At 66.8% G+C, this 57,671-nt stretch carries 51 protein-coding genes (1 of these 51 running past the window's edge); 38 read left to right on the top strand and 13 right to left on the bottom strand.

The features are described 5' to 3' along the window. Both ACFWU2_RS16720 and ACFWU2_RS16715 read left to right on the top strand, forming a co-directional pair. Positions 1 to 405: the 3' portion of an enoyl-CoA hydratase family protein gene (locus tag ACFWU2_RS16720; RefSeq protein ID WP_378608170.1), read on the top strand. The gene continues 396 nt to the left of window position 1, outside the view; the window shows 405 of its 801 coding nt (coding positions 397–801); its start codon lies off the left edge, out of view; it ends in the stop codon at positions 403 to 405. 30 nt (positions 406 to 435) lie between these two features. Continuing rightward, entirely contained in the window at positions 436 to 1,050 is a 615-nt protein-coding gene (locus ACFWU2_RS16715) for a TetR/AcrR family transcriptional regulator (protein ID WP_378608705.1), read from the top strand. Between the two features lie 4 nt (positions 1,051 to 1,054). Here ACFWU2_RS16715 and ACFWU2_RS16710 read toward each other — a convergent pair whose 3' ends face one another. Further along, positions 1,055 to 1,606: a TetR/AcrR family transcriptional regulator gene (locus ACFWU2_RS16710; RefSeq protein ID WP_378608168.1), complete on the bottom strand. Its 552-nt coding sequence runs from the start codon at positions 1,604 to 1,606 to the stop codon at positions 1,055 to 1,057. A gap of 166 nt (positions 1,607 to 1,772) precedes the next feature. Between ACFWU2_RS16710 and ACFWU2_RS16705 the strand changes: the two genes are divergently transcribed. The 7 genes from ACFWU2_RS16705 (at position 1,773) to tuf (ending at position 8,237) form a co-directional block, all read left to right on the top strand. Beyond that, positions 1,773 to 2,402 (top strand): TetR/AcrR family transcriptional regulator, encoded by a 630-nt coding sequence (locus ACFWU2_RS16705; RefSeq protein ID WP_378608166.1) that lies wholly within the window; start codon positions 1,773 to 1,775, stop codon positions 2,400 to 2,402. A gap of 10 nt (positions 2,403 to 2,412) precedes the next feature. After that, on the top strand, positions 2,413 to 2,967 hold the full coding sequence (locus tag ACFWU2_RS16700; RefSeq protein WP_378608164.1) for a DUF3558 domain-containing protein: 555 nt from the start codon (positions 2,413 to 2,415) through the stop codon (positions 2,965 to 2,967). Further along, positions 2,964 to 3,524, top strand: coding sequence for a DUF3558 domain-containing protein (locus tag ACFWU2_RS16695; protein ID WP_378608162.1), 561 nt, complete (start codon positions 2,964 to 2,966; stop codon positions 3,522 to 3,524). Before ACFWU2_RS16700 ends, ACFWU2_RS16695 begins: the two co-directional genes overlap by 4 nt. A 337-nt stretch (positions 3,525 to 3,861) precedes the next feature. Next, on the top strand, positions 3,862 to 4,236 hold the full coding sequence (rpsL, locus tag ACFWU2_RS16690; protein ID WP_072704519.1) for a 30S ribosomal protein S12: 375 nt from the start codon (positions 3,862 to 3,864) through the stop codon (positions 4,234 to 4,236). Beyond that, a complete protein-coding gene (gene rpsG, locus ACFWU2_RS16685) occupies positions 4,236 to 4,706 on the top strand; it encodes a 30S ribosomal protein S7 (RefSeq protein ID WP_072704522.1) in 471 nt (156 codons plus the stop codon). Before rpsL ends, rpsG begins: the two co-directional genes overlap by 1 nt. A gap of 143 nt (positions 4,707 to 4,849) precedes the next feature. Beyond that, positions 4,850 to 6,952, top strand: coding sequence for an elongation factor G (gene fusA, locus ACFWU2_RS16680; protein ID WP_378608160.1), 2,103 nt, complete (start codon positions 4,850 to 4,852; stop codon positions 6,950 to 6,952). Between the two features lie 94 nt (positions 6,953 to 7,046). Continuing rightward, entirely contained in the window at positions 7,047 to 8,237 is a 1,191-nt protein-coding gene (tuf, locus tag ACFWU2_RS16675; RefSeq protein ID WP_378608158.1) for an elongation factor Tu, read from the top strand. A 93-nt stretch (positions 8,238 to 8,330) separates the two neighbouring features. On the opposite strand, the gene ACFWU2_RS16670 is transcribed toward tuf, so the two are convergent. The 5 genes from ACFWU2_RS16670 to ACFWU2_RS16650 are packed head-to-tail and all read right to left on the bottom strand — an operon-like array spanning position 8,331 to position 10,902. Continuing rightward, positions 8,331 to 8,897 carry a hypothetical protein gene (locus ACFWU2_RS16670; protein ID WP_378608156.1) on the bottom strand — a complete coding sequence of 189 codons (567 nt, stop codon included), beginning with the start codon at positions 8,895 to 8,897 and terminating at the stop codon, positions 8,331 to 8,333. Further along, positions 8,894 to 9,937, bottom strand: coding sequence for an Asp23/Gls24 family envelope stress response protein (locus tag ACFWU2_RS16665; protein WP_378608154.1), 1,044 nt, complete (start codon positions 9,935 to 9,937; stop codon positions 8,894 to 8,896). The genes ACFWU2_RS16670 and ACFWU2_RS16665 overlap by 4 nt, the downstream gene beginning before the upstream one ends. Next, complete coding sequence (locus tag ACFWU2_RS16660) at positions 9,930 to 10,124, bottom strand: DUF2273 domain-containing protein (RefSeq protein WP_378608152.1); 195 nt, start codon at positions 10,122 to 10,124, stop codon at positions 9,930 to 9,932. The genes ACFWU2_RS16665 and ACFWU2_RS16660 overlap by 8 nt, the downstream gene beginning before the upstream one ends. Next, a complete protein-coding gene (locus tag ACFWU2_RS16655) occupies positions 10,121 to 10,447 on the bottom strand; it encodes a hypothetical protein (RefSeq protein ID WP_378608150.1) in 327 nt (108 codons plus the stop codon). The genes ACFWU2_RS16660 and ACFWU2_RS16655 overlap by 4 nt, the downstream gene beginning before the upstream one ends. Beyond that, on the bottom strand, positions 10,444 to 10,902 hold the full coding sequence (locus tag ACFWU2_RS16650) for an Asp23/Gls24 family envelope stress response protein (protein WP_169619529.1): 459 nt from the start codon (positions 10,900 to 10,902) through the stop codon (positions 10,444 to 10,446). Before ACFWU2_RS16650 ends, ACFWU2_RS16655 begins: the two co-directional genes overlap by 4 nt. 230 nt (positions 10,903 to 11,132) lie before the next feature. Here ACFWU2_RS16650 and ACFWU2_RS16645 point away from each other — a divergent pair, with 230 nt between their 5' ends. The 3 genes from ACFWU2_RS16645 to ACFWU2_RS16635 all read left to right on the top strand — a co-directional run bounded on the left by ACFWU2_RS16645 (position 11,133) and on the right by ACFWU2_RS16635 (position 13,965). Continuing rightward, positions 11,133 to 12,311, top strand: coding sequence for an NAD(P)/FAD-dependent oxidoreductase (locus ACFWU2_RS16645; protein WP_378608148.1), 1,179 nt, complete (start codon positions 11,133 to 11,135; stop codon positions 12,309 to 12,311). A 57-nt stretch (positions 12,312 to 12,368) separates the two neighbouring features. Continuing rightward, positions 12,369 to 13,169: a glutamate racemase gene (locus tag ACFWU2_RS16640; protein ID WP_378608146.1), complete on the top strand. Its 801-nt coding sequence runs from the start codon at positions 12,369 to 12,371 to the stop codon at positions 13,167 to 13,169. 70 nt (positions 13,170 to 13,239) lie between these two features. Continuing rightward, complete coding sequence (locus ACFWU2_RS16635; protein WP_378608144.1) at positions 13,240 to 13,965, top strand: DNA alkylation repair protein; 726 nt, start codon at positions 13,240 to 13,242, stop codon at positions 13,963 to 13,965. 49 nt (positions 13,966 to 14,014) lie between these two features. Here the strand turns inward: ACFWU2_RS16635 and ACFWU2_RS16630 are convergent, their stop codons facing one another. From ACFWU2_RS16630 to ACFWU2_RS16620, 3 genes are all read right to left on the bottom strand, one after another. Continuing rightward, entirely contained in the window at positions 14,015 to 15,070 is a 1,056-nt protein-coding gene (locus ACFWU2_RS16630) for a 2Fe-2S iron-sulfur cluster-binding protein (RefSeq protein ID WP_378608142.1), read from the bottom strand. A gap of 306 nt (positions 15,071 to 15,376) precedes the next feature. Beyond that, a complete protein-coding gene (locus ACFWU2_RS16625; RefSeq protein ID WP_378608140.1) occupies positions 15,377 to 15,856 on the bottom strand; it encodes an SRPBCC family protein in 480 nt (159 codons plus the stop codon). A gap of 26 nt (positions 15,857 to 15,882) precedes the next feature. After that, positions 15,883 to 16,200, bottom strand: coding sequence for an ArsR/SmtB family transcription factor (locus ACFWU2_RS16620; protein ID WP_378608702.1), 318 nt, complete (start codon positions 16,198 to 16,200; stop codon positions 15,883 to 15,885). 198 nt (positions 16,201 to 16,398) lie between these two features. On the opposite strand from ACFWU2_RS16620, the gene ggt reads away from it, so the two are divergent. The 4 genes from ggt to ACFWU2_RS16600 all read left to right on the top strand — a co-directional run bounded on the left by ggt (position 16,399) and on the right by ACFWU2_RS16600 (position 21,161). Beyond that, complete coding sequence (ggt, locus tag ACFWU2_RS16615; protein ID WP_378608138.1) at positions 16,399 to 18,372, top strand: gamma-glutamyltransferase; 1,974 nt, start codon at positions 16,399 to 16,401, stop codon at positions 18,370 to 18,372. Positions 18,373 to 18,480: 108 nt separating this feature from the next. Next, complete coding sequence (locus tag ACFWU2_RS16610; protein WP_378608136.1) at positions 18,481 to 19,407, top strand: ABC transporter ATP-binding protein; 927 nt, start codon at positions 18,481 to 18,483, stop codon at positions 19,405 to 19,407. Further along, positions 19,404 to 20,165 (top strand): ABC transporter permease, encoded by a 762-nt coding sequence (locus ACFWU2_RS16605; protein WP_378608134.1) that lies wholly within the window; start codon positions 19,404 to 19,406, stop codon positions 20,163 to 20,165. The genes ACFWU2_RS16610 and ACFWU2_RS16605 overlap by 4 nt, the downstream gene beginning before the upstream one ends. Before the next feature lie 156 nt (positions 20,166 to 20,321). Next, positions 20,322 to 21,161 carry an alpha/beta fold hydrolase gene (locus ACFWU2_RS16600; protein ID WP_378608132.1) on the top strand — a complete coding sequence of 280 codons (840 nt, stop codon included), beginning with the start codon at positions 20,322 to 20,324 and terminating at the stop codon, positions 21,159 to 21,161. Between the two features lies 1 nt (position 21,162). Here ACFWU2_RS16600 and mftM read toward each other — a convergent pair whose 3' ends face one another. Both mftM and mftR read right to left on the bottom strand, forming a co-directional pair. Continuing rightward, complete coding sequence (gene mftM / locus ACFWU2_RS16595; protein ID WP_378608130.1) at positions 21,163 to 21,972, bottom strand: mycofactocin oligosaccharide methyltransferase MftM; 810 nt, start codon at positions 21,970 to 21,972, stop codon at positions 21,163 to 21,165. Between the two features lie 6 nt (positions 21,973 to 21,978). Beyond that, the gene (gene mftR / locus ACFWU2_RS16590; protein ID WP_378608128.1) at positions 21,979 to 22,602 is read right to left on the bottom strand and encodes a mycofactocin system transcriptional regulator; all 624 of its coding nucleotides are present in this window, start codon (positions 22,600 to 22,602) and stop codon (positions 21,979 to 21,981) included. Positions 22,603 to 22,724: 122 nt separating this feature from the next. Here mftR and mftA point away from each other — a divergent pair, with 122 nt between their 5' ends. From mftA to ACFWU2_RS16555, 7 genes are read left to right on the top strand one after another with little or no spacing between them, the layout of a single operon-like run. Continuing rightward, complete coding sequence (mftA, locus tag ACFWU2_RS16585; protein ID WP_068159438.1) at positions 22,725 to 22,820, top strand: mycofactocin precursor MftA; 96 nt, start codon at positions 22,725 to 22,727, stop codon at positions 22,818 to 22,820. A gap of 2 nt (positions 22,821 to 22,822) precedes the next feature. Then, positions 22,823 to 23,122, top strand: coding sequence for a mycofactocin biosynthesis chaperone MftB (mftB, locus tag ACFWU2_RS16580; protein WP_378608126.1), 300 nt, complete (start codon positions 22,823 to 22,825; stop codon positions 23,120 to 23,122). 25 nt (positions 23,123 to 23,147) lie between these two features. Further along, entirely contained in the window at positions 23,148 to 24,392 is a 1,245-nt protein-coding gene (gene mftC, locus ACFWU2_RS16575) for a mycofactocin radical SAM maturase (protein ID WP_378608123.1), read from the top strand. A gap of 22 nt (positions 24,393 to 24,414) precedes the next feature. Next, positions 24,415 to 25,629, top strand: coding sequence for a pre-mycofactocin synthase MftD (gene mftD, locus ACFWU2_RS16570; protein ID WP_378608121.1), 1,215 nt, complete (start codon positions 24,415 to 24,417; stop codon positions 25,627 to 25,629). A gap of 11 nt (positions 25,630 to 25,640) precedes the next feature. Next, the gene (locus tag ACFWU2_RS16565) at positions 25,641 to 27,545 is read left to right on the top strand and encodes a mycofactocin system FadH/OYE family oxidoreductase 1 (protein WP_378608119.1); all 1,905 of its coding nucleotides are present in this window, start codon (positions 25,641 to 25,643) and stop codon (positions 27,543 to 27,545) included. A gap of 32 nt (positions 27,546 to 27,577) precedes the next feature. Next, positions 27,578 to 28,390 (top strand): mycofactocin-coupled SDR family oxidoreductase, encoded by an 813-nt coding sequence (locus ACFWU2_RS16560; RefSeq protein WP_169651233.1) that lies wholly within the window; start codon positions 27,578 to 27,580, stop codon positions 28,388 to 28,390. A 3-nt stretch (positions 28,391 to 28,393) separates the two neighbouring features. Next, positions 28,394 to 30,355, top strand: coding sequence for a mycofactocin system FadH/OYE family oxidoreductase 2 (locus ACFWU2_RS16555; protein WP_378608117.1), 1,962 nt, complete (start codon positions 28,394 to 28,396; stop codon positions 30,353 to 30,355). Between the two features lie 28 nt (positions 30,356 to 30,383). Here ACFWU2_RS16555 and ACFWU2_RS16550 read toward each other — a convergent pair whose 3' ends face one another. Continuing rightward, positions 30,384 to 31,367, bottom strand: coding sequence for a GNAT family N-acetyltransferase (locus tag ACFWU2_RS16550; RefSeq protein ID WP_378608115.1), 984 nt, complete (start codon positions 31,365 to 31,367; stop codon positions 30,384 to 30,386). A 180-nt stretch (positions 31,368 to 31,547) separates the two neighbouring features. On the opposite strand from ACFWU2_RS16550, the gene ACFWU2_RS16545 reads away from it, so the two are divergent. From ACFWU2_RS16545 to ACFWU2_RS16510, 8 genes are all read left to right on the top strand, one after another. Continuing rightward, on the top strand, positions 31,548 to 32,837 hold the full coding sequence (locus ACFWU2_RS16545) for an acetyl-CoA carboxylase biotin carboxylase subunit family protein (protein ID WP_378608113.1): 1,290 nt from the start codon (positions 31,548 to 31,550) through the stop codon (positions 32,835 to 32,837). Between the two features lie 47 nt (positions 32,838 to 32,884). Further along, positions 32,885 to 34,930, top strand: a complete 2,046-nt coding sequence (locus tag ACFWU2_RS16540; RefSeq protein ID WP_378608111.1) for a CocE/NonD family hydrolase — start codon at positions 32,885 to 32,887, stop codon at positions 34,928 to 34,930. A 48-nt stretch (positions 34,931 to 34,978) separates the two neighbouring features. Beyond that, entirely contained in the window at positions 34,979 to 35,665 is a 687-nt protein-coding gene (gene mftE / locus ACFWU2_RS16535; RefSeq protein WP_378608109.1) for a mycofactocin biosynthesis peptidyl-dipeptidase MftE, read from the top strand. Further along, on the top strand, positions 35,662 to 37,080 hold the full coding sequence (mftF, locus tag ACFWU2_RS16530; RefSeq protein WP_378608107.1) for a mycofactocin biosynthesis glycosyltransferase MftF: 1,419 nt from the start codon (positions 35,662 to 35,664) through the stop codon (positions 37,078 to 37,080). The genes mftE and mftF overlap by 4 nt, the downstream gene beginning before the upstream one ends. A 1-nt stretch (position 37,081) precedes the next feature. Then, positions 37,082 to 38,542, top strand: coding sequence for a mycofactocin system GMC family oxidoreductase MftG (gene mftG, locus ACFWU2_RS16525; protein ID WP_378608105.1), 1,461 nt, complete (start codon positions 37,082 to 37,084; stop codon positions 38,540 to 38,542). Positions 38,543 to 38,642: 100 nt separating this feature from the next. Then, positions 38,643 to 39,962 carry a GAF domain-containing protein gene (locus ACFWU2_RS16520; RefSeq protein WP_378608103.1) on the top strand — a complete coding sequence of 440 codons (1,320 nt, stop codon included), beginning with the start codon at positions 38,643 to 38,645 and terminating at the stop codon, positions 39,960 to 39,962. Between the two features lie 75 nt (positions 39,963 to 40,037). Continuing rightward, positions 40,038 to 41,561 (top strand): aldehyde dehydrogenase, encoded by a 1,524-nt coding sequence (gene adh / locus ACFWU2_RS16515; protein WP_378608699.1) that lies wholly within the window; start codon positions 40,038 to 40,040, stop codon positions 41,559 to 41,561. 75 nt (positions 41,562 to 41,636) lie between these two features. Then, the gene (locus tag ACFWU2_RS16510; RefSeq protein WP_378608101.1) at positions 41,637 to 42,230 is read left to right on the top strand and encodes a DUF779 domain-containing protein; all 594 of its coding nucleotides are present in this window, start codon (positions 41,637 to 41,639) and stop codon (positions 42,228 to 42,230) included. Here ACFWU2_RS16510 and ACFWU2_RS16505 read toward each other — a convergent pair. After that, the gene (locus ACFWU2_RS16505) at positions 42,149 to 43,345 is read right to left on the bottom strand and encodes a DUF418 domain-containing protein (protein ID WP_378608099.1); all 1,197 of its coding nucleotides are present in this window, start codon (positions 43,343 to 43,345) and stop codon (positions 42,149 to 42,151) included. The two genes, ACFWU2_RS16510 and ACFWU2_RS16505, sit on opposite strands and share 82 nt — an antisense overlap. Positions 43,346 to 43,433: 88 nt before the next feature. Between ACFWU2_RS16505 and ACFWU2_RS16500 the strand changes: the two genes are divergently transcribed. The 7 genes from ACFWU2_RS16500 to ACFWU2_RS16470 form a co-directional block, all read left to right on the top strand. Further along, on the top strand, positions 43,434 to 44,018 hold the full coding sequence (locus ACFWU2_RS16500; RefSeq protein ID WP_378608097.1) for a TetR/AcrR family transcriptional regulator: 585 nt from the start codon (positions 43,434 to 43,436) through the stop codon (positions 44,016 to 44,018). A 169-nt stretch (positions 44,019 to 44,187) separates the two neighbouring features. After that, positions 44,188 to 44,736 (top strand): hypothetical protein, encoded by a 549-nt coding sequence (locus ACFWU2_RS16495; protein WP_378608095.1) that lies wholly within the window; start codon positions 44,188 to 44,190, stop codon positions 44,734 to 44,736. A gap of 119 nt (positions 44,737 to 44,855) precedes the next feature. Beyond that, positions 44,856 to 46,523 (top strand): AMP-binding protein, encoded by a 1,668-nt coding sequence (locus tag ACFWU2_RS16490; protein WP_378608093.1) that lies wholly within the window; start codon positions 44,856 to 44,858, stop codon positions 46,521 to 46,523. A 147-nt stretch (positions 46,524 to 46,670) separates the two neighbouring features. Next, on the top strand, positions 46,671 to 46,943 hold the full coding sequence (locus ACFWU2_RS16485; RefSeq protein WP_378608091.1) for a GlsB/YeaQ/YmgE family stress response membrane protein: 273 nt from the start codon (positions 46,671 to 46,673) through the stop codon (positions 46,941 to 46,943). Positions 46,944 to 47,019: 76 nt separating this feature from the next. Then, the gene (locus tag ACFWU2_RS16480; RefSeq protein WP_378608089.1) at positions 47,020 to 48,990 is read left to right on the top strand and encodes an acetoacetate--CoA ligase; all 1,971 of its coding nucleotides are present in this window, start codon (positions 47,020 to 47,022) and stop codon (positions 48,988 to 48,990) included. Positions 48,991 to 49,038: 48 nt separating this feature from the next. Next, positions 49,039 to 49,389 (top strand): hypothetical protein, encoded by a 351-nt coding sequence (locus tag ACFWU2_RS16475; RefSeq protein WP_378608087.1) that lies wholly within the window; start codon positions 49,039 to 49,041, stop codon positions 49,387 to 49,389. 285 nt (positions 49,390 to 49,674) lie between these two features. Then, on the top strand, positions 49,675 to 57,671 hold a 7,997-nt coding region (locus ACFWU2_RS16470; protein ID WP_378608085.1), incomplete at its 3' end, for an amino acid adenylation domain-containing protein.

Below are 57,671 nucleotides of genomic sequence, written 5' to 3'. Positions count from 1 at the left end.
GGGTCCCGCGCGACGTTCGCGCTGACCGAGGCCCGGCTCGGCCTCGCGGCGTCGATCATCTCGCTCACGGTTCTGCCGAGGATGGCGCCGCGCGCAGCGGGCCGCTACTTCCTCACCGGAGAACGCTTCGGGCCGGAGGATGCGGCGGCACACGGACTCGTCACGCTCGTGTCCGAGGATCCGGCAGCGCGCGCAGCACGTGTGATCGCGGATCTGCGGGAGTGCTCCCCGCAGGGTCTCGCGGAGTCGAAGCATCTGCTCACCATGCGGATGCTCGACGATTTCGATCGCTACGCCGAGGGACTGGCCGCGCAGTCCGCGCGATTGTTCGGCTCGGCCGAAGCGGTGGAGGGTGTCACCGCCTTTCTGCAGAAACGGCCCCCGTCGTGGTCCCCGGGACGGTGAGGGAGGCCGGCCCCTACGCTGGTCGGCATGATGAGTGCGCCGAGCGAGCCCCGTCGACGCGCGGAGCAGCAACGCGGCCGTGCCACCCGCGTCACCATCCTCGATGCTGCTGTGTCCGTTCTGGTCGAGCACGGATACTCGAACGCCACGACCGTCCGTATCCAGGCTGCGGCGGGTGTCTCGCGCGGTCGGCTCCTGCACCATTTCCCCAGTCGCGATTCGCTCCTGGTCGCGTCGGTGCATCACCTTGCGGCGCAGCGCGTCCAGGGTCTCGGGCACGACCAGGAGTGGCCCGACGACCCGGTCGCGCGGGTCGCGCTGGCGGTGGACCTCATGTGGCTGCATTTCCGGCAGCCGTATTTCTGGGCCTCGATGGAACTCTGGCTCGCGGCCCGCTCCCACGAAGAACTCCGCCGCGAATTGATACCGCTCGAACGGACTCTCGGCGGGATGATCAAGGCGCAGACCGATCGGTTCTTCGGCAGCGACTTCATCGGGCTCCCGCGCTACCGCGTGGTGCGCGATCTCGTCTACAGCAGCATGCGGGGGATCGCCCTCGGTTATGCGATCGATCCCCGGGATCCGGACGCGGACCCGAATCTCGTGGTGTGGCGTGAACAGTTCGAGGATCTCCTGCAGCGGTGATCCGTCATCGGGTGTCGAGATTCTCGAGTGCCTGCGTCAACACCCAGTTCAGCGACCATCGCAGGACGGAGACGTCCTGGACGGGAAGAGTTTGCTGATAGCCGGTCAGTGCGAACATCGCGAGGTGCGCGAATCTCTGCGCGTCGTCCCCCGGGCCGAGGATCGCGGCGGTGGACTCGGCCACCACGTCGAATCGCTGCCGGTCCACGAGGGCCTGGATGTCGCGCACGGCGTGATCGCTGTACGCCCAGCCCCGGATCGCCGATTCGGCGGGATGCGGGAGCTTGCACGCGAACTCGATGAGCATCTCGAGCCGGCGCCGGGGAGAACCTTCGAGTCGTGCAGTCTCGGCCAGTTGCAGGGTCTGTTGGTCGAGCCAGTTCTGAAGGAACTCTCTCTTGAAATCGGCCCAGCTCACGAAGTAGTTGTAGAACGACCCGGTGGTGACCTCGAGGTGTGCGCACAGGCGTGCCTGCTTGAGTCCCGCGTGGGCGTGCGTCGCAAGAATGTCGAGGGCGGCGGTGAAATAGTCTTCGCGCCGGACAATCGTCGCCACGTGGGTTCCCCTTTCGTCCGGTGCGTCGTCCCGCTGTTCGGGCAGGCTACGTTCGTACGGTCTCGGCGTGATCTCATTCCGTCGGGTCGTGGGACATGAGGTGGCGTTCCGGGCGCCGAACGCTTCCCGACGATCATCCCTGCGGGGCGAGGACCGAGGAGGACGGGTGACGCGCGAACCCAAGCAGGATCGCAGTCGGGCAACGCGTCTGCGCCTGCTCGAATCCACGATAGATTGCCTGGCCGAGCTCGGCTGGGCGGCGACCACCGTCGGTGTCGTCGCGGAACGTGCCGGAGTGTCGCGCGGGGCGACCCAGCACCATTTCCCGACCCGTGAGGATCTCATCACGGCTGCTCTCGATTTCATGTTCGACAGCCGGATGGAACGCGCCCGGAACGAGACGCTCGACGTGCCGCCCGGCAGCGCTCGCACCGAGGCGGTCGTGTCGCGTCTCGTCGAGCAGTACACCGGCAATCTGTTCAACGCGGCGTTGCAGGTCTGGACCGCCGCAGCGGCGGATCCCGCGCTGCGCGAACGACTTCTCCCGCTCGAGGAGCGTTTCGGCCGGGTCGCGCACAAGGTGGCTGTCGAACAACTCGGGGCGGACGACTCCGATCCGGTGGTGCACCGCATGGTGCAGGCGACTCTGGACCTCGCCCGTGGCCTCGGCCTGGCCGACGTCCTCACCGACGACTCGGTGCGACGACGCGAGATCGTCAGGCACTGGGCGGCGCAGCTCGACACCGTTCTGGAAGACGCCCGGAGTCGGCGCGCAGCAGGCCCTGCGGCTCGGTAGTGTCTCGGCCATGTCCTTCGAGCGGACCGGTAGCAGAGCGGCGACTGCGGCCCTGGCATTCCTCGCGATGCTCGTCGCGGCCGGGTGCGGTTCCGGCGACGACGCCGCAGACCAGGCGCAGACCTCGACGACATCGGCTGTGACCGAGGCGGGCCCGCTCTTCGGCGAGTGCGGGTCGCTGACCGACGACGAGGTGGCGAACGCGTTCGCGCTCGGTCCGTTCTCGTCTGTCACACGCAACTCCGTCGGATGCGAGTGGGAACTCTTCGTCGGTGGCCCGAGCGTGAGTTTCAGCTGGTACCGGGGAAGCCCGATCGGCAGGGAACGGGCGGGGTCCGATCTGATCGGCCGCCCTGCAACGGATGTCGAGGTCGGGGGCAATCCCGGGTTCCTGGGTTCGTCCCAGTCACTGGACGGGCAGACGACCCTGTGCGAGATCGGGGTGCAGTTCGGCGGCGACTTCATCCATTGGTCCGTCTCCTACGGGAACTTCCCGCCTGCGGCAGATGCGTGTGCCGTCGCTCGCAGTCTCGCGGACACCAGCGTCGAGAGAGCGCAGCAGTGACGCGCCGCGTTCCGCTCCGGCCGGCCGGTCGTCGTCTCGGCGCCGGCGTGGCAGCGCTCGCGGTATGCGCCACGGTGCTCACCGGATGCTCCCGGACCATCGAGGGCCGCGCAGTGCAGGAAGGCGCGGGTGGCGGCGGGAACACCGAGGAATTCACCCGCCTGCTCACCGAGTGCGACGCGGTGTCGGATCCGCAGATCGCCGAGGCGGTCGGAGCCGCAGCGGTGTACCGGGGGTTCTTCGGAGCGATCTGCCGGTGGGAGGGCGATGGGCCCGGCGGCGTCGTGAAGGTCACCTTCAACTGGTTCGAGACGGGCTCGCTCGACCACGAGCGCTCCGCCGCCGAACACCTCGGGTACGCGGTGGAGAACACCACGGTGGAGGGACGACGGGCGCTGCAGATACGCAGGCCCGAGGACCCGTCGTCGTGCGGGGTGAGTTCGGGTGCCTCGACGACCGGTATCTTCGGCTGGTGGGTGCAGTACCAGGGCAGTGGGCCGGACCCCTGCGAGGCCGCTGCTACCTTGGCACGGCTCACCTTGAACCTCAGCAGCTGACCGTGGCTGGGGGCCGACCAGGGTCGAGCGGGTCCTCGGTTGCCTACCTCACTTTGACCTGATGCTCGCCAGCCGGGTATCGTTGTGGGTCGTGTCCGGCAAGCCCGGACCGGTCTGTGTGCCTATGCGAGGTAGTGCCGTGCGCGTCGTCTGTAGAAGTCTGCAGTTACGAGTTCCCGGCTGCCTGTGTGGGGGTACGCGACACACCCGACCTCGTGTGCACACGAGGGGCGAGTGAGGGGCAGCTAGCTCTCTTGTCCCAACCGATGGATCCCTAATTTCAGAACAGCCAGTGTTGCTCGTGTGAGCAGCTCCAGACAACGAAGAAAGCCGGTTAATGCCAACCATCAATCAGCTGGTCCGTAAGGGCCGCCGCGACAAGACCGTCAAGGTCAAGAGCGCGGCCCTCAAGGGCAGCCCGCAGCGTCGCGGCGTGTGCACTCGCGTGTACACCACCACCCCGAAGAAGCCGAACTCGGCTCTTCGTAAGGTCGCCCGCGTGCGCCTCACCAGCTCTGTCGAGGTCACCGCGTACATCCCGGGTGAAGGCCACAACCTCCAGGAGCACTCGATGGTGCTCGTGCGTGGCGGTCGTGTGAAGGACCTTCCCGGTGTCCGCTACAAGATCATCCGCGGTTCGCTCGACACCCAGGGTGTCAAGAACCGCAAGCAGGCCCGTAGCCGCTACGGAGCGAAGAAGGAGAAGGCCTGATGCCACGTAAGGGTCCCGCTCCCAAGCGTCCACTGATCGCCGACCCGGTTTACGGGTCCCCGCTGGTTACCCAGCTGGTCAACAAGATTCTGATGGACGGCAAGAAGTCCACTGCAGAGCGCATCGTCTACCAGGCGCTCGAGCAGGCACGTGAGAAGACCGGTACCGATCCGGTCGTCACCCTCAAGCGCGCGCTCGACAACGTCAAGCCCGCCCTCGAGGTTCGTAGCCGCCGCGTCGGTGGTGCTACCTACCAGGTGCCGGTCGAGGTTCGCCCCGGCCGTTCCACCACCCTCGCACTTCGGTGGCTGGTCACGTTCGCACGTCAGCGTCGTGAAAAGACCATGGTGGAGCGCCTCGCCAACGAGCTTCTCGATGCGAGCAACGGCCTCGGTGCCGCTGTGAAGCGTCGCGAAGACACGCACAAGATGGCTGAAGCCAACAAGGCGTTCGCGCACTACCGCTGGTGAGTCGAGGCCGGTCGGGAGGCACCGTGATCCGGACCTCCCGATCGGCTGCTCGCACAACTGTGTCGGTCCCGTAAAGGCCGGCTGACAACACAAGAACATGGGTCCGCACAAAGGACCGACACTAGCTACGAGCGGGGTTACCTGTGGCACAGGAAGTGCTGACCGACCTGAACAAGGTCCGCAACATCGGCATCATGGCGCACATCGATGCCGGCAAGACCACCACGACGGAGCGCATCCTCTTCTACACCGGTGTGAACTACAAGATCGGTGAAACCCACGACGGTGCTTCGACCACCGACTGGATGGAGCAGGAGAAGGAGCGTGGTATCACCATCACCTCCGCCGCCGTCACCTGTTTCTGGAACAACAACCAGATCAACATCATCGATACGCCCGGCCACGTCGACTTCACGGTCGAGGTCGAGCGGTCCCTGCGCGTCCTCGACGGCGCCGTTGCCGTCTTCGACGGCAAGGAAGGCGTCGAGCCCCAGTCCGAGCAGGTCTGGCGCCAGGCTGCCAAGTACGACGTTCCGCGCATCTGCTTCGTCAACAAGATGGACAAGATGGGCGCGGACTTCTTCTTCACCGTGCAGACCATCATCGACCGTCTCGGCGCGAAGCCGCTGGTCCTGCAGCTCCCGATCGGTGCCGAGGATGCCTTCGACGGCGTCGTCGACCTGGTCGAGATGCGTGCGCTGACCTGGCGTGGCGTCACCGAGATCGGCACTCCGCCGACCATCGAGGAGATCCCCGCCGATCTCGTCGAGCTGGCTGCGGAATACCGCGAGAAGCTTCTCGAGACGGTCGCCGAGTCCGACGAAGAGCTCATGGAGAAGTACTTCGGTGGTGAAGAGCTCACGGTCGCCGAGATCAAGGGCGCCATCCGCAAGCTCACCGTGGCCTCCGAGCTGTACCCGGTGATCTGTGGCACCGCGTTCAAGAACAAGGGCATTCAGCCCATGCTCGACGCTGTCATCGACTACCTGCCGACTCCGCTGGACATCGGCGAGGTCGAGGGTCACAAGCTGAACGACGAGGAGACCATCCTCACTCGTAAGCCGAGCAAGGACGAGCCGTTCTCGGCTCTCGCGTTCAAGATCGCGTCGCACCCGTTCTTCGGCAAGCTCACCTTCGTGCGCGTCTACTCGGGTCGTATCGATCCGGGTGCTCAGGTGCTCAACGCCACCAAGGGCAAGAAGGAGCGCATCGGCAAGCTCTTCCAGATGCACGCCAACAAGGAGAACCCGGTCGACGAGGCCGTGGCCGGCCACATCTACGCGATGATCGGCCTGAAGGACACCACGACCGGTGACACCCTGTGCGACCAGGCGAACCCGATCGTCCTCGAGTCGATGACGTTCCCGGACCCGGTCATCCAGGTTTCGATCGAGCCCAAGACCAAGTCCGACCAGGAGAAGCTGGGCACCGCGATCCAGAAGCTCGCCGAAGAGGATCCGACCTTCTCGGTCGAGCTCGACGAGGAGACCGGCCAGACCGTCATCGGCGGCATGGGCGAGCTCCACCTCGACATCCTCGTCGACCGCATGCGTCGCGAGTTCAAGGTCGAGGCCAACGTCGGCAAGCCGCAGGTCGCGTACCGCGAGACGATCACCAAGCCGGTCGAGAAGCTCGAGTTCACGCACAAGAAGCAGACCGGTGGCTCCGGCCAGTTCGCGAAGGTCGTCATCGCCCTCGCGCCGTTCCGCGGCGAAGACGGCGCGACCTACGAGTTCGAGAACAAGGTCTCCGGCGGTCGTGTGCCCCGCGAGTACATCCCGTCGGTCGACGCGGGTGCGCAGGACGCGATGCAGTACGGCGTGCTCGCCGGCTACCCGCTGGTGAACGTCAAGGTCACGCTGCTCGACGGCGCGTACCACGACGTCGACTCGTCCGAAATGGCGTTCAAGATCGCCGGCTCGCAGGCCCTGAAGGAAGCCGCCCGCAAGGCAGCTCCCGTCATCCTCGAACCGCTCATGGCTGTCGAGGTCACGACCCCCGAGGACTACATGGGTGAAGTGATCGGCGACCTCAACTCCCGCCGTGGCCAGATTCAGGCCATGGAGGAACGCAGTGGTGCCCGTGTCGTGAAGGCGCTGGTTCCGCTCTCGGAGATGTTCGGTTACATCGGTGACCTTCGGTCGAAGACCCAGGGCCGCGCGAACTTCTCCATGGTGTTCGATTCCTACGCAGAGGTTCCGTCGAACGTCTCGAAGGAAATCATCGCCAAGGCGACCGGCGAGTAGCCTTCGGGTTATCCCCTCGGTCACCTGCACGACCAAGTAATACAAACCGCACTGCTGCATACTGCAAGCAACAACAGTCCAGGAGGACATTCCAGTGGCTAAGGCGAAGTTCGAGCGGACCAAGCCGCACGTGAACATCGGCACCATCGGTCACGTCGACCATGGCAAGACCACCACGACGGCCGCCATCACCAAGGTGCTGGCAGACAAATTCCCGGACCTGAACGAGAGCTTCGCGTTCGACCAGATCGACAAGGCTCCCGAGGAGAAGGCTCGTGGTATCACGATCAACATCTCCCACGTCGAGTACCAGACCGAGAAGCGCCACTACGCGCACGTCGACGCTCCGGGTCACGCGGACTACATCAAGAACATGATCACCGGTGCCGCCCAGATGGACGGCGCAATCCTGGTCGTGGCTGCTACCGACGGCCCGATGCCCCAGACGCGTGAGCACGTGCTGCTCGCTCGCCAGGTCGGCGTGCCGTACATCCTCGTTGCGCTGAACAAGGCCGACATGGTCGACGACGAGGAAATCCTCGAGCTCGTCGAGATGGAGGTCCGCGAGCTCCTCGCTTCGCAGGAGTTCGACGAGAACGCTCCGGTCGTCCCGATCTCTGCTCTCAAGGCACTCGAGGGTGACGAGAAGTGGGTTCAGTCGATCGTCGACCTCATGCAGGCCGTCGACGACTCCATCCCGGACCCGGTCCGTGAGACCGACAAGCCGTTCCTCATGCCCGTCGAGGACGTCTTCACGATCACCGGCCGCGGCACGGTCGTCACCGGCCGTATCGAGCGTGGCGTTGTCAACGTCAACGAAGAGGTCGAGATCGTCGGCATCAAGGAGACCTCGACCAAGACCACGGTCACCGGTATCGAGATGTTCCGCAAGCTGCTCGATCAGGGCCAGGCGGGCGACAACGTCGGCCTCCTCGTCCGCGGCATCAAGCGCGAGGACGTCGAGCGTGGCCAGGTCGTCGTCAAGCCCGGCACCACGACTCCCCACACGGAGTTCGAGGGCCAGGCTTACATCCTCAACAAGGAAGAGGGCGGCCGCCACACGCCGTTCTTCAACAACTACCGTCCGCAGTTCTACTTCCGTACCACGGACGTGACGGGCGTTGTTACCCTTCCCGAGGGCACCGAGATGGTCATGCCCGGTGACAACACCGAGATGTCCGTCACGCTGATCCAGCCGATCGCCATGGACGAGGGCCTTCGCTTCGCTATCCGCGAAGGCGGTCGTACCGTCGGCGCCGGTCGCGTCACGAAGATCATCAAGTGAGCTAGTTCTCACTGACGCCAACGGCGTCCACCCTTCGGGGTGGACGCCGTTCGGCGTTTCAGGACCGGTGGACGATGCGGCCGGCGCGTGCCGTCAGTCGTGTTCGGGGTGCGGCGGATCGAGATGCAGCAGCACCTGGGTCGCCACCCTGGCACCGCCGAGTGCGCACGCGGCGCGTTCTGCGGTGTCCTCGGCGTGCGCCGTGAACTCCGCGACGTCGATTCCCGGCTCGGCGTGCACCACCACCGACAGCGTGGGCAGGTGCCGTTCCACCACGGCGCGGCCGCGCGCCGACCGCACGCCCGGCAGCCCCGCGAGTGCGCGTGCCACGCCCTCCGCGACCGGGCCCAGTTCCACACCGAGCGTCGCGTCCGTCACCTCGTCGAACAGTTGCACCGTCGAGGTGCGACGGCGGGACAGATTCACCACGAGCAGGACGATGCCGATCGCGGCCCCCACGGCGAACACGGTCCACAGTGCGGGTGTCCACCAGTCCTGGTCGGGAACGTCGATGACGCGTGGCCGGTCGAGTTGCGAGACCCGATCCCGCGCCAGGGGCACCTCCCACAGCCAGGCGAGCGCGAAGGCGCCGATTCCGAGCAGGACGCAGCCCGTCACGAGCGCGAAGAAACGGTTGGCGAGCACCGTACGGAGTTTCATCGGCGCGTTCCTCCCACAGCGTTCGCCCGCGTCTCTGCGGGGGTGACCTTCACGATCAGTGGAAGGGGGTCGGCGAGCAGCGAGAGATTCGGTTCGACCTCGGCGCGCACGGTCGCGGTGAGTTCGGCGACCGGCACTTCGGGGTCGGCGACTATCCGCACCACCGCACGCCTGCGATCGACCACAGTCCGCGCGGTGCGCACACCGGGGAGCGCCGATGCCCGGGCACTGCACATGCGCGCGACGTCGGTACGCCGCATCCACACCGTGTCCACGGGACCCGCGACTCGCAGCGGGAGGTGGGTGCGTCGCCGTGGCTTGATCGCCGCGAACAGCAGCGCGGCACCGAGCAGCACGAGCACCGCGGCCACCGGACCGATCCACGGTTCCCAGTGCAGCCTGCCGAACCACTCGAACGCGTTGCGGAGCCACGGTGCTCCGGCGTAGGTACCGCGCACGATGAGAAGTTCGCGGGCGGCGACGAACGCGAGTCCGAGCGCACCGATCGCGATGAGCGCCGCGGCCGGCGCCGCCGCCGGGGTCGCGAGCGGGGGCAGCGGTTGCACGACCGGTATCCGCGCGCGGGACTCGGCGTGAGCGACGATGTCGGATTCGAGGTACTCGACGGGGACGGACTGCTCGGTCGGTTCGTCCTCGTGGGCCTGGGGGGTCGCGGCGACGAAGACGTTCAGTTCGGTGACGTGCAGACCTGTGTAGTCGTGCAGGTGACGCGCGACGGCGTCGTGCACCCTCCGCGTCAGTGCTGCTGCGTCGTACGGCCATTCGGCGGCGATGAAGAGATTCACCGCGACCGCCCGCCCGCCGGTGGTCACATCGGCACGAGGAAGTTCCCGGCCCGTGAGCAGACTCAGGTTGCCGGTGTGCCGGACCACGCCGGGAACCTGGAGTGCGGCCGACGCGGCGATGCGTTCGACTGCGCGGTCCTTGATGACGAGAGTGCCGCGGTTCCCGACCGTGTCGGTGTCGTCGAGTGTGGAGCCCGGCAGTGGCCCGGTCTCCGTGGGGACACCATCAGCCACGGCCGCGGCTCCGCAGTATCGCACCGAGGTCGAGCAGACCGTCCCGGTGTGCACCGATTGCGGCACCGAGCGCGCCGAGAAGGACCGCGAACAGCAGTCCGCTGACGCCCCCGAATATCCCGGCAAGAGCGAGGAGGAGACCGGCGATCAGGCCGATCGCGGTGTTGCCGGTGGGAGTGTGGTTCACGGGGACACCTGTTTCTGTTCGAGGTGGACGTCTTCGATCGTCACATGCACCGGAGGGCCGACGACCGCTTCGACGAGGGCTCGCACGGTGTCGGCGAGGGCCGGCAGATCGGCGGGGTATTCCGCGGTGATGTGCACGGCGCACCCCTCGGGTCCGAGCCGGATCCCGGGAATCCGGCGTCCCGGCAGGTACGTCGCGACCGACCCGAACGGGCCGCTGTTGAGCCCGGCGACGCCTGCGACACCCGTGACGACCTCGGCGACGAGGTCTGCAACCTCGGGGTCGGGGTGCGTACGGGGGTCCGCGCCGGGAGACGAGGTCACTGCACTCGAGGCTTGAGCTCGTCGGCTGCTGCCGCCTCGTCGTACAGCACCACGTCGAAGACGGTGATGTTGACTTCGGTGACCTCGAGACCGGTCATCCGTTCGACGGCCGTGATCACGTTGTGCCGAATCGCGATCGCCAGCTCGTGTAGCGCCACGCCGTATTCCGCGACGATGCCGATATCGATCGCGGCCTGTTTCTCGCCGACCTCGACCGCGACGCCCTGCCCGTGGTTGATGCGTGCTCCCGGGATGCGGTCGCGCAAGGCGCCCACCACCCGGGCGGTACCCGCCCCGACGTCGAACACGCCGCTGACCTCGCGTGTCGCGATGCCTGCGATCTTGGCGACCACCGCGTCGGCGATGATCGTCCGACCCTGGCTGTCGAGGGGACCGGAGAACGAACCGGTACCGAACTGGATGCGGCTGATTCCTGCGCCGCTGTCGCTGGTCATGAGTGCTCCTCGTGCCGTGTGGGTCGTGGGGAACGTGCGGGCCGTGCGTTGTCCATCATTATCCGCCCGGTGAGGGTGATATGCCGGGCAGGACCGCCACCGTGTTGTGCTGCGGGGTATTTCGGTGTTGCCGGGATCGGCGCGCTGTTCAGCCCTGTTCGTGCGTTTGGTATGAAGAGTGCACGCACACGGGTGGCAGAGGTCACGCCGCGATGAGGAGGATGTACCAGGTGGCAGTCGAACGGATCGTAATAGCAGGAGCCGGACTCGCGGGTGTGCGAACCGCAGAGGAGTTGCGACGCGCGGGGTACGAGGGCGAGATCGTTCTGCTCGACGACGAGGGCCACCTGCCCTACGACCGGCCCCCGCTGTCGAAGGATGTCATCCGCGGCGAGCGGGAGGACACCACCCTCCGCCCCGCCGAGTTCTTCGACGAGCAGCGCATCGACCTGCGACTCGGCGCCGCTGCGCGCTCGGTCGACACCGACGCCCGCACCGTGACGCTCGCCGACGGCACCGAACTCGCCTACGACGAGTTGGTGATCGCCACGGGTCTACGAGCGCGGCGCATCCCGGGCCTGCCCGATCTCGACGGCGTCCACGTCCTGCGGTCGGTGGACGACAGCCGCGCCTTGCGGGCCGCGATCGTCCCCGGCGTCCGGGCACTGGTCGTCGGCGCCGGCTTCATCGGATGCGAGGTCACCGCCAGCCTGCGGGCACTGGGTGTCGACGTCGTCCTGCTCGAGCCGCAGCCGACGCCGCTCGCGTCGGTGCTCGGCACCGAGGTCGGTTCCCTCGTGGCACGACTGCACACCGAGGCCGGAGTCGACCTGCGTGCAGGAGTCGGGCTTGCCGAACTGCGTGGCGACGGCCACGTCACCTCTGCCGTGCTCGGGGACGGCACCGAGATCGACGTGGATCTCGTCGTGCTGGGTATCGGATCGGTGCCCGTCACCGAGTGGCTCGAGGGCTCCGGGATCGAACTGGACAATGGTGTCGTGTGCGACGACACGGGCAAGGCATCCGCGCCGCACGTCTGGGCGGTCGGCGACGTCGCGTCGTGGCAGGTTCCCGGTGGTGCGCGCAAACGCGTCGAGCACTGGACCAATGCCGGAGAGCAGGCCACCGTGCTCGCGAAGAAGATCGTCACGGGGGAGTTCGGGGGCGTCGGCCAGGTGCCCTACTTCTGGAGCGACCAGTACGACATCAAGATCCAGGGCCTGGGTGCGGTTCGAGCCGACGACACCGTGCACGTGGTGCGCGACGACGGACGCAAGTTCCTCGCGTACTACGAGCGTGAGGGCCGCCTCGTGGGTGTCGTCGGTGGTGGGCTGCCCGCGCAGGTGATGAAGACGCGGATGAAGATCGCCGCCGGCGCGCCCATCGAGGAGTTGCTCGCAGCCGTGTGAGCACTCGAAGCCGTATGCCTGAACACCGCCGCGACCGGGAAGGGCTAGATTCGTAGGGTGATCGTTGCGCTCATCGACTCGGGATTCGGTCTGCTGCCGACTGCTGCGTGGCTCCGCCGGATGCGTCCGGATCTCGACTTGTTGCTGTCGATGGACCCGGAGTGCGCTCCCTGGGGACCGAAGCCGGCCGACTGGGTGTCCGACCGGGTGGTGACCACCGCTCGGCGCGCCGTCGACCGCGGTGCCGACGCGGTGGTGCTGCCGTGCAACACGGCGTCGGTGACCGCCCTGGACGATGTGCGGGTCGCGCTCGGTGACGACGTTCCCGTGATCGGGACCGTGCCCGCGATCAAGCCTGCTGCGGCCGTGTGCAAGTCGGTGGCGATCTGGGCGACCGCCGCGACGACCGCGAGTCGTTACCAGGCCGACCTCATCGAGAAGTTCGGGAACGGCAGCGAGGTCGTGAGCGTCGCATGTCACGGACTCGCCGATGCCATCGACCGGGGTGACCGGGAAGGCGCCGACCGGGCGATCGCCGATGCCGTGGCGCGCACTCCGGACGACGTCGAGGGGATCGTCCTCGGCTGCACCCACTACCCGCTGGTGGCGGACTCGATCCTTGCCCGTTTTCCCGAGGGTGTGCGCTTGTTCGACAGCGCCGAAGCGGTCGCCAGGCAGACGCTGCGTCGTATCGCCGACCTCGATGCGGACGAGCCGGGTATCCGCGAATTCGGGGACCGATCCGGAGCCACCGGGCGCGTCGAGGTGTACCTCAGCGGCACACGCGGGGCGCTCCCGCCCGGAGCGGAGGCGTTCGCGGCAGGACGGGAACTGCTCGCCGCCACGACTACGAGGTAGAAGCATCAGGTTCCGCACCACGCGGGCCGTCCGGACACGTGCGGCGCCGACGAGACCGTAGGCTCGGGCCGTGACCGACGACCTGTCCGCGGAGGACGTTCGCGCGGCGCTCGACGCCCTCGGCGATCCTGCCGCAGCCGCCGGGATGGGACGCTTCTTCAAGACCGGACCCGGCGAGTACGGCGAGGGCGACGTCTTTCTGGGACTACGGGTGCCGCAGACACGTGCCGTGGTCCGGAAGTTCCGCGACCTGCCGATCGAGGAGTCGCGTCTGCTTCTGGACAGCCCTGTCCACGAACACCGTCTCGCCGGTCTGCTGATCCTCGTGGACAGGTATGCGCGCGACCCGGTCTCACGTGGCCGGGTGGTCGAGGTGTACCTCGACGCTCTCCGCTGCGGACGGGTGAACAACTGGGATCTCGTCGACGCCTCGTCCGATCACATCGTGGGTGAATGGATCCATGCGAATCCGGCCGATGCAGGGTTGCTGACGACGCTGGTCGACGACCCCGACCTGTGGCGGCGGCGTGCCGGGCTGCTCGCCACGTTCGCCTTAGTCAAGAGTGGAGAGGCCGGACCGACGCTCATGGTGGCCGAGCGTGTCCTCGGCGACCGCCGGGATCTGATCCAGAAGGCGGTCGGCTGGATGCTGCGTGAGGTCGGCAAACGCGTGGACCGGGCCGTCCTGCTCGACTTCCTCGAGCGTCACGCGGCCGCGATGGGCCGGACGGCACTGAGTTACGCCACCGAGCATCTCGACGCGCAGGAACGCGCCCGGCTTCGCGGGTTGCGCTGACGAGGCGTGGACGGCACCCGACGATGCCGGCCACGCCCCGACGTGCGGCTCAGAACTCGATTTTGAGGTGGTCGGTGACAGGACGCGCCTGACACCCCAGGATGTAGCCCGCTTCGATGTCCTCCGGGTCGAGGACGTCGCAGTTCTCCATCTCGACCTTGCCTTCGAGGACGGTGCACGCGCACGATCCGCACTCGCCCTCCTGGCAGGAGTAGGGGACGTCGATGCCCTTGGCGAGCATGATGTCGACGAGCGTCTGCTTGCGGGGCCAGGTCAGATTGTGGACCTCACCGTCGAGTTCGACCTCGACGGTCGCCGCGTCCGCGGCCTCCTCGTCGCTGACCTCGACGGGCGCGTGGTCCGCGAAGGGATCACCGGACAGCGAGTTGAACACCTCGGCGTGGACCTGCGTCCGCGCCATTCCGATGCTCTGGAGCGCCTGGTGCACGGTGTCCATGAACGGTCCCGGCCCGCACATGAACGCTTCACGATCGGAGTACGGCGCCGCGAGTGTGGCGAGCTGGTCGGCGCTGGGAAGGCCCTGCACGGATTCGAGCCAGTGAACGACCGTCAATCGGGTCGGGTACTTCTCGGCGAGCATCCGCAGTTCCTCGGCGAAGATGACCGACGCTTCGTCGCGGTTGGCGTAGATCAGCGCGACCTTGCCGGATCCCTGGGTCAGCGCGGACTTGAGGATCGCGATGACCGGGGTGATGCCGCTGCCGGCCCCGAAGAGCACGAAGTCGTGGTCGAAGGACTTGGGGGTGAACACCCCGGCGGGCGGCAGAACCTCGAGGGTGTCACCCACTGCGACGGTGTCGCAGAGCCAGTTCGACCCGTAACCGTCGGACGTGCGCTTGACGGTGACCTTGGGGGCGTCGTCGGTGTGCGGTGAACTCGCGAGCGAGTAGCAGCGCGCCACCGAGCCGGTGCGGTCGCTGGGGATCCGCAGGGTGAGGAATTGGCCCGGCTTGTAGGCGAACTTGTCGCGGAGTTCGTCGGGGACGGCGAAGACGATCGACTTCGCGTCGGCGGTTTCCTCGACGACGGCGGAGACGGTGAGTACCACCGATCGCGAGCCGTGGGGCACCTCGACAGTCGTCATGGCGTGTGTCGTCCTCTCGTGCAAAACCGTGCGGGAGCAGTGGCGCCACCCCGGGTGTTCCCGTTCTGGGATTTTCCGGAACACCCCGCAATCTAGAACGCGTTCTAGTTAAGGGTAGCAGCCTGTTGTAGGCCCCAGAAACGGTACCGGGTGCACGCGAGGGCACCCCCGCCTGTCCCGCACAGTGGGCACTTCTGCCTCGGCAGGGCGGCCCGAGCGTTCCGCGTGCCGCGTTCGTCCTACGGCTCTCGATTCGGCCTGATGCGGCCGCACTCGGCGACGAGTGTGGCCGCGTCAGGCGGATGATCAGGCGGTGGCCTTCGAGAGAAGCTCTTCGATCCGTTCGTAACAGTCGCTCGTGCCCTCCTCCCATCCGGAGGACGCCATCCCGTCGCGTGCTTCGAGGCTCGGGAACACGCTGTGTCCGCTGAGCTTGCTGCGGCCGTCGCCGAGATCCTCGAAGGTCATGAACTCGATGCTCACGATGTCGCGGAATTGATCGAATTCGAAGGTCTGGATGGCGAATTCGTTCTCCCGCACGGTGTGGAACACGCCGGAGAAGGTGTACGAACCGCTGTCGTCGCTGTGCGTGTACCGGTACGAACCACCGCTACGGAAGTCGTAGTGGTCCAGGTCAATGGACACCCCGCGCGGCCCCAGCCACTGAGCGACGAGAGCCGGATCCTGATGTGCTCGGAAGATTTCGGAGACGGGATAGTCGAACTCGCGCTCGTAATCGATGAACGGAACGCCGTCCGGGACGTTGACGTGCAGTGGGTTGCTCATGTCGATGCCTCTCGCAGGGAGCGGGATCACCCCGGTGGGGGGTCTGTGGTGTCGGCCGTGTCCCCGGCCAGCACAGCGTCGAGGCTGCGGAACTGCTGTTCCTTGGTCAACCGATACCGGTCGATCCAGGAAGTCAGCGCCTCCAGCTGTGCGGGATTCAGGTGAACGGGGCGGCGCTGGGCATCGCGGGTGCGCGTGACGAGCCCGGCTTGCTCGAGTACCTGAATGTGCTTCGAGATCGCTTGGGTGGTGATCGCGAAGGGTTCCGCGAGTTCGTTGACAGTGGCGGGACCCCGGCTGAGCCGGGCGACGATGCGTCGGCGGATCGGATCGGAAAGGGCCATGAAGGCCCGGTCGAGCAGTTCGTCGTCCGCGTCGGCAACGTCCACCTGCCACCATCCTTATTCAACCTTTCGGTTGAATAAAGCATCCGCCGAGGAGATACACGTGTCAAGACCCTTTACGGCAGATTTGCGGCGCCAACGAGGATCGATGTCGCGTTTGCCCGGTGAATGCCGCGACCCCCGGCTACCGTCGTCAAGATGATCTCGGTGGGGAGCAATCGGTCGGGAATACGTGTCGCTCTGGCTGCGGCGGCGGCGCTCGCACTCGTGGGCGGATGTGCGTCGAGCGCGGACGGCGATTCGGAGAACACCGCCGCGCCCGAGGCGGTGTGTGGAGCGACGCCCAACGGCACGCCGTTGACCGGTGCACCGCCGCCGGAGACCGGGGGTGGTGACATTTCCACCAACCCGGAGATCGCCACCGGCTACCGCAGCGGCATGACCGCTGTGAGTACCGAATCGTTCGCGGTCTCCACCGCCAACCCCGTCTCCACCGAGGTGGCGTGCGAGGTCCTCCGCGACGGCGGGACGGCGGCCGATGCGCTCGTGGCCGCGCAGATGGTGCTCGGACTCGTCGAACCGCAGTCGTCCGGTATCGGCGGCGGAGCGTTCCTGATGTACTACGACGCCGAATCCGGTGCGGTCCAGGCGTTCGACGGACGGGAAACCGCCCCGAGCGCGGCCGACGAGAATTATCTTCGCTGGGTCAGCGACACCGACCGCACCGAGCCGAAGCCCGATGCTCGCGCGAGCGGACGGTCGATCGGCGTACCCGGTGTCCTCCGCATGCTCGAGTCGGTGCATGCGGAGTACGGAGACCGGGAGTGGCGGAGTCTGTTCGCTCCCGCTATCGATCTGGCCGACAGAGGCGTGAGCGTCAGCGATCGGATGGCACAGTCCATTGCCGATTCCGCCGAGCAACTCGCGGTCGACGACGAGGCCCGCGCGTACTTCCTCGAGCCGGACGGCAGCCCCAAGGCCGTAGGCTCGACGCTGACCAATCCGGCGATGGCGAAGACCCTCGGCGCAATTGCAACCGACGGCGCCGACGCGTTCTATACCGGTGACATCGCACAATCGATCGTCGAGGCGACCGGGAGTACATCCGGTGGGCGAACACCGGGAAGCCTCACGCTCGACGATCTCGCCGCGTACGAGGCGAAGGAGCGCACGCCGCTGTGCACGCCCTACCGTGACCACGAGATCTGCGGGATGCCGAACCCGTCGTCCGGCGGCACCGCCGTCGCGGCCACTCTGGGCATCCTGGAGAACTTCGACCTCGCCGCACTGGGGCCGTCCGAGGTCGACGCGAACGGGGGAGTGCCGAATGCCGAAGCGGTGCACCTGATTTCCGAGGCCGAGCGTCTCGCGTACGCCGACCGCGACAAGTACGTCGCCGATTCGGACTTCGTTCCGCTGCCCGGGGGCTCGCTCGACACCTTGGTCAACCCCGAGTACCTCGCTCAGCGGGCGGCGCTGATCGACCCGGGCAAGAGCATGGGCACCGCGCAACCGGGCGATTTCGGACCGGTACCGCTCGGGGTGCCGCCGCAGAGTCCCGAGCACGGCACCAGCCACATCTCGGTCGCCGACAGTTACGGCAACGTGGCCGCCATGACGACGACCATCGAATCGGCGTTCGGGTCGTTCCACATGGTCGACGGCTTTCTCCTCAACAACCAGCTCACCGACTTCTCGGCGGAACCCACGGGCAAGGACGGGCTGCCGGCCGCCAACAGGGTAGAGCCGGGAAAGCGGCCGCGCAGTTCGATGGCGCCGACGCTGGTGTTCGACAGGACACCCGACGGAGAACGAGGCGACCTGCAGATGGTCGTGGGATCGCCCGGCGGATCGGTGATCATCCAGTTCGTCGTCAAAACGCTGGTCGGGATGCTGGACTGGGGGCTCGACCCGCAGCAAGCGATCTCGGCCGTATCGTTCGGCGCGGCAAATACCCCTGCCACCGGCGTCGGGGGTGAGCATCCCGCCGTCGACGCGTCCGACGACGGCGCACAGGACCAGCTCGTGCAGCAGCTTCGGGACAAGGGACACGAGGTGTCCGTCGCGCCGCAGTCCAGCGGGTTGAGCGCACTGCAGCGCGACGAGGCGGGCTGGATCGGGGGAGCCGATCCTCGGCGCGAGGGAGCGGTGATGGGCGATCCGGCACCGTGACCGCGCTCGTCCGCCAGGATCGGGCGCGGAGAACATGACATCCGTCGTCTCGGACTCGTGACAGCCGGGTATGTCGCTCGGGGCCCGGTTGCGTGCACACTTTCGACCATGGAACACACAGGTGCCCCGGCACTCGAACTGCGGGACGTCGTCAAGACCTTCCGTGCGCAGGGAGGCGAGGAGGCGCATGCGGTGTCGGGCCTCGACCTCACCGTCCGGCGCGGTGAGGTCATGGCTCTGCTCGGACCGAACGGCGCAGGGAAGACCACAACGCTCGACATGGTTCTCGGGCTGACTACTCCGACCTCGGGGTCGGTTGCCGTATTCGGCGCACCTCCGCGGCAGGCCGTCCGCGAAGGCCGGGTCTCCGCCGTCCTGCAGACCGGCGGACTGTTACGCGATCTCACGGTGCGTGAAACCGTGCGCATCATCGCCTCCACCTTCGACACCCACCGCGACATCGACGACGTTCTCGACAGCGCCGGACTCTCGGTGCTCTCCCGCCGGATGGTGTCGAAGTGCTCGGGCGGAGAACAACAGCGGCTTCGTTTCGCTCTCGCGCTGCTCCCCGACCCCGACCTGCTCGTCCTCGACGAACCGACCGCGGGAATGGACGTGGCCGCCCGCCGCGAGTTCTGGGCAACCATGCATGCCGAGGCCGACCGGGGCCGCACGATCGTGTTCGCAACCCACTACCTCGAAGAAGCGGACGCCTTCGCCGGTCGCATCGTCATGATGGCCGGAGGGCGGATCGTGGCAGACGGGCCCACTGCCGAGATACGGGCTCGGGCCACCGGCAGGCTGGTCTCCGCAGAGGTGCCACCGGAGTTCCGAGACGAAGCGCAGGCGGTCCTCGCGTCGACCCCGGGTGTCGCCGACATCTCCTGGGTCGGAAAGAGAATCGAGGTCCGGACAACGGATTCCGATTCGGTGGCCCGCATTCTCCTCGTACGCCTCGGTGCCCGCGACCTCGACATCGTCAGTGGTTCGCTCGAAACCGCCTTCCTCGCGCTGACACAGAAAGCAACGGCATGAACGCCACCTTCGTCGGGCTGGAGTTGCGGAGGACCTTCCGCGACTACGTCAACGTCTTCTTCATCGCGGTGCTGCCCGCGTTCTTCTACCTGATCTTCGGTGCCTCCCAGTCGTTCGCGACCGAGTCGGCCGGCAACGGCAACGTGGCGATGTACATCATGATCTCGATGGCGGCGTACGGCGCGGTGACAGCCACCACGGGCGTGGGCGGCACGGCAGCAGTCGAGCGGATGCAGGGCTGGGGCCGGCAATTGGGGCTGACCCCGCTGACCGACGCGTCGTATGTGGCGATGAAAGCAACGGTGGCCCTCGTGGTCGCGGCCATTCCGATCGGGCTGATCTTCGTCCTCGGGGTCTTCACAGGGGCGTCCGGCGACTCGGGTGCGTGGATCCTCAGCGCGGTGGCCGTGCTCGTCGGTGCCGCAGTGTTCTCCGTCTACGGATTGGTGTTCGGCTTGGCCTTCCGGTCGGAAGCGGCCGTCGGCGCCGCCGGCGGCAGCCTGGTGATCCTCGCGTTCCTCGGCAACATCTTCATTCCGCTGTCGGGCACGTTGCTGACCATCGCCAAGTTCACTCCGCTCTACGGCTATGTGTCGCTGGCGCGCTACCCCGTCACCGAAGGTGTGCTGATCGACCGCGCCGGAAACCCGCTGCCGTCCGAGCCTCTGTGGGTGCCGGTCCTGAACCTGTCGGTGTGGGCGGTGATCTTCGTAGCGCTGGCGACCTGGCTGGTGCAGCGCGGACGTGGCCGGCAATGACGATGTACGTCGAGGCTGCCCGGCGAGTTCAGCAGACCGGGTCGAACCGACCGTCCGTCACCACCCGCCCCGGCACCACGGTTGACACCGTTCAGTCCTCGCCGCCACGCTGGAACCCAACGCTCCGGAGTGATCACTCACGCGAAAGGTGCGCCGATGCCCACCGTCGATCTCGCTGCAGGGCCCATTCACTACGTCGAACACGGTGACGGACCGGCCGTCGTCTTCTTGCACGGACTGCTCATGAACCACACGGTGTGGGACGAGGTGATCGACCGACTACCCGCTGGGTTCCGTTATGTGCGACCTGATCTGCCGCTCGGCGCCCACCCCGAAGCGATGCATCCCGGCGCGGATTTGAGCTTGCGTGGTCTGAACCGGCTCGTGGCGGACTTCCTCGACGCGCTCGACCTGACCGACGTCACGCTGGTGCACAGTGATTGGGGCGGGGCTCTGTTCCTCACCGCGTACGGACTGGACGACCGCGTCGGCCGTCTGATCCTGCTGCCGTGCGAGGCCTTCGACAACTTTCCGCCGGGCCTGCCGGGCAAGATGGCGGTCCTCGCCGCGCGTATTCCGGGTGGCCTGGTACTCGCGCTGCGGCAACTCCGGGTTTCGTGGCTGCGCAACACGCCGCCGTTGCTCGGCTGGATGGCCCGCACACCCCTGCCCGACGGTCTCGTCCGCGCCTGGACCGAACCCGGGCTCCGCAGCAAGGACATACGCCGTGATCTGCGCAAGTACGTCGCGACCCGCTTCACCGCAACCGAACTCGTCGCCGATACCGAAGCGCTGCAGCATTTCACCGGTCCGGCGCTGGTGCTGTGGTCGTCGGCCGGAAAGGTCATGCCGCGCAGTCACGGGCGACGGCTCGCAAACCTGCTGCCGAACGGGACACTCGTGGAGGTCGACGACGCCTATGTGCTGTCGATGCTCGACCGACCCGAGGCGATCGCACAGGCGATGACGAAGTTCCTCGTCGCGGAGGGCTCGTAAGTCACACGAGATCGACGACCAGCCACCCGCCGTGGTGTTCGAACACCTCGTACGGAAAGCCTGTCGTGCGTCCGAGCGCATCGAGCGACGCGAGATCGAATGTCCGGATGTGCCCGTGGCACGCGGTTGCCTCGTCCTCGAACGGCACCGCGACCACCACGCGTGCACGCGCGATGCGCAGCGCTTCGGCGAGAACGGCGGCACCCGTCTCGTGGTCGACGTGCTCGAGCAGGTGGATCGCGGTGACGGTGTCCGCGCTGTCGTCGGGAACGGGCACTCCGGCCGCGTTGCAGACGAGGGTGTCCACCGCCAGGCCCAAATGGGGTGCGACCGCGTCGAGCAGCCGCATCGTGCCGGGAAGGATGTCGGTGGCGACCACGTCGAAGCCTGCTCCTGCGAGCCGCAACGGCAGGAACCCGAAGCACGAACCGAGGTCGAGCACCCGGCCACGTACCAACGTGGCGGCCTTGTCGTGGATCGGGGCGAACTCTGCTGTGCCGTCGAGCAGTTCGTTCAACGAGTTGCGGTAATAGGTAACCCACGACTCGAGCGCTCCGGGGACCGTCGAGCGGACGAGACCGACCATCGTCAACTCGAACTCGTTCTGGCCGAACTCGGCGTCCTGGACAGATGCGGTCACATCGGCGACGAGGCGTTCACTGAGCAGGTCGGGCGTGAGCGCGTGCGTGACGTGCAGCCCGTCGGTGGTGCGGCGCAACCTGATCGGGCCGGAGGGCACCCGCTCGACGGTGACGTGGTCGTGTGTCCACCGGCCCGGTGGGCACGGCGCGAGAGAATCCAGCACAGCCATTGTCTGTCAACCTCTTTCGAGTGGGCGATTGCTCGGGCCGAGTCCTTCGGAGAGTGTGAGCATTCCTGTGCCCAGTAGGTCGTGCAGGTCCGATTCGGCGTCGGTGAGCCACTGCTCGTAGGACGCGATCGCGACGCCCAGCACGAGGTAGGCGACGGTCCTCGGAATGTGGTCGCCGGGGCGGGCACCGGTGTGTCGCGCGACGAACTCGGCTATCGCCGCGCGCCACCCCTGGTACATGACGGACGAGTACCCCTGGAGGGCGGGAGTGCGCAGTATCAGTTCCATGCGGGCGCGGTGTCGCTCTTTCTCGGATGCGGGAAAGGTGTTGAAGTCGAGTAGTGCGGCGGTGAGCGCGTCCGCGAGCGAATCGTCCGACGGGACCTCTGCGAGTCGTCGCCGCATCCGTTCGAGCTGGCCGTCGAAGTCACCCCACGCGACCGCATTCTTCGAGGGGAAGTACCGGAAGAATGTGCGCCGCGCGATGCCCGCCGCCTCGGCGATGTCGTCGACGCTGGTCTCGTCGAAGCCGCGGGTGCGGAAGAGTTCGATGCCGACCGCCGCCAGCGATTCTCTCGTGGTGGAGGGGCGCCGGCCGGTCCGGGTGGACGGCTCTCGGCGGTCAGGCATATTTCCCTCGATTCATGGATGACATTCTGCACTCGATGCCATTACAGTGGTGAACCGAGTCACAACGCTAGCCCTGTTGTGACGTGGACTCCACACGTGGAGTGAAAATTCGAGGAGGAATCATGTCCGATCGCGACAACGCGGTGATCGAGTCCGAGCTGATCGAGGAGTCCCTCGTGGAAGAGGTCTCGATCGACGGCATGTGCGGCGTCTACTGATCATGTCCGCCCCCGGAGCCACCGCCGTGGCGACCACACAGTTCGATCCGGGCGCCACGTGGCGGCTCCACCCGCAGGTAGCGCTTCGCCCCGAGCCGTTCGGGGCGTTGCTCTACCACTTCGGCACCCGCAAACTGTCGTTCCTGAAGAACACCGTCATCGTCGACGTCGTCCGGTCCCTCGGCGACCACGCATCGGTACGGGAGGCCTTGCGCGCCCACGGAATCGGCGAGAGCGCCGAGCGGCCCTACGTGCGTGCCCTCGGCACACTGGCCGACTCGCACATGATCGTCCCCGCCTGACGCCCCGACCCAGCAAGGACCCGCTATGACGTCTCTGCTCGAACCTCCCGTCACCACCGCGCCTCCGAAAGTAGGTCGACTCGTCGACCAGTTCGAGAAGGGCCTCGACGCTCCGATCTGCCTGACGTGGGAACTGACCTACGCCTGCAACCTCTCGTGTGTGCACTGCCTGTCCTCGTCGGGCAAGCGCGACCCGCGTGAGCTGTCCACGGACCAGTGCAAGGCCATCATCGACGAACTGCAACGCATGCAGGTGTTCTACGTCAACATCGGTGGCGGTGAGCCCACCGTGCGCTCGGACTTCTGGGAACTCGTCGACTACGCCACCGAGCACCAGGTCGGCGTGAAGTTCTCCACCAACGGCGTGCGCATCGACAAGAAGGTTGCGGCGCGGCTGGCCGCGTCCGACTACGTGGACGTGCAGATCTCCCTCGACGGCGCGACCGCCGAGGTCAACGATGCCGTACGCGGTCCCGGTTCCTTCGCGATGGCTGTGCGCGCTCTCGAGAACCTGTCCGAGGCAGGCTTCCGCGACGCGAAGATCTCCGTCGTGGTCACGCGCCACAACGTCGATCAGCTCGACGAATTCAAAGCGCTCGCCGACCGTTACGACGCGACGCTGCGCATCACCCGCCTGCGTCCGTCGGGCCGCGCCGTCGATGTCTGGGACGACCTGCACCCCACTCACGACCAGCAGCGGCAGCTCTACGACTGGCTCGTCGCTCACGGCGAAGGGGTGCTCACCGGCGACTCGTTCTTCCACCTGTCCGCCTTCGGTGGCGACAGCGGGGCCGGCGCCCTGCCCGGTCTGAATCTCTGTGGTGCAGGACGCGTCGTGTGCCTGATCGATCCGGTCGGCGACGTGTACGCGTGCCCGTTCGCGATCCACGAGAACTTCCACGCCGGGAACATCGTGAGCGACGGCGGTTTCGCCGAGGTGTGGAAGACCTCCGAGTTGTTCCGCGAACTGCGCGAGCCGCAGTCCGCCGGCGCATGCGCCTCCTGCAACTTCTACGACTCGTGCCGCGGTGGCTGCATGGCCGCAAAGTTCTTCACCGGCCTTCCGATGGACGGTCCCGATCCCGAATGTGTTCAGGGATACGGGCAGTCGGCACTCGAAGCCGAACGGACGGTACCGCAGTCGAGCGTCGACCACTCCCGTACCGGCAAACGGGCAGAGCGTCGCACCCCGGCAGCGCCGGTCCCGCTCACACTGCTCGCCAAACCTCCCGCCAAATTCTGCGACGAGAGCCCTCTCGCAGGCCTGTAGATCTCGAGGAGAGATGTTCACGATGGCCAAGTTCTCGTGGCTGAAGAATCCCTGGAAGCAGAGCGACTGGTTCGAAACGGTCGCCGTGGCGCAGGAGCGTGCCCGCAAACGCCTGCCGAAGTCGGTGTACGGGGCGCTCGTCGCCGGATCCGAAGCCGGCATCACCGTCGACGACAACCTCGCGGCGTTCCGCGAACTCGGCTTCGCCCCGCACGTCGCGGGACTGTCGGAGAAGCGCGACATGGGCACGAGGGTCATGGGGCAGGACGTGGCCATGCCCGTCCTCATCTCGCCGACCGGTGTCCAGGCCGTACACCCGGACGGAGAGGTGGCCGTCGCCCGAGCGGCCGCCGCACGGGGAATCGCGATGGGTCTCAGCTCGTTCGCGAGCAAATCCATCGAGGACGTGGCCGCGGCCAACGACAAGACCTTCTTCCAGATGTACTGGGTCGGCAGCCGCGACGTGCTCGTCCAGCGCATGGAACGCGCCCGGGCGGCCGGTGCCAAGGGTCTCATCATGACCCTGGACTGGTCGTTCTCCAACGGCCGCGACTGGGGGAGTCCCGCCATTCCGGAGCGGATGAGCTTCGACGCGATGGTGAAGTTCGCGCCCGAGGGCATCATCCGGCCGAAGTGGCTTCTGGACTGGGCCCGTACCGGTGGCGTCCCGGACCTGACCACCCCCAATCTCACCCCGCCCGGAGGGGGTGACACCCCCACGTTCTTCGGTGCGTACGGCGAGTGGATGAGCACCCCGCTGCCCACGTGGGAAGACGTGGCGTGGCTGCGTGAACAGTGGGGCGACGCCCCGTTCATGCTCAAGGGCGTCATGCGCGTCGACGACGCCAAGCGCGCCGTCGACGCCGGCGTCACGGCGATCTCGGTGTCGAACCACGGCGGCAACAACCTCGACGGCACCCCGGCACCCATCCGGGCGCTCCCGGCTATCGCGGAGGCGGTCGGCAACGACATCGAGGTGTTGCTCGACGGTGGTATCCGGCGCGGTAGCGACGTCGTCAAGGCCGTTGCGCTCGGCGCCGACGCCGTCATGATCGGCCGCGCCTACCTGTGGGGTCTCGCGGCCAACGGCCAGGCGGGTGTCGAGAACGTCCTCGACATCCTCGGCGGCGGAATAGGTTCCGCCCTCTTGGGCCTCGGCCGTGATTCGATCCACGACCTCACTCCCGGTGACGTCGTCGTCCCGCCCGGATTCCGCCGCGATCTGGGAGTCGAGTAGCTCCTGCCGGTATGAGCCATGCCCTCATCGATCCGATCACCCTCGCCGGCCGTACCGCGCCGTCGAGGGTGATCTTCGGTCCACACGAGACCAATCTCGGTGTGGGGCGGCAATTCTCGAGTCGCCACCGCGCATATTACGAGCGCCGTGCCCGGGGCGGTGCGGGCGTCGTGATCACCGAGGTGGCGTCGGTTCTCGCAGGCGACCATCCCTACGAACGGGCGCCTCTCGCAGCCGAAGCGGGGGAAGGATGGGCGGATATCGTCTCGGCGTGCCGGCCGCACGGCACCCTCGTCCTGGCCGGACTCGGGCACTGCGGACTCCAGGGGTCCAGCGCCTGGACTCGAGCGCCGCTGTGGGCCCCGTCGCGCGTACCCGACCCCGCGACCCGTGAACTCCCGGCAGAGATGACTCCCGGCGACATCGAATCGGTGATCGCCGGATTCCGCGCTGCGGCGGCCGTCGCGGTCGATGCCGACGTCGACGGTGTCGAGCTCGACGCCGGACCGACCGCCCTGCTCCGGCAGTTCCTGTCCGGCCTGACGAACCACCGCACCGACCGTTACGGCTCCGACCGGACGCGCCTCCTCCGGGAGGTGATCGGCGCCGTGCGCGCCGAACTCGGACCCGGCCGGGTCGTGGCGCTGCGCCTGAGCTGCGACGAGAATGCCCCGTGGGCAGGCATCACACCGGACGTCGCCGCCGGCTACGCGCGGGAATTCGCGCCGTTACTCGACTTGCTCACCGTCGTACGTGGGGGCTTGTTCACGCCGGAAACGTACCGGCCCGGTGCCCACACGCCGGCGGACTTCAACCGAAACCTGTGCAAGCAGGTCCGCGCGGCCGTCGCGGGTAACGTGCCGGTGGTGTTGCAGGGCAGCGTCATCCATTCTTCGTCAGCTCAGGACGCTCTCGATCTGGGGGTGTGCGATGCGGTGGAGATGACCCGTGCGCAGGTCGCCGACCCCGATCTCGTCGATTCGATCCGCGACCACCGCGATCCGCGGCCGTGTGTGCGTTGCAACCAGGCGTGTCTCGTGCGCGACTTCCGCAACCCGGAAGTCGGATGTGTCGCCAACCCGGAGGCGGGGCAGGAAGACCGGCCCGCCACCCGTGCGGCGACCGCTGCGCGCGACGTGCTCGTCGTCGGCGGGGGACCTGCCGGGCTGGAAGCGGCGCGCGGTCTCGCGGGACGCGGCCACCGTGTGACCGTCGCCGAGCGCACCGATCGCGTCGGAGGGATGCTGCATACCGCGGCACGCGGGACGGGTGCTCCCGGCTTCGGACTGCTTACACACTGGCTCGAGGAGCGCTGCCGGGACCTCGGTGTCGTGGTCCGCACCGGCGTCGCCGTCACCGCGGACGAACTCGACGCCGCGATGGAGGCCGGCACCACGGTGGTGCTGGCCACCGGCAGCCGTCCCCGCCCACCCGGATTCCCGGTCGACAGGGGCGGCGGCTACGTCACCGCCGCGTATGCCCTCGACCATCCGGACACAGTCCCCGATCATGTCGTCGTCTGGGATCCGGCAGGTGGCCGGCTCGGTGTCGCGGTGGCGGAGCATCTCGTTGCGCCGGGGCGTGCGGTCCATTACGCCACGCCGGACCCCATTCCGGGATCGAGGCTGGCGCCCACCGGCGATCTGGTCGCGGCAAACGTCCGGTTGCAGCGTGCGGGCGTGCGACGGCACCTCGGCGTGGGGGTTCGAGCGGTCGACTCGTCGGGCGTGCGTCTCGTCGATCGAGTGACGGAATCGGAGGTCACCGTGCGTGCGGCCGCACTCGTCGACTGCTCAGTGGGACTACCGGATGACAGATTGCGCCGGCCGGGGCTGGATGAGATCGGTGACTGCATCGCTCCTCGGACGGTGCGGGACGCGATCCGGGAGGGGCACCGTCTCGCCTCGGAACTGTAACCTGTTGCATAGACCGATCTGGGAGGATCTCCATGGGCGAGTTCGACGGCAAAGTTGTCTTCATCACCGGTATCGCGCGAGGTCAAGGCCGTAACCACGCCTTGAGGTTCGCCCGGGAGGGAGCGTCGATCATCGGAATCGACGTCGCGAAGCCGGTCTCGGAGTACATCACCTACGAGCAGGCGACCGAAGACGACTTCCGCGAGACCGTCCGACTCGTCGAGGAGGCCGGGGGCAAGATCGTCGCCCGCATCGCCGACGTCCGCGACAGTGCCGCCCTGCGGGCTGCGGTCGACGAGGGTGTCGCACAGTTCGGACGGCTCGATGTTGTTGTCGCGAACGCCGGGATCTGCAGCTGGAACCGATTCTGGGAAATGCCCGACGAGCAGTTCGAGGAACTCGTCGACATCAACCTCACGGGTGTGTTCAAGACGTTGAAGGCGGCGGCGCCCGCGATGATCGAAGCAGGGAACGGCGGTTCGATCATCGTCGTCAGTTCCGTCGCCGGACTCAAGGCGATGCCCGGACAGGCACATTACGGCGCTGCCAAGTTCGGTCTCGTCGGCATCACCCAGGCTGCCGCAAAAGAACTGGGCGAGTTCAACATCCGCGTCAATTCGATCCACCCGTACGGCGTGAAGACCCCGATGGGCACCGATCAGGGATCGCTGAAGATGTTCGAGCGATTCCCGGCCTGGCTCCCCAACTTCGCACCCATCCTCACGGAGAAGCCGATCGCCGATCCCGACGACACATCCGACGCGGTGCTGTTCCTCGCGAGCGATCGTGCGAAGACGATCACGGGCAGCCAGATGGCCCTCGATCAGGGCAACTCCAAGGTCTGACCGGTGCCGCGCAACACGGCCGGTTCCGATCCCCGGGACAGCCTCAGGATCGGTCCGGCCACGTTGCGCAACCGGATCATCTTCCCGGCCCACCTGACGAACTTCGCAGTGGACGGGGAGATCACCGACCAGCACATCGCGTATTACACGGCGCGAGCGCGCGGCGGGGCAGCGATGATCGTCACCGAGGAACACACGGTGCATCGCTCGGATCGGCCGTACGAGAAGCTGATCCGGGGCTGGGATCCCGCCGTGCTGCCCGGGTACCGCCGCCTCACCGATGCGGTGCACGCGCACGGCACACGAATCCTCGCTCAGCTCAACCACAACGGTGCACAAGGAAGCTCGATGTACACGGGCCGGCCGTTGTGGGCACCGGGACCGGAACCCGACGCGTTGTTCCGTGAAGTGCCCATGGCGATCGGTGACGACGAGGTCGCCGAACTGATCGACGGCTACGCGGCGGTCGCGAGTCGGTGTGCCGAGGGCGGATTCGACGGCGTAGAGATCCAGTGCTCGCAGGCGTCGATCCTGCGTGCCTTCCTCGCGCCGGGGACCAACCGGCGCACCGACCGCTACGGTGGCGATCCGACCGGTCGTGCTCGGTTGCTCCTCGAGGTCGTGGCCGCAGTCAGGTCCGCGCTGGGGCGCGAGTACATCGTGGGGGTGCGTCTGAGCGGCCACGACGGCACCGACGGCGGCATCGGCCTGGACGATGCCGTGCAGGTCGCGCGCATGCTGGACGCGACGGATTCCGTCGATTACCTCAGCACGTCGGTCGGTGTGGCGACCGAAACGCTCCATCTCGTCGAAGCGCCGATGTCGACGCCGCACGGATACTCCTTGTTCGTGCCCGCGGCGTTCCGCGAGGCCGTGTCGCTACCCGTCGTGGGCGTCGGACGATTCACGACTCCCGGCCAGGTCCGCTCCGCGCTGGCAGACGGAGTCTGCGACCTCGTCGGTGCGGTGCGGGCACAGATCGCCGACCCGGACTTCGCGCTGAAGACTCTCGGCGGACACGACGCGGAGGTGCGCCCGTGCATCGGTTGCAACCAGGAATGCATCGGGCGTGTCGGTCTGGGCCGGTGGATCGGGTGCACGGTGAACCCCCGCGCGGGCCGAGAATCCACGCCGCTGCCCGCGCCGCGGATACCGGGCCGCCGGGTGCTCGTGGTCGGTGGTGGACCGGCCGGACTACAGGCGGCCGCTACGTCCGCTCGTCGCGGCCACTCCGTGACCCTGTGCGAGCGAGAACCGTGGACAGGTGGGCAGATTCGCGCCGCGGCGACCGCACCCCACCGCAGTGAACTGGCAGGGATGGTGACGAGCCTCGAAGCGGAATGCGCTCGGGCCGGTGTCGAGATCAGGACCGGATTCGAGGTCGACGCCGACTTCGTTCGCGCCTACCGGCCCGACGCCGTGATCGTGGCGACAGGTGCTCGGCCTCAACGGCCCGTCTGGGCCGGAAACTCCGCGAAGGTCGTGGACGTCCGCGACGTGCTCGAGGGTCGCGCCGATCCGGAGGGGCGGGTGCTCGTGGTCGACGATCTGGGCTTTCATCAGGCGACGTCGGTGGCCGAACTCCTCGCCGGACGTGGCTGCGCCGTAACCGTGTGCACCGGCGGCATGATCGTCGGACAGGATCTCGGTCTCACGCTCGACATGGACGGATGGACACGTCGCGCCCATGCCGCGGGGATCACGCAGATCACCGACGTGATGGTCACAGAAATCATGGACGTCGACGACGCGACGGTCGTGTCACTCGTCGATCACCGGACCGGTACGGGCCGATCCTTCGTGGCCGACGCCGTGGTTGTCGTCACCCATCAGGAACCCGTGGACGAACTCTGGAAACAACTGGCCGAGAGCAGCTTTCCTGTGCTCCGCGTCGGTGACGCGGTGACCCCCCGCCGCGCGCACAACGCGATCCTCGAGGGAGATGCCGCAGCGATCGCGGTGTGACACCCGCGCGCGACAGAGTTCGCGGTGCCTACGAATCGAGTTCGCGCCGCATCGCAACGCGTGGACGGTAGTCGAGTCCCAACTCCGTTTCGTGTGCACGAACCCGGCGCAGTCCCGGGGTGAGTTCTCCGTCGTCGAGAATGCGGAAGCCGAGGCGTTCGTAGTAGGGCGCGTTCCAGGGAACGTCGCGGTAGGTCGTGAGCGTCATGGCGCCGTACCCGTGATCGCGAGCCCACCCCGCGGCATGGTCGAGCAGGTCGCGACCGACGCCGCGCCGAGCGTGACCGGGATGCACCGAGACCTGCTCGATGTGGAGCGCATCGTCGACCGGTTCGGCGATCAGGTACGCCACCGGTGCACCGCCTTCGTCGAACGCCACCCAGTTCCGGCCGGCGGCGAGATAACGGTGCAATTCCGCGATCGTCGGCGGGGCGTCGTCCGCGACGAAGGTCATGCCCAGTTCGGCGAACTGCTCGCCCGCCGCTCGTTCGATGTCCTGGAGCAACGGCAGTTCGGCCTCCGCCGCGAGCCGGATGCGAGGCAACTCCTTGGCGAAATACAGCGAAGATTCCGAGTCGGCCCAGATGCCGAACCGCTCGTGCATCGGGGCGTACCCGGCTGCGGTGTACATCGCGATGGCTTCCGGTTGCGCAGTGCCGGTTTCGAGCACCATCCGGCGGCGTCCCGCGTCGGCTGCGGTTCGTTCCAGCGCGTCGAGCAGGCGCCGCGCGATTCCGCGCCGCCGGGAATCCGCACGCACGTACATCCTCTTGATCTCCGCGTCACCGTCGCGCAGGCCGGGATGCCCGGCGTCGTACGCGCGCCAACCCCCGATCCCCAGGGGCGCAGTTCCGGAATGTGCGAGCAGGAACAGGCCGCGTGGAGGTGCGAACTGTTCCGGATGAAGTTCGGTGTGGTCGGGCCCGCCGTAGCGACGCACGTACTCGAGCTGAACCTCGTCGATGAGGGCCTGCACGTCCGGGTCGTCCAAGGGGCGCGGTTCGATCTGCACGAGACGAGAGTACGTGCCGGCCGTGGCGCGACCGCCGCCGATCCACCCGCCTCTGCCTCTGACCCACGAGCCTCCGACGGGACTCGTGCTACGACAACAGCGCAAGCAAGCACACTCAGCGGTATTACTGCGCCTTACCGGGAGATGTTTACCGAATCGTTGCATGGGCACCCGTTGGTGATGCACAAGAACATATTCATCCCGGCCCTGACCGATCAGCAGCGTGACAAGCTCGACACCCTTTCGAACGCCGACGAACTCCGGTTCCACGGCCTTCTGGACTACGAGTCACTGGTCGAACCCGAGACCTATGTGTTCAAGGACCTGCTCGACCGGGCACGTCGCCAACTCGACGAGTTCGACGGCAGTGTGGACGGGATCGTCGCACACTGGGACTTCCCGACGAGCGTGCTCGCTCCGATTCTCGCCGCCGAACGGGGCCTGCCTGCGCCGACACTCCGCAGCATTCTCCAGTGCGAGCACAAGGCGTGGAGCCGGATCGAGCAGCGGAAGAGCATCCCCGAATGTGTCCCGGGCTTCGCGGTTTTCGATCCTTTCGACGACAACCCGCTGGATTCGATCGACCTTTCCTTCCCGTTCTGGGTCAAGCCGATCAAATCCCACTCGTCGCAACTCGGGTTCGAGATCAACAGCGCCGAGGAGTTCGCTGCTGCACTCGAGCAGATCCGTGCCGAGATCGGCCGGGTCGGGGACGCGTTCGACGAAGTGCTGTCCCTGGTGGAACTGCCGCCCGAACTCGAAGGGGTCGGCGGCAACATGTGCCTCGCGGAAGACATCATCACGGGTATCCAGGTTGCGCCCGAAGGCACGATGTTCAACGGCGAGTACCGCATTCACGGCTTCTTCGACATGCGGAAGGACGCGGCGGGCCACAGCTTCGACAGGCTCGACTACCCGGCACAGTCGGTTCCCGAGGATGTCCGGCAACGCATGATCGATCTGACGGAGCGGTACCTGCGTCACATCGGTTTCGACAACGGCTGTTTCAACACGGAGTTCATGTGGGACGAGAAGACGGGAAAGCTCTCGCTCATCGAGGTCAACACCCGCATCTCGCAGTCGCACAGTGACCTTTTCGTCAAGGTCGACGGAACGTCGAACCACGAGGTTGCGATCGATATCGCCCTCGGCGTGGAACCGCGCATCGAACCGCGCAAGGGCCGGTTCCGCCACGCGGCCCAGTGCCACATCGGCTACTACTCCGACGGCATCGTGCGCAGCGTTCCCAGCGCCGACGATCTCGCCCGACTCTGCGAGGAAATCCCGGATACTGTGGTGGACATCAAGGTTCGGGTGGGCGACCGGCTCTCCGAACTGCCCAACCAGGACGGCTACCGGACAGTCCTCGCCACGCTGTACATCGGCGCCGACGATGTCGGTGGGCTCGAGAAGTACTTCGATCGTGCGACCGAGTTGCTGCCGTTCGGGATCGACGCGATTTCCGAATAGGGCCTTCCTGCCTGCGACTTGTTCAACCGAACGACAGGAAGGTACTCGTGCAGACAGTGACCTCCTTTCCCCACAGTGTTCGTGTCATCGAGAACACCTTCATCACGATGCCCGACGGCTCCCGCCTGTCGGCTCGCATCTGGCTTCCGGAAGGAGCCGAGAAAAACCCGGTTCCCGCTGTGCTGGAATACATTCCGTATCGGCACCGGGATACAACCCGAGCACGAGACGAGCTCAACCACCCGTACATCGCCGGTCACGGATACGCCTGTATCCGGGTGGACCTGCGCGGCAGCGGCAACTCCGACGGGGTACTCGAGGACGAGTACCTACCTACCGAGCAGGACGACGCGTGCGCCGTGATCGAGTGGGCTGCGCAGCAACCCTGGTGCGACGGCAACGTCGGCATGATGGGTATCTCGTGGGGCGGCTTCAACAGCCTCCATGTTGCCGCGAAGCGGCCACCGGCACTCAAAGCGATCATCAGCGCGTCCGCCACCGACGATCTGTACGTCGACAACATGCACTACATGGGCGGATGCCTGCTGTCGGACAACCTGTCCGAAGCCACCGTGATGTTCGCCTTCAACAGCATGGCGCCGGACCCGGCGATCGTCGGCGACCGGTGGCGTGAGATGTGGCACGAACGACTGCAGGGCAGCGGACTGTGGGTCGAGAAGTGGCTCGAGCATCAACATCGGGACGACTACTGGAAGCGTGCCTCCGTCAACGAGAACTACGCGGACGTGCAATGCCCGGTGTTCGCGGTGGGCGGCTGGGCCGACGGTTACACCAACGCCATCTTCCGGCTGATGGAGAATCTCGACGTCCCCCGTAAGGGCCTCATCGGGCCCTGGGGTCACAAGTACCCGCACCAGGGAGTGCCCGGTCCGGAGATCGGGTTCCTGCAGGAGGTCGTCCGGTGGTGGGACTACTGGCTCAAGGGGATCGACAACGGCATCATGGACGAACCCATGCTCCGCATGTGGAAGCAGGGCAGCGTCCCGCCGCACCCGCGCTATCCCGAGCGGCCGGGTACATGGATCTCCGAGCCGTCGTGGCCCGCGCCGGGCATCGAGAGCCGCGAGTACGCGCTCACGCGCTTCGGACTGGACCACGACGCCGATCCGGACGACGTGGAGCGCCGGGACCTGGCGGTGTGCTCACCGCTGAGCCTGGGGATGGCGGGTGGCAAGTGGGCGTCGTACGCGGCCACTCCCGACCTGCCCTCCGATCAGCGGGAAGAGGACGGCGGCGCACTCGTTTTCGAAACCGAAGCGCTCGACGAACCGCTCGACGTGGTCGGCCTGCCGAAGCTCGATCTCGGGATCAGTGCCGACAAGCCGGTGGCGATGGTCGCGGCCAGGCTCAGCGATGTCGCCCCCGACGGTCAGGCAACGCGAGTCACCTACGGTCTGCTGAACCTCACACATCGTGACGGCAGCGCGGACCCGCAGCCGCTCGAACCGGGGCGGAAGTACCGTGTGCGCGTCAAGCTCAACGGGATGGCGCAGGAGTTCCCCGCAGGCCATCGCATTCGCTTGTCGTTGTCCACCTCGTACTTTCCGTTGGTGTGGCCGGCGCCCGAACTCGCGACCCTCACGGTGACCACCGGCGAAAGTCGTCTGAGCCTGCCCGTCCGTGCGCGACGGGATGCCGAGGATGCGGCGCTGCCCGCGTTCGGTGAGCCCGAAGGTGCGGAATCCTCCGCCGTCACACGGGTCGAGCCGGGTGAACACCACTGGCGGACCTCGCGCGATCTCGAAACCGGCGTGACCACACTCGAGATCAAGGACGACCAGGGAGAGCTCTTCGTCGAAGACACGGGCACCACGATGCGGAGCGCAACGACCGAGTGGTTCAGCTTCCAGGGGAACGACGTGGAGTCGGCGCGCGGCGAGACCCAGACCGTGCGATATCTCGGCCGAGGGGACTGGCAGACGGAGGTGCGGACCCGGACGGTGCTGACATCGACACCGGACGAGTTCGTGATCACCGCGCAGTTGGATGCGTACGAGTCCGACGAGATCCACGGCAAGCGGCGTGTCTACTCGGAGAACTGGAATCGGGAAATACCTCGCTTGCTGGTGTGACACCACGCGGTCGCGGTGCGGGCCGTCCGGCGCACTAGCATCGGACCGGTGATACGGGATCTTGCCGGCGCCCATTGGACCGACGTCGAACCGAAGCGGTGGACCGTTGCGGTACCGGTGGGATCGCTCGAGCAACACGGCCCGCACCTGCCCCTCGATACCGATACCCGGATCGCCACGGCCGTTGCCGAGGCACTCCCCGACGTCCTCGTGGCTCCGCCGCTCGCCTACGGCGCGAGCGGCGAGCACGAGGACTTTCCGGGAACGGTGTCCATCGGAACCGAGGCACTGCGCACCGTGTTCGTGGAGTACGGGCGCTCGATCTGCCGCTGGGCGTCCCGCGTGCTGTTCGTCAACGGGCACGGCGGAAACGCATATGCCCTGGCCGAGGCTGTGTCGCTGCTGCGCTACGAGGGGCGCGACGTGGCCTGGCTCCCGTGCGCGGTGCCGGGCGCCGACGCCCATGCGGGGGTGACCGAAACGAGTCTGATGTTGCACCTGTTCCCGAACGCGGTCGATATGGCGAGCGCGGTTGCCGGAAACACAGATCCGATCTCCACTTTGATGCCACAACTGCGTGAAGCCGGTATGGTTTCGGTGTCGGCGAACGGGGTTCTCGGCGATCCCACCACCGCAACTGCAGCGCAGGGTGCCCGCTTGTTCGCACACCTGACGGAACGTGCAGCATCGCAGGTCGCTCGGTGGGAACCGGGCACGGAGGGGGGACTTCGGTGAGTCAGGCGACAACACCCGAACTGGCGCAGACTCCCGGTGGACGGCTACCCGACGGATTCGGGGTGCGCATCGATCCGCGGGTCCGGCGATTCGCCGGCGGGCGCGTGCTCATCGGAGGCTCGCCCACCCGGATGCTCAAACTCGCGCCCGCCGCCGCGGCGATGATCGACGGCGATCACCTCGAGGTCGTCGACTCCCGAACCGCGGTGGTCGCCCGGCGCCTGCTCGACTCCGGTGTCGGAAATCCGCGGCCGACGCGACTGCCCTCCACCGCGGACGTCACGGTGGTCGTTCCCGTCCGGAACAATACGGCGGGAGTGCGGCGGTTGCTGCAAGCGCTTCCCGGCCTCGAGGTCATCGTGGTCGACGACGGCTCCGACATGCCGGTCGACTGCCCGGACAACCCGCGGGTCCGCGTGTTCCGATCCGAGGCATCGCGCGGGCCCTCCGCAGCACGAAACATCGGATTGCGGGAAGCACAAACAGAATTCGTGGCGTTCCTCGACTCCGATGTCGTTCCTCGCATCGGGTGGCTCGAGGCGTCGCTCGGTCATTTCAGCGATCCGGCCGTGGCGCTCGTCGCACCTCGCATCGTGGCTCTCGATCCCGACAACGGAGCGCTGGCACGTTACGAGCACGCCCGCTCGTCGTTGGACCTCGGCCGCCGGGAAGCCCCCGTGGTGGCAGGTAGCCCGGTGTCCTATGTTCCCAGCGCCGCCATGGTGGTCCGCCGCGAGGCACTTGCCGGGTGCGGGGGTTTCGACGAGTCGATGCACGTCGCGGAGGATGTCGACGTGTGCCGCCGCCTCCGGAGCGGCGGATGGCGACTCCGGTACGAACCGGTCGCACGAGTTGCCCACGATCATCGTGTGGGCTTCCGGGACTGGTTCTCCCGCAAGGTTTTCTACGGGACCGGGGCGGCACCGCTGGAAGCGAGACATCCCGGTACCGTGCCCCCGATGGCGATCTCCGTCTGGACCCTCGTCGCGTGCTCCGCGGTCGCCACGATGACCCGGTTCGGCGTCATCGTGGCGGTACTGACCCAATTCGTCACGCTCCTGCGGTTGCGTCGCATGTTCGCCGAACTCGACCGGCCGACGCGCATCGCAGCGGTGCTGACCGGGCAGAGCTTCGCGGGCGGTATGTGGCAGGTAGCCTCCGCCGTCTGCAGGCACTATTGGCCGCTCACGTTCGTTGCGGCGGTGCTGTCGTGGAAAGTGCGGCGCGCGGTGGTGGCTTTTGCTGTGGCAGAAGGTATCTGGGACTGGTATTCGCACCGCGAGGGCGGTGGGCTCGACCCTGTGCGGTACGTCTTCTACAAGCGTCTCGACGACCTCGCCTACGGTGCCGGGCTGTGGAAAGGGGTCGTCGACGCCCGCGATCCCGCGGCGCTCATGCCCGATATCCGGTCCTGACGTGATTCCGGCGCGCGCCGACATCGTGGTGGTCGGGGGTGGGAGCGCCGGATGCACACTTGCCGCCACCCTCGCCGGGCGCCCGGGCCGCACTGTCGTGCTGCTCGAGAGCGGTCCCGGCTACAGAAGCGCCGGTACCGCGCCACCGGAACTCCTGGACGCCACCCGGCTTCCCGTCGGACCTGAAAGCCATTGGACTGCAACGTATCCGGTGCTCCTGGCTGGGAGAGCCGGCACGATCGCCCGGGGCCGTGTGCTCGGGGGATCGGGCGCGGTCAACGGTGGATACTTCGTCCGCGGGCGCCCGGGAGATTTCGGCGCCTGGCCTCCGTCGTGGTCGTTCGACCACGTGCTGCCGTACTTCCGGCTCATCGAGCACGACTCGGATTTCGACGACGAGTGGCACGGCGCCGCCGGATCGGTACCGGTGTCCCGAACCCCTTGGTCCCGTCTGCACCCCGTGGCGCGCGCGTTCCACGATGCCGCTGTGGCGGCGGGCCATCGTCCGGTGGAGGACCTCAATGCGCCCGGCCCCGTCGGGGTGGGACGCGTCCCCCTCAACATCGCGAACGGCGTGCGCATGGGACCGGCACTCTCGTCGCTGATGCCCGCGCTCGCCTCCCCGAACCTGACCGTGTGCTCGGGGACGCGGGTGCGCAGGGTGGTGATGTCCGGTGCCGAGGCGGTGGGGGTGGAGGTGGATGGTGGCGACGACGTCACATTCATCGAGGCGGGAAGTGTTGTGTTGTGCGCCGGTGCGGTCGAGAGTCCCCGCCTTCTTCTGCTCTCCGGCATCGGGCCCGCGGACGAACTCGGTACGCTCGGCGTCGCGCCCGTCGTCGACCTTCCCGGGGTGGGCACAGGATTCACCGACCATCCGGAAGTTGCCGTTCCGTACCGGTACCGCAGCGACCTTCCCCTCGGGGCGGCTGTACTCGAAACCGTCCTGCACACAGACGAACTCGAACTGCGCCCCTACACGGCTCCGTTCGCCGACTCCGTACCGGGCAGTGGCGCCGCCGTACCTGTGCTGGGGGTCGTACTCACCCGGCCGCGCAGTCGCGGGCGCCTGATCTTCGACGCGCGCGACCCGTACGCCGCGCCTCTCCTCGACTACGGATATCTCGACGACCCTCGCGACCGTGCAGCGCTCCGGCGCGGGGTCGCATCGGCAGCCCGCCTGCTCGCGGCGATGGACGGTGTCGTGGACCCGCACAGTGTTCCGACGGGCGCAGCGGACGTGGACGACGGGTGGCTCGCGGCGCATCTCGGTACGTCGCAACACTTGTCGGGCTCGTGCAGGATGGGATCGGACGATTCGGCGGTCGTCGACGACCGGTGCCGGGTGCACGGCGCCGAGCGTCTCTTCGTCGTCGACACCTCCGTGTTCCCGCAGGTAACCAGCCGGGGGCCGCATGCCACGGTCGTGATGCTGGCGAGGCGCGTCGCGGACGCCCTCTGAGCGCGGCATGCGCCGACGCGGTGCCCGCTTGCGATGACGCCGACCCGCTGTGATCTGGACTACAGTGACTTCCGGCGGAACGCGAGGAGGACAGCGGTAGATGATCGACCGTGCGGGAGCGAAAGCTGTTTCCTGGATGGCGCTGCATCCTGGGGACGATGCGGAAGCGCACGCCCGTCGACTGTCGGAAATCCACACGGCTGTCGTGGGATCGGCGTCGATCCGGGAGCGGTCTGCTGCGCTCACGGGGCCTGCGGCGATACGTCCGGTAGTGCGCGACTCGTGGCTCCGTAGCTTAGGCAGGGCGATCGATCCCGATGTCATCGAGCAACCCCTGCTGCTGAGCGGCAGGGATCTCGAGGACTACCGCGCGGGACACCCGATGGCAATGATCCGTCCGGTCGTGCGCAAACTCCTGGTGGAGGATGCCGCCGACAGTGGACTGCTGATAGCGATCAGCGACGAGCGGGGACGACTGCTGTGGATCGAGGGAGACCACGACGCCCGCGACCGGGCGCTGGCGATGAACTTCGCCGAGGGCGCGGATTGGAGTGAGGAGCACGTCGGGACCAATGCTCCCGGCACGGCCCTCACACTCGATCGCTGCGTGCAGATCTTCGGTGCCGAGCACTACAACCGCGCCGTGCACGAGTGGAGTTGCTCTGCGGCCCCGGTCCACGACCCGATCAGCGGCCGCATCCTCGGAGCACTCGACATCACGGGCGGACCGCGCGTCGCGGCGCCGGAGGTGTTACAACTCGTGCGAGCGACGGCGGCCGCTGCCGAAGCCGAACTGCGCCTGTCCATGCTCGAGGGTGCGAGTGCCCAGTCTTCTGTCGCCGGTGTGCTCGAGACGTTCGGTCCGGGTCGTGCGGCGCTCGTTCGGGGGCGCGACCGGCTCACGCTGTCGCAACGGCATGCCGAGATCCTGCTGATTCTCAGTGAGCATCCGGAAGGGGTGGGCGCTCGGAGACTTGCGGTCCTGCTCGACGAGAACGAACTGGATGCCGTGACGGTGCGCGCCGAGATATCCCGTCTGCGTAAGGTACTCGGGCCGGACACGATCGCGTCCCGGCCGTATCGAGTGCAGAGCGCGCTGCGCACCGATGTTGCGAACGTACGTGCTGCGCTGGATCGCGGGGACCTCGACACCGCGGTGCGTCTCTACACCGGCAGGGTGCTTCCCGGCTCGGGTGCGCCGGGAGTAATCGATGTCGGCGACGAGTTGGATGCCAGAATCCGGGGCGCGCTCCTGCGTCGGGGTGCAGCGCCTCTGCTCGCCCGCTGGACGGCGTCGGTCCACGGCCGGGAAGACCTGCCCGCGTGGATCGCGTATCTCGGATGCCTGGATCCGGACTCCACCGTGTTCGCACAGGTCGAGGCGAAGATCCGGATGCTCGACCGGAACTTCGCAACCTAGTTGCAACCCCGGCTTTTGTAGTGTCCGGGGTCACACCCTCGACGGGTGATCATCCCCGATACGCAGGAGAACACGATGCCCGAGTACGCCCGCCCCGGTTCGCCCGATGCCCTGATGTCCTTCCGGTCCCGTTACGACAACTGGATCGGTGGACGATGGGTGGCTCCCGCTTCGGGCGAGTATTTCGAGGACATCACCCCCGTGACCGGGCAACCGTTCACCGAGGTCGCGCGTTCGACCGACAAGGACATCGAACTCGCTCTCGACGCCGCGCACGCCGCCGCCCCGGCGTGGGGCAAGACGTCGCCGGCGGAACGGGCACTGATCCTGAACCGGATCGCCGACCGGATCGAGGAGAACCTCGAGGCCGTCGCGGTCGCCGAAACGTGGGACAACGGCAAGCCCATCCGGGAAACGCTCAACGCGGACATCCCGCTGGCGATCGACCATTTCCGGTATTTCGCGGGCGCGATCCGCGCGCAGGAAGGCTCGATCTCCGAAATAGACGCCGATACGGTGGCCTACCACTTCCAGGAGCCTCTCGGCGTCGTGGGCCAGATCATCCCGTGGAACTTCCCGATCCTGATGGCGGTGTGGAAGCTCGCACCGGCGCTCGCAGCCGGAAATGCCGTGGTGCTCAAGCCCGCCGAGCAGACGCCCGCGTCGATTCTGTATCTCGTCGAGCTGATCGGCGACCTGCTTCCCGACGGTGTGGTCAACATCGTCAACGGTTTCGGAACCGAGGCCGGCAAGCCGCTCGCGTCGAGTCCGCGCATCCGCAAGATCGCCTTCACCGGGGAGACCACGACCGGGCGGCTCATCATGCAGTACGCCTCGCAGAACCTCATCCCCGTCACCCTCGAACTCGGCGGCAAGAGCCCGAACATCTTCTTCTCCGACGTGATGTCCGCTCCCGACGACTTTCAGGACAAGGCACTCGAGGGATTCACCATGTTCGCCCTCAACCAGGGTGAGGTGTGCACGTGTCCGTCCCGCGCACTCATCCAGCAGGACATCTTCGACGACTTCCTGTCCCTCGCTGCGGTTCGTACCAAGGCCGTACGGCAGGGGAACCCGCTCGACACCGACACGATGATCGGCGCACAGGCATCCAACGACCAACTCGAGAAGATCTTGTCCTACATCGAGATCGGCAAGGGCGAGGGCGCCAAGATCGTCACCGGCGGTGAACGTGCGGACCTCGGCGGTGACCTGTCCGGCGGCTACTACGTGCAGCCGACGATCTTCGAGGGCCACAACAAGATGCGGATCTTCCAGGAGGAGATCTTCGGGCCCGTCGTGTCGGTGACGTCGTTCCGGGACTTCGACGACGCGATCGCGACCGCCAACGACACGCTGTACGGTCTCGGCGCCGGTGTGTGGTCGCGCGACGGCGGAGTCGCATATCGCGCCGGCCGCGCGATCCAGGCGGGCCGGGTGTGGACCAACACGTACCATCAGTACCCCGCCCACGCGGCTTTCGGCGGCTACAAGCAGTCGGGCATCGGCCGCGAGAACCACCACATGATGCTCGACCACTACCAGCAGACGAAGAACCTGCTCGTCTCCTACGCTCCGAAGGCCCAGGGATTCTTCTGAGTCACTCTCGGCGCCCGCACCTTTCGTACAGAGAGGTGCGGGCGCCGACAGGTTTGTGTGAAAGGGAGGTATGCCGTGTCAGTCCCTGCCAGGGTTTCGGCCACGGTCGCGGCCGTGGACCTTCTGCGTCGTTTGGCCGATCGCAACGGATCGCTGATGATCCACCAGTCGGGAGGATGTTGCGACGGGTCGTCGCCGATGTGCTTTCCCGAAGGCGATTTTCTGGTGGGCGATCGGGATGTGCTCCTCGGTGTGCTCGACCTCCGTCTCGACGTGGGGCGCACGCTCCCCGATCCGCCTTCCGGTGCCCACTCCGTTCCTGTGTGGATCTCGGGGTCGCAGTTCGAGGTCTGGAAGCACACCGGTCTGGTGCTCGACGTGGTTCCGGGCAGGGGAGCGGGCTTCAGTCTCGAAACGCCCGAGGGTCTCCGATTCCTCGCTCGGGGACGTGTATTCACCGAGCAGGAGAACGCCGCGCTCGCGAAATCCGCGGTCGTGCTCGGGCAGGAGTGGGAGAGCGGCGTCCGGCCGGGCGCCTCGCCGGTGCCACTCGTGGTGGCCGACGCCGAGGCCGGATGCGCCGTGCCTCAGTGGCCGGACCGTGACGACGAGACCGGTGACGGCCCGGATGCTGTCGCCGGAGAGGTCGGTCCACCCGCGAGTGCCTGATAGCTCACGTTCCACAGCCATTCGACGGGACCCCGCTCGAATCGGGCCAGCCACAGGCGCGCGACGATCATGAGTGTCGCGCAGACTGCGGCGAACAGCGCAACGGTGGCCGGCACGATCGTGTCCCCGTCCAGGCGTGCGGCCATGCCGAACCCCCAGCCGTAGCACACTATCGAACACAGGATGTTCTGCAATATGTAGCAGCTCAACGCCATTCGTCCCACGGGAGTGAGGGCGGTGCCGACCGCACCGGGTGAACGGCCGTCCGCATAGCGGTGTGCAACGGCTGCGAGGAGTGCGAAAGCCACGATCGGGGCTGTGCCGTAGCGGCCCAGGACGAGACCCGCGTCGGACCCGGACAGGCCCAGCGCGAAGTCGATCGGGAGCGCGACACCGAACCCGACGATCATGAGAGTGCGTCGGAGTCGGGCCTGTTCCGGATCGAGGATGCCACGGAGGTACAGCCGCGCGCCGATCAGGAAGAGGGCGATCGACAGCGGCAGGATGAAGATCGTTTCCAGCCGGAACAGCGCGAAGTTCTCGGCACGGAAGACCACCAGATCCCAGAACGAGCCGTCCGCATAAGGATTGGGGGACAGCGTTCGGTTGCCCGGATTCGCGGGCAGCGCAGCGAGTGTGGCTACCACGACGGCGAGCATCGCGGCGTGCAGAGCGAGTGCGCAGGTGATCCAGATCCGCTGGGAGCGAACGCCGGTAGCCAGGACGAACGCGACGACGAGTCCGGTGACGGCGTATCCGGTGAGCACGTCGAACTCGGTGAACAGGAAGTAGTGCAGAATCCCGTCGATCATGAGAAGCCCTGCTCGCCAAGGATATTTCCCCGGCCAGGGAAGTCCTCGTCCGGTCGCCGAGCGTTGCTGGATCGCGAGTCCGATGCCGAACATGATCGTGAGGAGCCCGAGGAACTTTCCCTGCGTCACCTGTTGCAGCACGTCTTGGACGAAGGACCAGCTTCCGGTCGCTCGTCCGGTGCCGTTGATGTAGCCGACCAAACCTTCCGCGTTGGTGAAGATCCAGATGTTTGTACCGAGGGTGCCGAGAATCGCGACCCCTCGTAGTACGTCGAGTGCGGCGTATCGAGGTGTGGTGCTCACGGTAATCCCTTCCGAGGGATGCAGAGCGTAAGTAGCACGGTCGTGCTTACAAAAAGTGATGCTAGCACGACCGTGTTAGCATGGTCCAGTGCCGAAACTGATCGATCACGATGCGAGACAGCAGGAAATAGCGGAGGCGGTCTGGCGGCTGATACTGCGCGAAGGGGTCGGGGCGGTCTCGATACGGGAAGTCGCGGCCGAGGCGGGCCTGTCTGCGGGTTCCGTGCGGCACGTCTTCGGCAGCAAGTCGGAACTGCTCGGCTATTCGATGCGCCTGGTTCACGACCGCGCCGCAGAGCGCGTGTCTGCCCACCTCGGCATTGCCGATGTCAGGGAACGTGCGCGGGCGATGCTCGGTGAATTCCTTCCGCTCGACGAGGTTCGTCGTTGCGAAATGCTGGTCAATCTCGCGCTGATCGCGGAATCTCCCGGGCATGACGAACTGCGGCAGATCGCAGTCGACGCGCAACGTGCACTGCGGGCAGGGTGTGAGCTCATCCTGGCAGGTCTGGCCGCGGAGGGGCTCGTCGCGCCGGTCCGTGATCTCCAGGTGGAAGCCGAGCGTCTGCACGCCGTCGTCGACGGTCTTGCAATGCACCTGCTCGTCGGAGCCGGCGACACCCCGAGGTCCGCCGAGACGGCGCTCGCCGCGCATCTCGATTCGCTCGCCTGAGGTCCCCGGCCATCCCGGTGCCGAATTCCGGAAGGTAGCCCACCGGTGCCCGCCCACCCACGCCCGTCCCCGGTACGCCAGAATCGGACCGGGATCCGTCCGGATTCCGCGGTACGCGGGGCATCGGCCCCCGCATGTTCGGCGCCCGTCGGGCGGTGAGGAGTGGACTATGGCTTTCGCGGGCAACGTGGATGAGCTGGCACTGCTACAGACTGTGCGCCTGAAGAACCAGGTCACTGCGGAAGTCGTTGCCGCACATCTGGGAGTGACGGTGGCGGCCGGCCAGGCCGCAGTCGATGCCCTCGTCCGGCAGGGCAAGGCTCGGTCGGCCGGTGACGGCATCGAACTCACCGACGAGGGGGTTCACGAGCTGACCGGCCAACTCGAGGCGGAGCGCGTATCGATCGACGAGGATTCGATCGCGGACCTGCACGATCAATTCTTGCCGCTGGACGATGAACTCGCGGAGCTGTTCGCTGAGCCGGAGGCGGACGGATTCATCGACGCACTGCTCGATTTCGACCGGCGGGCGCAGGCGCTGTTCGACGACGTGTCCGCGTTCGTTCCCCGTCTGTCGCGATACCAGGACCTGTTCGCGGAAGCTCTCGAGAAGGTCAAGGGTGGCGCACTGGCATGGGCCACCGCGGGCAACATCGATTCCTACTCCGCGGTGTGGCGCGAGATGCGCGAGGAACTCACCGGCGCCGCCGGGCGCTGACCTGGCACTTCTTGTGACGGTGTGACCGCAGTCATCATTTCCCCCCTTTCCGGGGGTGGTCGTGAGTGACCGGGGTCACTACCGTTTCCTTCGTATCACCTGCCACGAAGGAGACCATGATGTCCGGCACCAACGTCGATCCTCTGCCGAGCTACTCCCAGGGCGCCTGGAACGTTCCACTTCTCGGCGACACCGTCGGCGACAACCTCGACCGCACCGCCGAGCGTTTCGGTGACCGTGAGGCGCTCGTCGACCGCGCCGCGGGGAAACGTTGGAACTACACCGAATTCGTGGCGGATGTCGACGCAGTCGCTGTCGGCATGCTCCGGTCGGGCATCGCGAAGGGCGACCGGGTGGGGATCTGGGCCCCGAACTGCTGGGAATGGGTCCTCGTCCAGTATGCAACCGCGAAGATCGGCGCGATTCTCGTCAACATCAATCCCGCGTACCGCTCGCACGAATTGCAGTACGTCCTCGAGCAAGCAGGCGTCCGGATGCTGGTGTCCGCGTCGGCATTCAAAACATCCGACTACGCGCAGATGATCGAGACCGTGCGGGCGAACTGCCCCGACCTCGAGGATGTCGTTCTGCTCGGCTCCCCGCGGTGGGACGATCTCGTTTCGACGGGACGGGCCGCACTCGCCGACGACCGTCGGGTGCTCACCGAGGCGCAGTCTCTGCTCTCTCCCGACGATCCGATCAACATCCAGTACACCTCGGGCACCACCGGATTTCCCAAGGGCGCCACCCTCAGTCACCACAATGTGCTCAACAACGGGTTCTTCGTCGGCGAACTCTGCCATTACACCGAACAGGACCGGGTGTGTATCCCCGTTCCGCTCTACCACTGTTTCGGTATGACGATGGGAAATCTCGCGTGCACCAGTCACGGTGCGGCCATTGTGCTGCCGGCCCCGGCGTTCGATCCGGCGGCCACGCTCACCGCAGTGGCGGAGGAGCGATGCACCTCGCTCTACGGCGTGCCGACCATGTTCATCGCCGCGTTGGCGGAGCCCGATTTCGCACGGTACGACCTGGCGAGCCTGCGCACCGGAATCATGGCGGGCTCGCCGTGTCCGGTCGAAGTGATGAAACAGGTCATCGACCGGATGGGGATGAACGAGGTGTCGATCTGCTACGGCATGACCGAAACCTCGCCGGTGTCGACGCAGACCCGCAGCGACGACAGCATCGAGCGGCGTGTGGCCACGGTCGGCCGTGTGGGTCCTCATCTCGAGGTGAAGATCGTCGATCCCGGAACAGGTCTGACGGTCCCGCGCGGCGTGCCGGGCGAACTGTGCACCCGCGGATACTCGGTGATGCTGGGGTACTGGGACCAGCCGGAGAAGACGGCCGAGGCGATCGACGCGGCCCGGTGGATGCACACCGGGGACATCGGAGTCATGGACGAGGACGGCTACGTGTCGATCACGGGCCGTATCAAGGACATGGTGATCCGCGGCGGAGAGAACATCTATCCCCGCGAGATCGAAGAGTTCCTCTACACCCACCCGGACATTCTCGACGCTCAGGTGGTGGGGGTGCCCGACGTGAAATACGGGGAAGAACTCATGGCCTGGGTCCGGATGCGCGAAGGCTCGGAGCGCCCCCTCGATGCGGCGAGCCTCAGGGCGTTCTGCGATGGGAAGCTCGCCCATTACAAGATCCCGCGTTATGTGCACGTGGTCGACGAATTCCCGATGACGGTCACCGGCAAAGTGCGAAAGGTCGAGATGCGTGACCAGGCACGGGCGATCATCGAGGCCACTGTGACCGAGCGCAACTGACGGCCCTTCGGCTCGGATGGGGCAAGTATTTCGGCCGCACCCACGCCGAATCGGTCACTTTCGCCGGTTTCAAGGCAGACACTGAGTGGGTAAAGAGTCGTCGACGATGCGCAGCCACCGGGCGGCGCCGCAGCAGAGGGGCTCACCATGGGACAAATCATCGGCACGATCATTTTCGGTGCGGTTATCGGAATCCTGGCCAGATTGGTGATCCCGGGCAAGCAGGCCATGGGCATGATCATCACGATCGTCATCGGCATCATCGGCGCGCTGATCGGCTACTGGCTGTGGGGCCTGATCTCCTCCGAGGGCAACGAGAACACCAGCGGCATCGACTGGATCCGGTGGATCATCAGCATCATCGTGGCCGTGGTCCTCACCCTGATCTACACCGGCGCTACCCGCGAGCGGCGTCGGTAACCCGTTCGAGGTGCCCCGCCCGGCCACACCGGGCGGGGCCAGGCGTCCCTCCGCCTCGGCCCGAAAGTGAGTTGCCGTGCAGCCGCAGTGGACTCCCCACGAGGCCGTCGTTGCGCGAGCGAACATCTCGGAGTTCGCACGATTTGCCGAACGGCGTCACGGACTGAACCTGCCGGACTACGGGTCGTTGTGGCGATGGTCGGTCGAGGCCCCGGGAGACTTCTGGAACGCGGTGTGGGACCGGTTCGAGGTGGTTTCGCACACCGACCCCGGACCGGCTCTCGCCGACACGGCCATGCCCGGTGCCGTGTGGTTTCCCGGTGCGCGGCTGAACCTCGTCGAGCACGTCTTCCGGGATCGGCCGCCGCTCGAGCCGGCCGTCGTCCACCTCGACGAGGCGGGGCACCGCAGCGAGATGACGTGGTCGGAACTCCGGAGCCGGACAGCCGCGTTCGCCGCCACGCTCCGGGAGCACGGAGTCGGACCGGGGGACCGGGTCGTCGGCTACCTTCCCAACATCCCGGAGGCCGTCGTCGCACTGCTCGCGACCGCGAGCATCGGAGCGGTATGGGCCGCGTGCGGGCAGGACTATGCCGCCCCGGCTGCGCTCGACCGGCTCGGCCGACTCGAGCCGAAAGTTCTCGTCACGGCGACCGGATACGCCTACGCGGGCACGTGGCACGACCGGACGAACGAACTGGCGTGGCTGCGCGACCGACTACCCGGACTCGACCTGACAGTCGTGGTCTCCCGCGCGCCGGCCCGCGAGATTCCCCCACCCACCGCGACGTCCGGGCCGGTGCTGAACTGGGAAGAGGCGGCGCTGAGGGAGGGCACAGCCCTCGACACCGTCGCGGTTCCCTTCGACCATCCGTTGTGGGTGGTGTTCTCCTCCGGTACGACAGGACCGCCCAAGGGCATCGTCCACGGTCACGGCGGGGTACTCCTCGAGCATCTCAAAGCACTGTCACTCCACCTCGACCTCGGTCCGCGTGACCGCTACTTCTGGTACACGAGCCCGAGTTGGATGATGTGGAACTTTCTCGTCTCGGGACTTCTCGTGGGCACGACCATCGTCTGTTACGACGGTGCCCCGTCTCATCCCGAGATCGACCGGCTCTGGCGGATCGCCGCGGACGAACGGGTCACCGTTCTGGGGACCAGCCCCGCCTACATAGCGGCCTGCGCCAAGGCGGGGGTGGTGCCGCGCGTCGACCACGATCTGTCCGCCCTGCGCAGTGTGGGTGTCACGGGTTCGACGCTGTCCGCGTCGGGGTCGCTGTGGCTGTCGGAGAATGTCGGCTCAGACGTGCAGGTCATGTCGATCTCGGGTGGTACCGATGTGGTGTCGGCGTTCGTCGGAGCCGCGCCGACAGTGCCTGTGTGGCCGGGCGAAATCTCTGCGCCGTGCCTCGGCGTCGCCGTGGACGCGTACGACGAGCACGGTCGTCCCGTGCGCGGCCGGGTCGGTGAACTCGTCGTGACCGCACCGATGCCGTCGATGCCCGTCCGATTCTGGGACGACCCGGACGGCAGTCGGTACCGCGATTCGTACTTCTCCGTCTACCCGGGCGTGTGGCGTCACGGTGACTGGATCACCGTCACCGACCGGGGCACGTTTCTCATGCACGGACGCTCCGACTCGACGCTCAACCGCCAGGGTGTCCGCATGGGCAGTGCCGATATCTATCAGGTCGTGGAGTCACTCCCCGAGATCACCGAATCTCTCGTCCTCGGAATCGAGTACCCGGACGGTTCCTACCGGATGCCGTTGTTCGTCGTACTCGACGAGGGCACCGAACTCGACGACGCGCTGAAACAGAGGATCCGGACCGCGATCCGCGACCAGCTGTCGCCACGACACGTGCCGGACGACATCATCGCGGCGCCGGGCGTACCGCACACTCGCACCGGGAAGAAACTCGAAGTACCGCTCAAGCGGATTCTGCAGGGAGCCGACCCGGAGCGGGTCGTCGACCGCACCGCGATCGACGCGCCGGAACTGGTCGAGTGGTACCACCGGCGGCGTGACGCGCGCCACCTATGAGCGTGGCCTAACTAGACTACCGGCGCCCGGAATGGTCGGATTGCCGGTATGGACATCGCGATCAAGATCTTTCTCATTCTGCACTTCATCGGTCTCGCCGGCATCATCGGCTCCTGGCTCGCGGTCCTCAAGCAGCCGCGCGTCGTTGTGGGCATGCTGCACGGCGCGATCCTTCAGGTCGTGACCGGTATCGCGCTCGTGGGCCTGCGCGAAGCTCAGGACGCCGTCGAGCTGAACCACATGAAGATCGGCATCAAGCTGCTGATTGCTCTCGTCATTCTCGTCGTCGCGATCGTCGGCCTGAAGAAGGAGAAGAAGAATCCCGGTTCGACAGCAGCCCTTGCACACACCGCCGGCATCCTCGGCATCGTGAACGTGGTCATCGCCGTGGCCTGGTGACGGTCGGCGGATCTTTCCCGCGGTGAGCCGGGGCCTGTGTCGGAACCCTGTAGATTGTTCCGGGTGTGTACGACATGGGCTCCGGTACCGACCGGTAAGTAACCTGCTTCGGGCACCTCGGCCGCCAGGCGGGGTTCGCTACTGCGTCCGGTCCTGCGGAATGTCTTACCGCCCGGCCACGCCGTAACGATCACCCCCTGATGCGCAGATATCCCAAGAGGTTGCGTGCATGTTCGTGTCGGGAGTGCGGGCAACTGCCCGGTGGTGAGAGGAAGGTTGGGGGATTTGGACTCGCTCGGGAAAGGCGGATCGCAGGCGAAGAACGCAGGGGGCGCGGTGCCGCCCGGAGCGTTCCCGCTCTCGCCTGCACAGCTGGGGATGTGGTTTGCCCAGCACGTCGACCCGACAGTGCCCGCCAACATTGCCCAATACGTCGAACTCGAGGGCGAACTCGACGTCGATCTGCTCCGCGAATCCAGTGCCCGTGCTGCGCTCGAAATGGGATCCGGGTTCCTCCGTTTCATCGAGGTCGGGGCACAGCCCTACCAATTGGTCGACCCCTCGCTCGAAGCGCCGCTCGGTTTCGTCGATCTGAGCGGAGCCGACGACCCCCGGCAGGCCGCGCTCGACTGGATGCGCGACGACCGCAGTCGTCCCGTCGACGTATTGCGCGACCGTCTCATCGCCGCGACCGTGCTCCGCATCGGCGAACGCCGCTACTTCTGGTACAACCGCGTCCACCATCTGGCACTCGACGGTTTCGCCGCCGCGACATTCATGACCCGCATCGCCGAGTTGTACACGGCAGCGGTCGAGGGCGCCGAGCCGTCTCCGAATCGCGCGTCGGACCTGCACAAGGTCTACGACGTCGAGATGGAGTACCGCAATTCGAAGCGTTTCCTCGACGACCGTGAGTACTGGGCCCGGCAGATCGACGGGATCGAGGAACCCACCAGCCTCTCCGGCCGCACCGCCGCGCCCGCGCCGGTCAGCCGCATCGACACCGCAGCGTTGTCCGAGGGCACCGAACGGCGAGTCGACGAACTCGCGGAGCGCGAGGGCGCGAGCCTCGCCACCGCGGTCGTCGCTGCTTTCGCCGCGTATCTGGCACAGATGACCGGCCGGACCGACGTCGTGCTGAGCCTGCCCGTAGCGGCGCGCACCACCGCGGTGCTGCGTCGCTCCGGCAGCATGGTCTCGAATGTGGTGCCGCTGCGTCTGAGCGTCACCGACGAGACGACCGTCCGCGATCTGATCGCCGCGTCGGGCACGGCTGTCTCGGGTGCGCTGCGCCATCAGCGTTACCGGCACGAGGACATCGTCCGCGACCGCGAGGCCGGATCGGCGGGACAGTCGACGTTCTTCGGCCCGTGGGTCAACATCATGCTGTTCGACAACGAGGTCCGCCTCGGGGACATGGTCGGCGGAATCAATATTCTGTCGACCGGACTGATCGAGGACCTCGGTGTCAACGTCTACCGCAGCGGTGGCGCCCACACGCACATCGACTTCGAGTCCAATCCCAATCTCTACGGTCCGGAGCAGTCCCGGGCCGACCACACCCGCTTCATGGAGTTCTTCGACCGGTTCGTCGGATCGGATCCGGAACGGCCCGTGTGGGATATCCCCCTTGCGGGACGCGCCGAACTCGACAATGCGCTCACCGAGTGGAACCGCACCGACCGCCCGGTCCGACAGCGCGATCTGCTCGCGCAGTTCCGTGAACAGGCTGCCGAGACCCCTGACGCCACAGCGCTGATCTTCGAAGGCGAGTCGCTGACCTACGGCGAATTCGCTTCCCGTGTCAACACTCTCGCGCGCGCACTCATCGACCTCGGCGTCGGCCCCGAATCGCTTGTCGGGCTGTGTATCCGGCGCTCACTCGATCTCGTCGTCGGCATGTACGCAATCGTCGAGGCCGGCGGCGCGTGGGTGCCGATCGATCCCGACCATCCCGCCGACCGGACCGGCTACATCCTCGACACGGCGAAACCGGCCGCAGTACTGACCACGGCGCGCGACGAGGTGGACCTGCTTGACGGCACCGTCACGCTCGAGATCGACACCTTCGACTACTCGCGCGGTGACGCACGCCCGATCTCCGACGCGGAGCGGCGTGGTCCGATTCTGCCCGGCACCACCGCGTACGTCATCTTCACCTCGGGTTCGACCGGTCGGCCCAAGGGCGTGGCCGTGAGCCATGTCGCCATCGACAACCAGATCCAGTGGATGAACGACCAATACGGCGTGACGTCCCAGGATGTGTACCTGCAGAAGACCGCAACGACGTTCGACGTGTCGCTGTGGGGATTCTTCATGCCGTTGCGTGTCGGCGCGACCCTCGTGATCGCGACGCCCGACGGGCACCGCGACCCGGTCTACGTGGCGAACAAGATCGCCGAGCACCGCGTGACGATCACCGATTTCGTGCCGTCGATGCTCACCGTCTTCGTGGCCAACGCCGCGGACGGAAGCTGTGACTCCCTGCGGCACGTCTTCGTCATCGGCGAGGCACTGCCGTCCGAGACGGCAGCCGAGTTCGCCCGGTTGTGTCCGGCGGGCCTGCACAACCTGTACGGACCCACCGAGGCGGCGGTGTCCATCACTTACCACCGCGCGGGCCCTGCCGACGTGCACAGCGTCCCGATCGGTGTTCCCCAATGGAACAGCCGCGCGTACGTTCTCGACCGGCGGCTGCGCCCGGTTCCGGTCGGGCGACCCGGCGAGCTCTACCTGGCGGGTGTTCAGCTCGCCCGTGGCTACCTCGATCGTCCGGACCTGACTTCCGATCGCTTCCTCGCGGACCCGTTCGGCGCACCCGGCGAACGGATGTACCGCACGGGCGACCTCGTGCGGTGGGAAGCCGGGCCAGACGGCACCGGAATCCTCGAGTACATCGGCCGGACCGATTTCCAGGTCAAGTTCCGCGGACAGCGCATCGAACTCGGTGAAATCGAGGCGGTGCTGCTCGCTCATCCCGCCGTCTCGCAGGCAGTCGTTCTAGTGGTCTCCACCCCCACAGGCGACCAGCTGGTCGGTTACCTGGTGGCCGCGCCCGCGCAGACGATCGACGTCACCGACCTTGCAGATCACGCAGGTCGCTCGCTTCCGTCGTACATGGTGCCCGCGTCGCTCATGGTGCTCGATGCGCTACCGCTCAACACCAGCGGAAAGCTCGACCGGAAAGCCCTGCCGGAACCCGTATTCAGCAGCACCCGCACCTTTCGCGAGCCCTGCAGCCCTGCCGAACGCGTGGTGGCCGCAGCCTTCGGCGACGTACTCGGCGCGGAGCGCGTCGGTCTCGACGACGACTTCTTCGAGCTCGGCGGCAATTCGCTCGTCGCGACCCAGGTCGTCTCACGCATCGGTGCGGCACTCGACACCCAGGTTCCTGTACGCGCGCTGTTCGAGGCATCCACCGTAGGGGGACTCGCCACACGCATTGCGAAGCAGGTCGGTTCCGGTGCCCGAGCTCCGCTCACCGCAGTCACCCGGCCCGATGTGCTGCCGCTTTCCACTGCGCAACAACGGATCTGGTTCCTCAATCGCTTCGACGTCACCACAGCGGCGTACAACCTGCCCTTCACCGTGCGGATGACAGGTGCGGTGGATCCTCGGGTCGTTTCCGACGCGTTCTCGGACGTGGTGGCTCGGCACGAGAGCTTGCGCACGGTTTACCCCGAAGTGGACGGCGACCCTCATCAGGTGATCCTGCCGGTCGAGCAGGCCGTCTCCCCGCTCGAACCGGTCGATGTGGACGAGGACGGTCTGCGGGCAGCGGTCGTCGAACTCGCCGGACGTGGTTTCGACGTCGCGATCGAGGTCCCGTTCCGCGTCGCGCTGTTCCGGCTCGCTCCCGACACCTATGTGCTCGCGATGGTGCTGCACCACATCGCAGCCGACGGATCCTCGTTCGGACCGTTCGCGCAGGATGTCGTCACCGCCTACACGGCGCGCGCCGAGGGACACGAACCTCGCTGGTCGCCCCTGCCGATCCAGTACGCCGACTACGCCCTGTGGCAACGACAGGCTCTCGGAAGCGAGTCCGATCCGGGTTCGGCTGCTGCGCAACAAATCTCATTCTGGGTTCGGGAGCTCGACGGCCTCCCGGATCAGCTGGACCTGCCGGCGGACCGGATGCGCCCTGCCGTCGCAAGCTACCGAGGTGCCAAGCACCGATTCGAGATCGGCGCCGAGACCCACCGTGGACTCGTCGAACTTGCTCGCGGACACAGCGCCTCGCTGTTCATGGTCGTCCACGCCGCCTACGCGGTCCTCCTGTCACGACTGAGCGGGTCGAACGATATCGCCGTAGGCACCGCCGTCGCGGGACGCGGCGAAAAGGAACTCGACGATCTCATCGGCATGTTCGTGAACACGCTGGTGCTGCGCACGCGCGTCGATCCGGGCCTCTCGTTCGGTGAATTCCTCGACGTGGTCCGTGAAATCGACCTGACCGCCTTCTCGAACGCGGACGTGCCTTTCGAGCGTCTCGTCGAGGTGCTCAACCCGGCTCGATCCACAGCGCGTCATCCGCTGTTCCAGGCGGCGCTGTCGCTCGAGCCCGGTTCAGCACGTGAGGTGTCCTTCGCCGGAGTCCGCGCCGTCGGCACCGAACTGGAGATGCCGATCTCGAAGTTCGACATCCAGCTGTGGCTGACCGAAAAGACCGGCAGCGACGATGAACCCGCCGGCTTGGGTGCCACCTTCGAGTACGCGACGGATCTCTTCGACGCCGGTACGGTCGCCGTCTTCGCAGAACGTTTCGTGCGGATCCTCGACGGCATCGTCGCGGACACGTCGGCATGTGTGGGCGACCTGTCCATCCTCTCTCCCGGCGAAGCCGAGCTGCTGCTCACCACGACGGGTCCCGATGCGGGTGAACCGGCCACGCTCGTGGACCTGCTCACCGCGGGTGTCGCCGCCCACCCCGAGCGGACCGCCGTTCGCGACGGTGACATCGTCCTGACGTATCGCGATCTCGACGCGTGGTCGAGCTGGATCGCGCGTTACCTGATCGAGCGTGGCGTAGGGCCCGGCGGCATTGTCGCGCTTGCCTTCCCCCGCTCGTGGGAGATGGTGCTCGGTGTGTGGTCCGTTGCGAAGACGGGAGCAGCCTACGTTCCGGTCGACCCGGAATACCCGGTCGACCGAGTCACCCACATGCTCGAGGACTCGTCGGCTCTGCTGGGCCTGACGACGGAGGAACACGCCGCCGGTCTGTCGCCCGCCGTCGAATGGGTTCGCTTCGACGACCCGGCGTTCGTCGCCGCGTGCTTGGCCCATTCGGGCGCTCCGGTCACCGACGATGAGCGGTGTGCTCCGCTCCGGGTCGACCACCTCGCATACGTCATCTACACCTCCGGGTCCACCGGGCGCCCGAAGGGCGTCGCGGTAACCCACCGTGGTCTCGCAGGCCTCGTCCGCGACTGTGTCGACCTCTACGGGGTGACTTCCGAGTCGCGGATTCTGCAGATCTGTTCGCCGAGTTTCGACCCCTCGGTTCTCGACTGGGCTATGGCCGGCTACACCGGTGCCGAACTGGTGATCACTCCGCCGACGATCTACGGCGGTGCTGAACTGCGGGCGCTGATCCAGCAGACCGGTGTCACCCACGCGACCATCACTCCTGCGGTACTGGGCTCGGTGGATCCCACAGGTCTCGACTCGCTCCAGACCCTCAACGTCGGTGGCGACGTCTCCACGAGCGAACTCGTGGCCCGGTGGGCGCCCGGCCGGCACTTCTTCAACGCCTACGGACCGACCGAGACCACGATCGTGTCGACCCGCGCTCTGGTCGATGCCGCCGGGCCGGTCACCATCGGCGGCCCGATCGCAGGCGTCCATGCGCTCGTGCTCGACAGCCGTCTTCGTCCGGTCCCCGCCGGGGTGTCGGGCGAGTTGTATCTCGCCGGCGACATGCTCGCGCGGGGCTATCACCGGCGTGCTGCGCTCACTTCGGACCGGTTCGTCGCGAACCCGTTCGGAGGGCCGGGTACCCGCATGTACCGAACCGGTGACATCGTCCGCTGGGACGACCGGCGCCGCCTCGTGTTCGCCGGCCGATCCGATTTTCAGGTCAAGGTCCGCGGATTCCGGATCGAACTCGGTGAGATCGATGCTGCCTTGCTGACGCACACACTCGTCGACTTCGCGACCACCGTCGGCCACGACATGCCGTCGGGACAGACCGCACTCGTCTCGTACGTGCACGGCGCACCGGGTATCGACCCGTCGGCGTTGTCCGGCCACGTGGCCCGGTCGTTGCCGTCGTACATGGTGCCCTCGCAGATCGTCGTCCTCGACGAGATCCCACTGACGCCCGTCGGAAAGCTCGACCGCCGAGCACTGCCGGAGCCCGAACTCGGGATCAGCTACCGCGAATTCCGCGCGCCGACGACGCCCATCGAGGAAACCGTCGCCGCCGTCTTCGCCGAGGTGCTCGGCGTGCAACGTGTCGGACTCGACGACGACTTCTTCGAACTGGGCGGAAATTCGCTCCTCGCCACCCAGGTGGTGTCCCGGCTGGGTGTGGCACTCGACGCGCAGGTTCCCGTGCGTGCGCTGTTCGAATCGAACACCGTCGCCGCCCTAGCAGTTCGCGTCGAGCAGGAGGCCGGGCGCGGTGCCCGTGCGGCACTGGCGAAAATGCCGCGGCCCGAGAGGGTTCCGCTGTCTCTGTCGCAACAGCGCATGTGGTTCCTCAACCGCTTCGATTCCAGCTCCGCGACGTACAACCTCCCGATGGCGTTGCGCCTGACCGGTGCCCTCGACGTACCGGCACTTCAGGTGTCGATCATGGACGTGCTCGACCGCCACGAGTCGCTGCGCACCGTGTTCCCCGACTCGCCGGACGGACCCCACCAGGTCGTACGGGCAGCTGCGGAAGTCGTGCCCAATCTGACCCCGCTCCGGATCGACCGGGACGGGTTGGCGGGTGCGATGCGCCGACTCGCGTCCACCGGGTTCGACGTCACCTCCGAGGTGCCGATCCGCGCCGAACTCTACGAACTCGACTGCAACGAGCACATTCTCGCGCTCGTGGTCCACCACATTGCCGCGGACGGATGGTCCACCGGACCGATGGCACGCGACATCATGGTCGCGTACGCCGCACGCACCGAGTGGGAAGAGCCCTCGTGGGCACCGCTTCCCGTTCAGTACGCCGACTACACCCTGTGGCAGCGGGAAGTCCTCGGTTCCGAGGACGATGCGCAGTCGCTGATCTCCGGTCAGCTCGACTACTGGCGTCGCACGCTCGCCGACGTTCCCGACCAGTTGGATCTTCCGGCTGATCGTCCCCGCCCGGCGACGCAGTCGTTCGCCGGCGCGACCGTGGATTTCTCGATCGATCCGAGCCTGCATCGAGACCTCGTGGCGTTCGCTCGCACGCGCAACGCTTCCCTGTTCATGGTCGTGCACGCGGCCTTGAGCATATTGCTGGCACGATTGTCCGGTCAGCGCGACATCACGATCGGTACGCCGGTGGCCGGACGTGGCGAGCAGTCGCTCGACGACCTCATCGGTATGTTCGTCAACACTCTGGTGCTGCGCACCGACGTCGATCCGGACGCGCAGTTCACCGACCATCTCGCACGGGCACGCGAAGCAGCACTGGGTGCCTTCGGGCACGCGGATGTCCCCTTCGAGCGTCTGGTCGAGGTTCTCAACCCCACTCGGTCCACGGCACGGCACCCGCTGTTCCAGGTCATGCTCTCGTTCGAGAATCTAGGTGCAGCGCACGTCGAACTTCGCGGTCTGACACTCGACCTGCTCGAAATCGACACCGCGGTCGCCAAGTTCGATCTGCAGTTGACGTTGTCGGAGGGCTTCGCGGAGGACGGTTCGCCGGACGGTTTCCGTGCGGAGTTCACCTATGCCACCGATCTGTTCGATGCTCCGACGGTGGAGGGGTTCGCGGAGCGGTTCGTGCGGATCCTCGAAGCTGTAGTGGCTGATCCGGCGCGGCGTGTCGGGGATATCGATCTGCTGGGCGCCGATGAGCGTGTGACGGTGCTCGAGCGGTGGAACGATACTTCGCATCCGGTGCCCGAGTCGACGCTGCTGGACCGGTTCGATAGCCAGGTCCTTTCGAATCCCGACGCGATTGCGGTGGTATTCGAAGACGAGTCGTTGACATACGGCGAGTTCGATGCGCGGGTCAATCAGCTTGCGCGCTATTTGATGTCGCGGGGTGTGGGTCCGGAGACGACGGTGGGGTTGGCGGTTCGCCGGTCGTTGGATCTGCTGGTGGGGATGTATGCGATTGTGCGGGCGGGCGG

It is taken from the genome of Rhodococcus sp. NPDC058639 (assembly GCF_042717545.1).
In the GTDB taxonomy this organism is placed as follows: domain Bacteria; phylum Actinomycetota; class Actinomycetes; order Mycobacteriales; family Mycobacteriaceae; genus Rhodococcus.
The sequence above is the reverse complement of the archived record's forward strand: the minus strand, read 5'-3'. Positions and strand labels throughout refer to the sequence as shown.

Excerpts from the sequence above, each read along its gene's own strand:
- ACFWU2_RS16715 (WP_378608705.1), top strand. The coding sequence starts at position 436 with ATGAGTGCGCCGAGCGAGCCCCGTCGACGCGCGGAGCAGCAACGCGGC.
- ACFWU2_RS16700 (WP_378608164.1), top strand. The coding sequence starts at position 2,413 with ATGTCCTTCGAGCGGACCGGTAGCAGAGCGGCGACTGCGGCCCTGGCA.
- rpsL (WP_072704519.1), top strand. The coding sequence starts at position 3,862 with ATGCCAACCATCAATCAGCTGGTCCGTAAGGGCCGCCGCGACAAGACC.
- rpsG (WP_072704522.1), top strand. The coding sequence starts at position 4,236 with ATGCCACGTAAGGGTCCCGCTCCCAAGCGTCCACTGATCGCCGACCCG.
- ACFWU2_RS16670 (WP_378608156.1), bottom strand. The coding sequence starts at position 8,897 with ATGAAACTCCGTACGGTGCTCGCCAACCGTTTCTTCGCGCTCGTGACG.
- ACFWU2_RS16650 (WP_169619529.1), bottom strand. The coding sequence starts at position 10,902 with ATGACCAGCGACAGCGGCGCAGGAATCAGCCGCATCCAGTTCGGTACC.
- ACFWU2_RS16630 (WP_378608142.1), bottom strand. The coding sequence starts at position 15,070 with ATGACGACTGTCGAGGTGCCCCACGGCTCGCGATCGGTGGTACTCACC.
- ACFWU2_RS16625 (WP_378608140.1), bottom strand. The coding sequence starts at position 15,856 with ATGAGCAACCCACTGCACGTCAACGTCCCGGACGGCGTTCCGTTCATC.
- ACFWU2_RS16620 (WP_378608702.1), bottom strand. The coding sequence starts at position 16,200 with ATGGCCCTTTCCGATCCGATCCGCCGACGCATCGTCGCCCGGCTCAGC.
- ggt (WP_378608138.1), top strand. The coding sequence starts at position 16,399 with ATGATCTCGGTGGGGAGCAATCGGTCGGGAATACGTGTCGCTCTGGCT.
- ACFWU2_RS16610 (WP_378608136.1), top strand. The coding sequence starts at position 18,481 with ATGGAACACACAGGTGCCCCGGCACTCGAACTGCGGGACGTCGTCAAG.
- ACFWU2_RS16605 (WP_378608134.1), top strand. The coding sequence starts at position 19,404 with ATGAACGCCACCTTCGTCGGGCTGGAGTTGCGGAGGACCTTCCGCGAC.
- ACFWU2_RS16600 (WP_378608132.1), top strand. The coding sequence starts at position 20,322 with ATGCCCACCGTCGATCTCGCTGCAGGGCCCATTCACTACGTCGAACAC.
- mftM (WP_378608130.1), bottom strand. The coding sequence starts at position 21,972 with ATGGCTGTGCTGGATTCTCTCGCGCCGTGCCCACCGGGCCGGTGGACA.
- mftR (WP_378608128.1), bottom strand. The coding sequence starts at position 22,602 with ATGCCTGACCGCCGAGAGCCGTCCACCCGGACCGGCCGGCGCCCCTCC.
- mftA (WP_068159438.1), top strand. The coding sequence starts at position 22,725 with ATGTCCGATCGCGACAACGCGGTGATCGAGTCCGAGCTGATCGAGGAG.
- mftB (WP_378608126.1), top strand. The coding sequence starts at position 22,823 with ATGTCCGCCCCCGGAGCCACCGCCGTGGCGACCACACAGTTCGATCCG.
- mftC (WP_378608123.1), top strand. The coding sequence starts at position 23,148 with ATGACGTCTCTGCTCGAACCTCCCGTCACCACCGCGCCTCCGAAAGTA.
- mftD (WP_378608121.1), top strand. The coding sequence starts at position 24,415 with ATGGCCAAGTTCTCGTGGCTGAAGAATCCCTGGAAGCAGAGCGACTGG.
- ACFWU2_RS16565 (WP_378608119.1), top strand. The coding sequence starts at position 25,641 with ATGAGCCATGCCCTCATCGATCCGATCACCCTCGCCGGCCGTACCGCG.
- ACFWU2_RS16560 (WP_169651233.1), top strand. The coding sequence starts at position 27,578 with ATGGGCGAGTTCGACGGCAAAGTTGTCTTCATCACCGGTATCGCGCGA.
- ACFWU2_RS16545 (WP_378608113.1), top strand. The coding sequence starts at position 31,548 with ATGCACAAGAACATATTCATCCCGGCCCTGACCGATCAGCAGCGTGAC.
- ACFWU2_RS16520 (WP_378608103.1), top strand. The coding sequence starts at position 38,643 with ATGATCGACCGTGCGGGAGCGAAAGCTGTTTCCTGGATGGCGCTGCAT.
- adh (WP_378608699.1), top strand. The coding sequence starts at position 40,038 with ATGCCCGAGTACGCCCGCCCCGGTTCGCCCGATGCCCTGATGTCCTTC.
- ACFWU2_RS16495 (WP_378608095.1), top strand. The coding sequence starts at position 44,188 with ATGGCTTTCGCGGGCAACGTGGATGAGCTGGCACTGCTACAGACTGTG.
- ACFWU2_RS16490 (WP_378608093.1), top strand. The coding sequence starts at position 44,856 with ATGTCCGGCACCAACGTCGATCCTCTGCCGAGCTACTCCCAGGGCGCC.
- ACFWU2_RS16485 (WP_378608091.1), top strand. The coding sequence starts at position 46,671 with ATGGGACAAATCATCGGCACGATCATTTTCGGTGCGGTTATCGGAATC.
- ACFWU2_RS16475 (WP_378608087.1), top strand. The coding sequence starts at position 49,039 with ATGGACATCGCGATCAAGATCTTTCTCATTCTGCACTTCATCGGTCTC.